Raw genomic sequence first — 40692 nt, 5'->3', positions numbered from 1 at the left:
CCACAGCACTTTAGTAAATTATAACAAATAAATTGATGAAGATTTTTATATCTTCATTATACGAGGTGATTTTATGAAAAAATATTACTCAATCGGTGAAATAAGCAAAATTTATAATATAAGTGTAGATACACTAAGGCATTATGAAAAAATAAAACTATTAGAACCAGCAATGAAAAAAGAGAGTGGATATAGATATTATACAAATGAGCAAATCTGGAAGTTGAACAATATACGTAATTTAAGAGGATTGGGATTGGGACTTGATGATATAAAAGGTTTTTTAGAAACAAGAAGTGTTAGTTCTACTGAAAAAATACTGAATTCTCAATTAGATATTGTAGAGAGAGAATTAGAAAAATTCAATAAATTAAAAGAGGAGCTTCTAATAAAAAAATCAAATTTAGAATATTTTAAGAATGAAGTTATTTTTGAAGTTCCTGAATTAAAAGAGATACCTAAAAGAAGAGTTATAAAATCTAAAGGACAAGTTAAAGAGGATGGAGATATTGACTTTAAAATTAAATTGTTAAGTATAAAAACGCTTTCAGAAAATGATTTTTTATTTATTGATAATGAATATGGTGGAACATTGAGTAAAGAGAATTTTTTTAATGGAAACTATAATGTTTACGAAGAAACATTTGTTATAAATAATGAAGGAACAGAAGATGGAGAAGAGATTGGAAGTGGACTTTATGTTACAGTTTTTTATAAGGGATATTATTCGGAAAGTTATAAGTATTATGAAAAAGTAAAAAAATTTATTGAGAAGAGAAATTTAATTATAAAAGGAGATATATTTGAGATTTTTCATGTTGATATTCATAGCACTGAAAATGTAGAGGAATATATAACTGAAATCCAGGTACCTGTAGAAAATAGAGTTATTAAATAGTTTCGTAAAAATATTATAAATGTTATAATTAAAAAAGGGTGATGATTATATGGGAAAAATGACGAAAGCAATAAGTAAAGATGAAATTGACCTAATTTTAGGCTCGGAAAAAATAAAACAAGATGTAAGAAATGCCCTTTTAGTTGAACTTAATACAGGGCTTAGAATTCAAGATATAGCTAGATTAAAATATAGTGATATACAGTTTGGAAAATTGGAAATAATCGAAAAAAAGACAAAAAAACCACAAATAACAAGGATAAATATGGAGTTAGTAGAATATCTTTTTAAGAATAGAACAAGAGATGATAATTATATATTTGCTTCAGAAGAAAAAGAAGTTAAAGCATTTGTTAGAAAGGTTCAAGATCAGATATTGAAAGCTTGTGATCACGAGAATATAGATAGTACATTTATAAGCACACATAGTTTTAGAAAATCATTTGCAACATTAGCATACAATGAAACAAAGGATATTATGTTTGTTCAACAGTTACTAAATCATTCAAGTGTTTCTGTTACACAAAAATATATAAGAGTCAATAAAGAGAAAGCTGATGACTATAGAGGAAAGCAAAGATTAGGTTTTTAATTTTTCAGAATGTAACCTATGTTACTGATTTTTTTCTGAAATGATTATATTATATATTCAGGATGGTGATTTGAAGATGAGTATTCATGGAGGAAATCTACAAAAGATAAAAGATGGAAAAAGAACTTATGGAATAACTCCTCATATACCTGGAGGATTTATTACGCCAGATAAACTGATAAAAATAGCTGAAGTAGCTAAAAAATATAAAGGTGTTTTAAAAATTACATCGGGTCAAAGAGTTTTAATAACTAATTTAAAAGAGGAAGATTTAGGTGCCATTTGGGATGAATTAGGAATGGAGCCAGCTGTAAGAACTCAAAACTCTGTAAAAAATGTTGAGATATGTCCAGCTAACTATTGCAAAAGATCAAAGTATCCAACGATTGGGATAGGAATGAAAATAAGCAATAATTTCCATGGAATGGAACTTCCGTGTAGAACTAAAATAGCTGTTGTAGGATGTAGAAACGCTTGTACTGGAGCTTATTCAAAAGATATTGGTGTTATTGTGGATACAGATGGAAAATTTTTTATAACAGTTGGAGGAAGCGCAGGATTTAATCCTCGTAGTGCTGATATTCTAATTAGAGATTTATCAGAATCCGAGGCTTATACGGCTGTGGAAATAACTTTGAACTACTACAATGAAAATGCAACTATGGGAGAAAAGTTGGGGCATTTTATAGATAGAATTGGTATTGAACTGTTTAGAACAGATATTATAAAATTATTAGAAATAAAAGGAGAAGATAAAGATGATAACTAAAGATACAATAATAGCAGAGATAATAGAAACTAACCCAAAGGCAGTAGAGATTTTAATGGGATATGGAATGGGATGTATTGGATGTCCCTCAGCTCAAATGGAGAGATTAGAACAAGCTTGTGAGATTCACGGATTAGATTTAAATGAAGTTTTAGAAAGATTAAATGCATAAAAGGAGAGACTGATGAGTTTATATTTAGGAAAAATACATTATTGGCTTTTTAATAAGATATTATGGTTTGAAAATTTAGAGGAAAGTATAGTAAAATTCATAGTGGATAGAGGATTAGATGTTTCAGTTGTAAACGAAGAGATAGAAGAAAAATATGGAAAAAAATTAGAGAATAAAAATTTAGAAGAGATTATAGATATAAACAATATTCATGGATGGTTACAAGGAAGAATTCACTCTTCAGAGGGAAGAATGGCAGCATGGATTAATTTTATATTAAAAAATGATGAGAATGGAATAGAGCATTTAAAGAAAATTTTTGAAGAACAAGCTATTTTAGCAGCTGAAGAGGTAAAAAAAGAGAGAAAGCCTGCTGTAGCTTCTGATATTTATAATTGCATGAATAACTATATTTTAGATGGAATGCCGTGTGATAGAGTAAATGTTATATCTGTTTCTGAAGATAATTTGGTTCAATGGGAAAGAAGAGTTTGTGTTCATAAAGATGTTTGGGCAAAAGAGAATATTGATGTAAAAGTTTTTTATGATTTAAGAGATTTTTGGATAAAAACTTTTGTAGAAACTTTAAATTCAGAATTTGAATACATAAAGGAAACTGATGAGAAATTTAAAATTGTTATAAAATAAGATGTGGCTATCTCAAATCTTTGAGATAGTTTTTTTTTAGACTAACTTGCAATTATAACAAGTGTTATTAAAAGAAATTAAAATTTCATTGGTATATAGGTTTTACATAATTATGAAAGGGGAAATGATTATGAAAAATAAAAAATATTATATAGGAGCAGTTATAGGGATAATAAGTTTATTTTTTTATTTAGTTTTGATGAGATATTCATTTAAAAATAAACTACCTTTAATGGAATATAAAGAAAATAATAACTACTTAGAAACCTTGATTGTAGTTACAGATGTGGATTTTGAACCATATTCGTTTATTGATAATAAAAATAAAATTGTAGGATTTGATGTTGAACTGATATATTCACTAGGAGAGATTTTAAAAAAAAATATAGATTTAAGATTACTTCCTTGGAGTGAGTGTATTAAAGCTATAGAAAAAAATGAAGCAGATTTAATTTTAGGGGTTGTTACAGGCTCAAAGTATACTCAAAATATTTATTCTTCTATTCCTGTAAGTAAAGATTCCTTTGTTTTATTTGGAACGAAAAAGTATTCTAATTTTGATGAACTCTATGATAAAAAGATAGCGTATTTAAAAGGAAGTGATAGCAAAAATCTTTTTTTGAAACCTTATAAATTAGATAAAAAAGCTAAAGGGTATAATAGTTATGGAGAAGCTTTTAAATCTATAAAAAGTGGAGAAAATGATTTTATTTTGGCTACATATTCTGTAGGGCGTCGTTTAGGTAAAAAATATGGAGATATAAATGCAGTTGGTCAGATTTTAGTAAATAAGATGTTTTCAATAGGAGTTTCAGAAAATAATAAATATTTAATAGAGGAGTTGGATAAAGCAATAATCCAAAGACAAAGAGATGGAACAATTGAGAAGCTTACATCTAAATGGTTAAAGCGATATATTGAAGTTATTAGTTTTAAAGATTTTTTACTTCAACACTCGATGGTTTTAGTAATTTTTATTGCTATTATTCTTTTGAGTATAATTTTTGTAGGAATTTATATATATAAAAAAGAAATTTCTCTTTCTCAAGAAAGAGAATATGCTCTCTTAGAGTATGTTGCTCGAGATTCATTGACAAAAGTATATAATAGAAAATCTGGTGAACAGATGATAAAACAGATTATAGATGAAAGTACATTGAGCTCATATCATGCTTTTATTATGATAGATATTGATAATTTTAAAAATATTAATGAAACATTGGGTCATGATGGTGGAGATGAGGTTTTGGTTCAAATAGCAAAAATATTGAAGAAAGCTTTTAATGATTTTGATATAGTTATTAGAATGGGAGGAGATGAATTTAGTATTTTTGCTGTAGATTATAAGGATATCAATTCAATTGAAAAAAAATTGAAGAAATTATTTGAAATATTGAAAGAGGGGATAGTTATAAAAAATAAGGCTGTTACAATAACATTATCTATAGGAGTAGCTTTATATCCTAAAAGTGGAATAGAATTTCAAGAATTATATGAGAATGCAGACAAAATACTTTATGAAGTTAAAAATAGTGGAAAGAATAACTATAAAATTTTATAAAAAAATTGTAGAACCAGGAAATGGTTCTATTTTTTTATTTTTTACAAAATATTAGAGAAAAAAGTGAAAATAGGAACTTATAAAATTCTTACACAACTTTTACATAAAATTTATAAAGGATTAACATGGATAGTATAAAGTAATAGTTGAGGAGGGATTATGAAAAAAGAACAAAAATTAACAGGAGTTTTATTTTCAATGCCATCATTGCTAATATTATTGACATTTTATATCTATCCGCTATTGAAGACGGTTATGTATTCATTGTCTTTCACTGATTCAAAAGGACAGATAGTAGGATTTGCAGGGATTGAAAATTTCTATGAATTATTTACAGATGCTTCGTTTTATGAAAGTATTTTAGCAACATTAAAATTTTCACTAATAACAGTGACTTTTAGTATGATTATATCACTATTTTTAGCGATAATATGTAATGAAAAATTAAAGGGAATAAAACTATTTAGGGTTATTTTCTCATCAAGTATGGGAGTTTCAGTTTCGGCTAGTTCAAGTATAGTTTTATTTTTATTTCATCCGAGTGTAGGATTGATAAATGATATTTTAAAATTCTTTGGAATTTTACCAATAAACTGGTTTACAAGTTCAACATACGCAATTTGGGCAATTTCGTTTGCAACAATCTGGATGAATATAGGTTTCGGATTCTTAGTTTTAACAGCAGGATTACAAAATATAAGTCAAGAGATTGATGAAAGCTGTGAAGTAGATGGGGTTGATTATTTCTCGAAACTATTTAGAGTAACAATACCACTACTGAGTCCAAGTTTATTCTACTTGTTGATTACAACAACTTTAAAATCATTCCAAAGTTTCGGTCAAGTAGATATATTAACAGGTGGAGGACCATCAAACTCAACAAACTTTATAGTATATAGTATTTATAAAACAGCGTTTAGTAACTATAGATTTGATTATGCTAGTGCTCAGGGATTATTCCTACTTCTATTGATTACAATAATAATGATTGTTAAATTTAAACTAGAAAGGAAGGTGCACTATCAGTAAAATGAAAAAGAAAATATTTTATGGATTACTTATTTTGTCTGGAATTTTAGTTTTCTTTCCAATAATATATGCTTTAATCTCTAGTTTTATGTCAACGAAGGATATTATAAGTGGAAAGTTATTACCAAGTGAAGTAAAGCTAACAAACTATAAAGAGTTATTACAGAATGTGCCAATACTTCAGTTTTTCATGAATAGCTTAATAACATCAATAGTTGCCATGATTATTCAAATAATAATTTGTAGTATGACAGCTTATGCTCTTGTATTTGTGGAGTTTAAGGAGAAAAAAATTATATTTTTACTTGTGATGTGTTCAATATTTATTCCTTGGGAATCGATATTTATTCCAAACTACTTTACAATTTTAAAAATGAGATTATTAAATACAAAGTTAGGAATAATATTACCGTTTTTAGCAAATGGACTTGGAATATTTTTAATGGTACAACAATTTAAAACACTTAATAAATCGCTAATTGAGGCAGCCAAAATAGATGGTTGTAGCCATGGATTTATATATTTAAAAATAGTTTTACCACTATCAAAAGGGATATTAAGTACTTGGGGAATCTATTCATTCTTAAACGTTTGGAATATGTATTTATGGCCGTTGATGATTTCAACTAGACCGGAATCTAGAACAATTCAAATTGGTTTAAAGATGATAAAAGCAGAAGAGGGAACAAACTTTGGAATTTTAATGGCTGCAGTAGTTATTGTTATTATTCCCTCATTAATTGTTCTATTTATAGGGCAAAGTCAACTTCAAAAAGGGATGACTTCTGGAGCAGTAAAAGAGTAATTAAGAATTGAAACTTTAAAATAAACGGGAGGAAAAATGAATTTAAAAAAATTGGCACTATTTGGATTGGGATTAACTTTATCAACGACACTTTTAGGAAAAGAAAAAGTAGTATTTTGGCACTCGATGAGTGGAGGGCTTCAGACTAGTTTGAATAAAATCGTTGCAGATTACAATAAATCTCAAGGGGATGTAGAGATTGAAGCAATTTATCAAGGATCTTATGAGGAAACAATTGGAAAATTTAAGGCAATATCAGGAACGAAAGATGCACCTACTCTTATTCAAATGAATGATATTTCAACATCATTCATGTATAATAGTGGAGCTATAACTCCAATGCAAAACTTTATAGAAGCAGATAAGTTTGATGTTAATCAGTTAGAGGATGCACTTTTAAATTATTATAGAATAGATGGAAAGTTATACTCTATGCCATTTAACTCATCAACAGCGATAATGATATATAATAAAGATGCTTTTAGAGAAGCTGGATTAGATCCAAATACTCCTCCAAAAAGTTATGCTGAGTTTGCAGAGTATTCAAAGAAATTAGTTAAAAAGAATAGCAGTGGTTCTATTGATAGATACGGTTCAGCAGTACTTATGTATGGATGGTTTATTGAGCAGTTCTTAGCTAATGATGGAGTGACATATGTAGATAAAAATAATGGTAGAACTGGAGAGACTCCAACATCTGTAACATATAAAAAAGATTTACCAAAAATTTTAGAGTTTTTAAGAGGTATGTATAAAGATGGTTCTGCAACATCATACGGAAGAGATTGGGATTCTATAAGAACAGCTTTCTCATCTGGAAAAGTAGCTATGTATTTTGATTCGTCTGCTGGAATTAAAGGAGTTATAAATAACTCTAACTTTGAAGTTGGTACAGGATTTGTTTTAAACGAAAGCGGAAACTTCAATGGAAGTGTTGTTGGAGGAGCATCTCTTTGGATAACAAACTCATCAGCTGATTCAACTCAAAAAGCAGCTTGGGACTTTATTAAATACGCTACATCAAAAGATGTTCAATCTTACTGGTCAATTAATACAGGTTATTATCCAGTGAACAAAGCTTCTTACGATACAGCAGAGATGAAACAAAATATGGAACAATATCCACAATTTGGAACTGCTGTTGCTGAAATAAAAGAAACTAAGCCATCTTACTCAACTCAAGGAGCTATTATAGGAGTATTCCCAGAGCTTAGAGATAAAATGGTTGAAGCAATGGAAGCAAACTATGAAGGAAAAACTTCTGTAGAGAAAATTGTTGAAAAGCACGTAGCTGATTCAGATAGAATAATTCAAAGATACAATAGAATTAACAAATAACTTTATATTATTAATACCCTTTACTATAAAAAACTCCTCGTTAGGATAGTTAGCTTATCCACGCGAGGAGTTTTTTACAAATCTATTGGAGAGAAAATACTTACGAGTGATCTCTCTTTATTTTTACTATCTAGCTTTGAGACATAGGCTATTTCGAGATATTCACTTCTAGTTTGAAGATTATTTTCGATACTAAAATCTTCAATTTTCTCAAAGAAATCCTTAGTATGGAAAGCTGCACTTTCAGTATAAAATGAGACTCCACGAGCTGAATATTTTATTTCGCTTTTAATAGAATACGAAGCTATTATAAGCTCGGTATAGATTTCAGGAGAGTCTTTATTCGTTTTTAAAACAATAAATGTGTCACTGATGTTATGAGGAGATTTAAAACTTTTCAAAACTTTTCTTATATGAGTTTCAATATCAGCAATATTTTTCATTTCACCTTTAGAGCTACCTAAAATATAAAAGCTTATATCTTCTAAATCAGGAGATTTATCTAACTTAAAAATAGCGTGTTCTAAATTATTTTCTAACTCTTCTAAGTTGTTTTTCAGATTTTGTAACTTTTCAATTTGTAATTGAACCATATATTTTTGAAAAATTATTGATTCTAAAATATTTTCTAAGCTATTCTCTTCATATAAAAGACATTTTATCTTATCTAAAGAGAAGCCAAGGGCCTTACATCTTTTAATGAAATCTATTTGTAAAAATTGATCTATAGAATAGAATCTGTATTTTGTATTTTCATCTATATATGAAGGCTTTAAAAGTCCCTCTTTATCATAATGACGTAATGTTTGAATAGTTACATTATTTAATTTTGCTGTTTCACCAATTGAAAAAATCATTTTTCCTCCAAATATATTTTGACTCTATTGTTACAATAGAGTATACACTAAAGAGTATTAAAGGAGGAAGTAAAATGTTTAAAGAATTTATTAAGTACGCAGTACCTTCGGTATTTGCAATGTTTATTTCATCAATGTATGTAATAGTTGATGGTATTTTTGTTGGGCAAGGAGTTGGTGCTTTAGCATTAGGAGCAGTAAATTTAGTTATGCCAATTTCTATTTTATTTTTTGGGATAGCTTCGATGTTTGCAGTTGGTGGTGGAACTCTTATATCTGAAAGTTTTGGAAATGGTAATATAAAAAAAGGTATCAGTATATTTAGAGAGATACTATTATTTTTATTAATTTTAAGTTTAATTTTAAGTTTTACATTTTTTATTTAAAAAAGGTCATCTTTCTTTTGGTAAAAGCAGAATATATAAAGAGAATATTTTTAGTTTTATAAGAATAGGATTTCCATCATTTTTTATGGAGATTACATTTTCAATTATAATATTTTGTATGAATCTAGCTATTTTAAAAATTGGAAATGAAAATCAAATGGCATCGTTTGGAATTATAAATTATTTAACAACAATAGTTTATATGTTACTATTAGGATTATCGTTTGGAGTTCAACCATTATTTAGTTTTAATCACGGAGCTAAAAATCATGAAAAAGTTTCTAAATTTTACAAATTTACAATGATGGCAGCATTTAGCATAAATTTATTTTATTTTATTATTTTATATGTTTGGGGAAATAAAATTATTGGATTCTTTACAAATGATATATTTATTATAAACGAAACATATATAGGGCTGACTATTTTTAATCTTGCATTTTTTGTTATAGGAGTTAATGTTATTCAATCAGGATACTATCAAGCTATAAATACCCCTGAAAAATCCAATATTATATCTATATTTAGATCAATAGTATTTTTTCCGATAGTGCTATTTATTAGTTCTAAAAGTTTAGGATTAAAAGGTGTTTGGTTGAGCACTTTATTCTCAGAGATTTTATGTCTTGTAGCTTGGAACTTATTATTAAGAAAAGATTTGAAAATTTATCTAAAAAAGGTCTTCCTTTTTTCTACAAATTAGTATAAAATATAGATGTAGAATTTATTTGGGAGGGATATATTTTGAAAATTTTAAACCAAAATACACACTTAAAAGAGCATGAGTTATGTGAAAAAATAGCAAACGAGTTACTACCTAAACTAGCAAAGTTAGATTTTGAATTGAAATCTATAAAGTTCGAGAAATCTAGCGACAACTTATTGAAGTTAAAAATAATAAAGGCTTAATATATGATATATATATTAGTTTTAACTATTGGAATAGTGCTATTTTTTTATATGAAAAGTTCTAAAAAATCTAAATATATCAGTAAAGTAAAAGTTAGGAGTTCTAGTGAGAGAAAGCTACATCAACCTAAGCCTATAGCGAAGAAAACTATTATAACTTCAAAAAAAATTGATTCAGAAATAGAGAAGATATCAAAAGATTATAAAAAAATTATTTTTTATACAATTGATACAACATCTAGTTTTTTAGAAGAATCAAATATTACAGCAATAAAAATGGGATTCAATTTAAAAACAGGTGAATTTATTCGATTAGAGGATTTTCATGATGGTAAAAAAGAGGCTTTTAAAATTTTTTCAAATGATGTAGAGCATTTCGTTTCGCATAATATAAAACTTAGTGAAAATATATTAAATTTGAATCAGAGGATACAATTTTGTACAATGATTACAAATATAAATATTGTTGAGATAAAAAACTCGAATGGAAGAAATCGATGGCCTAAATTACTTGAGATTTCAAAATACTATGGAATAAAATCAAATAATGATTTGGTTTTAAATAATCTTAATATAACAAAATTAACAATCCAAGTTTTTCAAAAAATGTTGAAACACCCAAAGGGTTCGATTTATGTTAGAGATTTTATTTTTAATAACAAGTCTTATAAAACAGAGATATAAAAGAATTTTAAAAACCGTGAATCTCATCACGGTTTTTTTATAGAAAATATTTATTTTAAAATATATTGATTTCTTTCTTTTGCAACATCTTTATTGAAACTAATATGAACTCTATTTTGCTTAGAATAATATATCAATTGATCATAACTTATATTGGCTTTATCTAGTTTAGATTTTATAGTTTTAGCACTGCCATTGATTTTGAAATCAATAGCTAGACCATCTTTGTGTTGAGAATTTTTAACTCCTCTAACTTTTTTATTTAATAAGTCACCTCTATACCAGCTTGTTACATATATATCTTTCTTTAAAATCTCTTTAACTTTATCGAGTCTTTTAGCTGCGTAGATAATATTCGTATTACTTTTGGGTAAATTATTTATTTTATATCTTTTTGCTGTAGCACTTTTAGTTGCATCTTTTAATTTAAAATATTTTGAGATTTGTAGATTCTCTTTTCCGTATAAAGATACAGAAAATAATATGCTTAATAATAAAAATTTCATAAATAATTGCGTTCTCCTATATATAGTTACAGTATAAATATACCCATACACCCTATATTTATACTGTGTTTAAATCAATTTGTCAATTTTTTTATTTAACTTTTGGAAAATAAAAATAAATCGTTAATATTTTCACTGTTAATAAAAGGTAAAGCCTCATTAATTTTAATAATATCCCAATTCCACCATTTTATTTCTAAAAGTTTAGTAATATCATCATCTGAAAATCTTTTCTTTATAATTTTGGCAGGATTTCCACCCACAATTGAATATGGTGGAACATTTTTAGTAACTACAGATTTAGCAGCAATGACAGCACCGTCAGCGATTTGAACTCCGGGCATTATAAGGGCTTCACTTCCAATCCAGACATCATTGCCTATAACGGTATCTCCTTTTTTCTTAAATCCATTTTTAGCATTTGGAAAAATTTTAGGATTGAATGGAAAAGTTGATATCCACGAATAATTATGACCTTGATTTCCAGCTAACATAAAAATAGCTCCTGATCCTATAGAACAAAATTTTCCTATAATTAATTTATCAAATTCAAATTTCTCTCCAAAAATTTCTTTATAATTTTTAGTACTATTATCACCTAATAAGTAACGGACACAAAATTCATCGAAAGGTTTTTCGTGATAGTATCCAGAGTAATAAGAAAAATCGCCAACAGATATATTCGGATTTTTTATATGTGATTTTAGTTCAACTCCCTCTAACCAACTTTCAAAAATTTGTTTTTTCAATTTAATAGCTCCTTTAAAAATTCGTTTCAAATTATTATACAATTTTTGACACAATTTAGAAACATAAAGTTGTTAATATGTTTGAGAGAGAAAAATGGAAAAATTATTATTGGAGGATTAAAAATATGAAAAAAATAGTTTTATTAGGAATGATTATTTTAAATATAACATCTATTTTAGCTTCAGTAGAGATTAGTTTAAATGAGTTTGATTTATATTTAAAACCCGAGCAAAAGATAGCTTATGAATATATATTTGATACAAATGAAAAATTATTAGATAGTTATAAAATAGAACTGAGAAATCTAAAAAGTTCAACTAGAGATTATAATAAAAAATTGAAATTTTTAAATTCTAAAATTCAAGAGTTAGAAAAAAATAGAGATTCAGAGATTCAAAAGTTAAAATTAGATATAAAAAATAATCCACAGAGATATCAAAAAATTTAAAAAATAAAAATGCAATTGAAACAATTCTGTAACAAACTTTTGTTAATATAGATGTATAAAGAACAGAGAAAAAATAAAAAATAGATAAGGGAGTGATTTTAATGAAAAAATTATTATTTGTAGGAATGTTAGCTTTATCAGCGGTATCTTTTGCTAAAGGACATGGAAATATGGGTGGAATGAATCATGGAAATGGTGGAATGATGAATGAATCAATGAGCTGTGGAATGATGAGTGGTGGACACAATGGAAACCATATGGGAATGAATATGTCTCCTGAGTTAAGAAAAGAGATGCAAGGTGATATGATAAAAATTCAAGAGAAAAGATTAGAAATAAGCAAAATTATGAATACATCGAATCCAGATATGAAAAAAGTTGAAGTTTTAAATGGAGAGATAGCAAATATCAGAGCTGCTCATATGACTAAAATGCAACAAAATATGATGAAAACAAATTAGTCTAATAGTTGAGATAAATAATATAGAAGCAATAAAAAGGCGGGGCGAACTCGTCTTTTTGTTGTATAATATATTGACGAAAAGTGATAGCAAATAGGGAGTGAAATTGATGAAAAGAAAGATACTTATTATAGAGGATGAAGAGAGTTTAGCAAATATAATTGGAAAAACTTTAATTAAAGAGAGATTTGAGATAAAGATAGTAACTAGAGGAGATGAGGCTTTAGAGGAGTTTTACTCTTTTTCACCATCACTAGTTCTTTTAGATATAAATTTACCTAAAAAAAATGGTTGGGAGATATGCAAAGAGATAAGACAGTTTTCAAAGATTCCAATAATTATAATGACAGCTCGTGATACAGAGTTAGATGAGATACATGGCTTAGAACTTGGAGCAGATGACTATATTACGAAACCCATAAGTACAAAGATAATTTTATTAAAAATAAAGAAACTTTTAAAAATGGAAAGTGATGAATTTTTCTATTTAGATGGATTAACTTTTGATTACAATAGATTTAAAGTTATTATAGATGAAGAAACGGAGATAATTTTAAGTAAAAGAGAAGCCTTACTTTTAGAATATTTTTTTAGAAATGAAAATATAATTTTAGGAAGAGAGACTTTATTAAACGAAGTTTGGGGATTTGAATTTAGTGGAGAGGAAAGAGCTGTTGATACTCTTGTGACTCGTCTTCGAAAAAAACTTGGAATCTATGGTGATTACATAAAATCAATAAGAGGAGTTGGATATGTTTTCAATCAAAATTAAAATGAATCTATTTCGAAAGATATTTGGATTTTCAATTTTTATAATACTTACAACTCTTTTGACAAATTATTTTTTTAATGCTATTTTCTTAGAAAAATTTTATACATATAGAAAAAAAGAGATGATGATGAGAGTTATAGAAACAGGTAAATATATATATGAAACTCAATCAGAGGATAACTATGAAAATTATGTTTATGATGTAAAAGAAGCGATGGGAATAGATATAGAGATTAAATCTCTGAAAAAAACTCACATGATGGGAAGCCATATGATGAGGCGAACTACAACTATTAATGAAGCAGTTTACAATAAATTTCAAATCCAAGAGTTTTTAGGAAATGATGCCAAAGTTTTGTATTATGCTGAGAAAATATCAGAAGAAAAACAGATGATTGTAAGAACATCTCTTTCGGTAATTCAATCTCACAGTCATGAGAGTAATATATTTAATATAGTTACAGCTTTAATAGCATCGTTGATCTCTTTGATTGCAGGAGTTATTTTTTCAAAGAGAATAACAAAAGATATAAGTTATTTAAAGGAGAAAGCTGATAAGATTTCAAAATTAGAATTCCCAGAAAATATAAGTATACCTAGAGAGGATGAAATTGGAGACTTAAGTAGAAATTTAGAGAAGATGTCAAATGAACTTTCAACTTCTATAAATAATTTGAAATCTTTTGTATCGAATGCTTCTCATGAATTAAGAACTCCAATATCAGTTATTTGTGCTCATGCCACAGCTCTTTTAGAAGAGGAGAATTTAGATATAAAAGAGAAAAGACGATACCACGAAATTATTTTAAAGGTTGGAAATGAGATGAAGGATTTGACAGAGAACCTGTTAACTCTTTCGAAGCTAGATAGCAGTGTTTTCAAAGTAAAAAAAGAAAAATTGGATTTAAATGAAATTTTAAATGACGCTTTAGAAAAATATGACATAATAGAACTTGAAAAAGATATAGAGATAAATGTTTCTGTTAAAACAAGCAATATCTTAGGTGATTCAAGACTATTAAAATTGATTTTTAACAACTTAATTCAGAATGCTTTAAAATATAGTAAAGTTGGAGGAAAGATAGAAATTTTTGAAAAAGATGAATTTTTATTTATTGAAAATAGCTTTGATGGAACAATTGAGATTGATAAAAAAAATTTATTTCAACCTTTTGCAAGAGGTAAAAATGCAGAGGAGTTCAAGTTTGATGGTATGGGATTGGGATTATCGATCGTTCAAAAGGCTTCTGATTTAGGAGATATTGAATATGATATAGTTATTGATAGGGAGATGTTTATAGTAAAACTGAAGATATTTAATGAAAAAAATTAATATAACTATTGGGAGAATGGTATATAATATAGTGAGTAAATAAATTTTTATTTGGAGGATGATTTTATGTTTAAGGTTAATACTGAAAAATGTATCGGATGTGAGCTGTGTACTAAGGATTGTTTTGTAAAAGATATTGAGATGGTGGAGGGAAAAGCTGAAATAAAAAATGTAAGATGTTTTAAATGTGGTCACTGCATAGCTGTTTGCCCTGTGGCAGCAATTTCTACAGATGAGTATGATATGAATGATGTAGTTGAGTATGATAAAGATAGTTTTACAATAGACCCAGATAATCTTTTAAACTTTATAAGATTTGAAAGAACAATTAGACATTTTAAAAATCAGGATGTAGAAAATGAAAAGATATTAAAAATAATAGAAGCTGGAAGATTTACTCAAACAGCAAGTAATGCACAAAATGTAAACTATGTTGTGGTGAAAGATAGTATTCAAGATGTTAGAAGAATTACTTTAGAAACTCTTAAAGCTATGGGGCATTATATTTTAGAAAATTCAACAAATCCTTTATATAAAAGATATGCGGCTATGTGGATAAAGATGCATGATGATTTTATTACAAATCCTGATGGAGAGGACAATTTATTCTTTAAAGCACCAGTGCTTATTATGGTTACATCAGAACATGCTCTTAATGCAGGATTGGCTTCTGCAAATATGAAACTTATGATAGATGCGTTGGGTCTAGGAACTGTATTTAGTGGTTTCTTAGTGAGAGCAGCAGAGGAAAATCCAGCAATAAAAGAGTTTTTAGGGATAGAAAAATCTCAGAACCTTGTGGCGTGCATGGTAGTGGGTTATCCAAATGTAAAGTATAGAAGAACTACTCCAAGAAAAAAACCAAATATAATTTGGAAATAGAGAGATTTAAAAAGGTTAAAAAAAGATCTTCAAATACAAGTATATTAATATACTTGTATTTTTTTATTCCCGATTAGAGAGTGGTTTTAAAAAATTACTCAAAAAATGAATATAATTTGTTCTACAAAAAATTTATTTTTAACCTTAAAATACTTTTGACAAATTATCGATTACTAACTAAACTAAAGCATATAATTGCAATCAATAAGAATTAAAATAGAACATAGTTGAATGAGTATTTAACTAGAAGATATTATGAATTAAATTTTAACGAACAAGTTAAAAATAAAATATATGTGGAGGTTTTAGAATGGGTCATCCTACAGTTTATCCTACAGGAGCTACAATTTATAATCCAGAGAAAGCGTGGAGCGGTTACACAGTATTTAATTTAATTGGTTTAGGAGCAATGTTGATTGATATGAATGGACGAGAGATTCGTCTATGGGAAGGATTACAAGGATTCCCAAATAAGATGTTTCCAAATGGACATATTTTAGGGAGTAGAGGAGAAAGAAGTCCAAAATTTGGAATGCAAGATCAAGTTGACTTAGTTGAGTTGGATTGGGATGGGAATATTGTTTGGAAGTTTGATGAGTATGAACATATAGAGGATGAGGGAGAGGCTCCAAGATGGATGGCTAGACAACATCATGACTATCAAAGAGAGGGAAATCCTGTTGGATACTATGTTCCAGGTATGGAACCAAAGATAGGTGGAGGAAAAACTTTAATTTTAGGTCATAAAAATATTAGAAATCCTAAGATATCTGATAAACTTTTACATGATGATGTTATTTATGAAGTTGATGAAAATAATAAAATTATTTGGGAGTGGGCATGCAACGAACACTTCGATGAATATGGATTCTCAGAAGAAGCAAAAAATGTTTTATTCAGAGATCCAAATTTAAGAGCAACATCTCCTGAAAAAGTTGGAGACTGGATGCATATTAACTCGATGTCTGTTTTAGGACCAAATAGATGGTATGATGAAGGAGATGAAAGATTCCATCCAGATAATATTATTTGGGATGCAAGAGAAACAAATATAATTGCAATAATAAGTAAAAAAACAGGAGAGCTAACTTGGAAAATAGGACCAGATTATAAAACAGAGGAGTTACAACACTTAGGGTGCATTATAGGGCAACACCATGCTCATATGATTCCAAGAGGTCTTCCTGGAGAAGGAAATATTTTAGTATTTGACAATGGAGGATGGGCTGGATATGGAGCACCAAACCCTGTTTCAAAGTTTGGAGAAAAAAATGCTAGAAGAGATTTCTCTAGAGTTCTAGAAATAGATCCAATAACATTGGAAATAGTTTGGCAGTATACACCGTTAGAAGCTGGATTTGTTGTACCATTAGATGCCTCAAGATTCTATAGTCCATTTATAAGTGGAGCTCAAAGATTAGAAAATGGAAATACTTTAATAACAGAGGGATCGAATGGTAGATTGATAGAGGTTACAGCAGACCACGAGATAGTTTGGGAGTATATAAATCCTAGATGGGATAAAGAGATTATGAATATGAATATGATTTATAGATCATATAGAGTTCCGTATGAGTGGGTTCCACAAGTTGAAAAGCCTGTAGAAACACCAATTGAAAGAATAGATGTTGCGAACTTTAGAGTCCCTGGAGCGGCTCCAAGTGGAACAGCAGTTAAAATAAAAGTTGAAGGTGTAATGCCTTATGTAAAAGCAGATGCACTTAGTACATGTGTTGCTGCTGGTGATGAAGTGAAACAAAAAATTAAACTGTTTGATATAAATGAAGATTTATTCCCTGGAATATCATCAGTAAAATTGAAAGAGGTTGTAGCTGAAGGAAAATCTGTTCTGGTGTTTGTAGGAGCGGAGAGATGTAGAAACTGTAGAGATTTACAGCCAATTTTGGAAGAGTTATTACCAGACTTTGAAGGACAATTTGAAAAGTACCACTTAGATGCTGATAAAGAGAAACCATACTTAGATGAGAATAAGATAAAATCAATTCCAACTTTAATGCTATATGAAAATGGAGAGTTAAAAGGAAGATTAATAGGTTCACATTCAATTGATGAGGTAGAGGAGTTCTTAGAGCAGTAATTTTTAATTTTAAGAAGGTTACCTTTAAACGGGTAACCTTTTTTATTAAGAGATAGGAGGCTTTTATGGAAAATGTTGCAAAGTTAGATGAGGTATTAGAGGAAAAAGGTTACGACAAAACGAAGGTGATAAAGTGGATTATTTCAATACTGATGATGTTTACTCCTATGTTGATACAGCTTAATGAAAACTATACTGGAAATATACGAACATTTTTTATGATTACAATTTTAGTTATTATGATTTGGGCTTTTGAGTTGATGCCATTAGCTGCACCAGCTTTGGTATTACCTATAGTTTATGTGAGTTTTGGATTGGCAACTCCAGCTCAAGCTTTTTCGCCTTGGACTACAGAGATGCCGTGGTTATTTATAGGTGGAATGATAATTTCAAATGTTTTTGATAGAACTGGATTGATGAAAAGGATGGCGATAACTGCTATAAAAATTGCTGGTGGAACATATCGTGGAATTTTATTAGGATTTCTAATTGTTGGATTAATATTATGTATAATTATACCAAGCACCGCGGCAAGAACGACATTATTTTTACCAATAGCTTATGGAATTATTACTGCTTTGGGATTGAAGAAGAATACTAAAGAGGCAATTGCAATAATGGCTACTAGCTCGTTTATGGCACTAACACCTTGGACAATAGTTGATGGAATAAATTTGATTGCATATTCAATTGCTAAAAATTTTGGTGTAAATTTAAGTTGGGTTGCTTATATGAAAGAAATGGGATTAATGACATTTATTTTATCTTGTGTATATATAGGTGCAGTTTTATTTTTCTATAGAGGAAATGCAGAGATTTTCAGAAAAGAAAATAACTTTAAAACAAAAGATTATTTTGAAAAAGAGTATTCAAAATTAGGAAAAATAACTACAAGTGAGAAAAAAGTTATGTTGGTTTTAGGAGTTATGGTAACTATACTTTGTACAAGCAGTATTCATAATGTATCTGCAGGTTGGGTATTTGCAATTGGAGCATTTTGCTTCTATCTTCCTGGAATCAATGTTGCAGATGAAAAAGATATAAAAAGTGTTAATATGGCAATGATAATATTAATGACAGGAGCTATGACAATTGGAGCTGTATCTATGGCAACAGGAACAGGAGCTTTTATTGGTAGAATATTGACTCCGTTTTTAAAAGGAAGCAGCTTTGAGATAGTTTCTGTAAGTTGGTTAATAGGTGTAATTGTTAACTTCTTACTAACTCCTTTAGCTGCAGCGAGTGCTCTAACTCAACCTCTTGTGGAAGCAGCTATCGAGAATGGGATATCTCCAACAGTTATACTGAATTCATATGCAGTAGGATTAGAGCAAATAATATTCCCGTATGAATATGTCTTACCATTGATGATGTTTAGTTATGGAATAATGACTCTAAAAGAGTTTGTAAAAATTTATTTATTGAAAATGATACTAAGTTTACTATTTTTACTAGTTGTATGTGTTCCTTACTGGGGAATACTAGGATTACTTTAAATACTGGAGGATATTATGGAAAAAATTTATGATTTAGTGATAGTTGGGGCTGGACCAGCAGGATTAGCAGCAGGAGTTTATGGAGCTAGAGCCAAAATGAAAACTTTGATATTGGAAAAAGGAACTATAGGAGGGATGGCAGCAAAAACAACCGAGATTGTAAATTATCCAGGAATACCTAAAACTTCGGGAGAAAATTTAGGGGAGGTAATGTCCAAGCATGCAGAAGGACTAGGAGCGACAATTATAAGGGATAGTATAAGAAGTGTCGAACTTGATGGAGAGATAAAAATTCTTAAGAGTAGAAGAAAAGAGTATCGAGCTAAAAGTGTGATTTTTGCTACAGGAACAAAGCCAAGAGTTTTAGGGATTCCTGGTGAAGTAGATTTCAAAGGAAGAGGAGTGGCATACTGTGCAACTTGTGATGCGGAATTTTTCTCTAATCAAGAGGTTGTAGTTGTAGGAAGTGGAGATCAGGCTATCGAAGAAGGGATGTTTATATCTAAGTATGCCTCTAAGGTAAAAGTTATAGTTTTACATGATGAGGGAGTTTTAGATTGTAATAGACTCAGTGCAGAGGAGGCTTTGAAAAATCCTAAGATGGAGTTTATTTGGAATTCAACTTTAGATGAGATTGATGGAGATGAATCGGTAGATAGTGTGACTGTAAAAAATTTAAAGAGTGGAGAGCTTACTAAAATATTTTGCAAAGGGGTATTCTTCTTTGTTGGGATGATACCTAATACAGAGTTTTTAGAAGAGAGTGAAATTGAATTAGATAAAAGAGGACATATAGAGTGTGATAAACTTTTAAACTCATCAGTTTCAGGGGTTTTTGTTGCTGGTGATGTGAGAGATAAATATTTGAAACAAGTTATAACAGCCGCGGCAGATGGTGCAGTAGCAGCAGTGGCAGCAGAAAAATATTTAGAAGAGATGGAGATATATTTTAATAGAATAAAGGATAAAGAGGTTGCTATAGGATTTTGGAACTCTTTAGACAGCGAAGGCCTAAAATATCTATCTGAACAAGAGAAAATTGTAAAAGAGTCTGGAGTGCGAGATTTTATATATGTTGATGTTAGAAAAAATCGATATCTAGCTAAATTTTTCAATAAAGAAAATATAGATAAAGCAGAAATCTTTGTAAATAAATTAAATTGATTAAGAATAAAAAGAGACTCAATTCTAAAAAATTGAGTCTTTTTTATTATATGAAAGATTTATTTAAATCAATTTTCAGTTTATTTTTAATCTCTGAAGTTGTAAAAGCAGCTTCAACAGAAGTTAGATATATATTTTTATAAATTTCAAAATCCATATTGAAGTTATCTTTAGAAACAAGAATCTCATTAGTTAAAGTAGTATTAGAAACAGTTCTATTATCAGTATTTATTGTTACATTTATTCCATCTTTATAGAAATCTAAAAGAGGATGATTTTCAAAATTCTCAACAGCTTTAGTTTGAACATTGCTCGTAGGACACATCTCTAATGTAATTCCATTTTCTTTTACGATATCATAAGCAGCTTTACAATTTTTTATGTGGATTCCATGACCAATTCTCTCAGCATGTAGCATTTGAACAGCATCTAAAACATTCTCTCCAATTCCAGTTTCACCAGCATGTATAGTAACTTTATAACCATACTCTCTTCCAAGTTCGAATGGCTTTATAAATCTTTCACAAAAACCTTTTTCTTCACTTGCACAAAGATCTATAGCCACAACACCATTGCCTAAAAATCTTCTTCCAGCTTCAATAACATCGTAGATAGTTTCAGCAGACATATGTCTTAGGAATGATAAGATAAGATTTCCTTTTATATCGTATATCTCTTCAGCTTTTTTAATTCCTTTAACAACACTCTCTAAAATCTCTTCAACAGAAAGCCCCTTATTTATATGAAGTAATGGAGCAAATCTAATCTCAATATATTTTATATTTTCTTTAGCAGAATCTTCCATAAGTTCAAAAGTGACTCTTTCTAAGCTCTCCTTAGATTGCATAATAGCAACAGGAATTTGGAACTTTTCTAAATACTCATCAAGAGATGTACATTCCATAGGAGCAACCATAATATTTCTAATAGTTTCTATATCATAACTTGGCAGTTTAACATTTTCAATTTTTGATAACTCAATAATAGTTTCAGGTCTTACACTTCCATCAAGATGACAGTGTAACTCGATTTTTGGTAATTTGCTTAAATTCATATTTTTTCTCCTTCTAAATAAAAAATTATAAAAAAAATCCTGCACACGAAGAAAATATGACAATGATAGACATATCTTCTTCGTAAGCAGGAATTATGGTTCCGTGGTAGAGACCCCTATACCAGATTAATAGGGTTATACGAAGTTGTTTATTTAATTTTTATATATTTAAAAAATATATTTCAATTATTATATATTAAATAATAATGTCTGTCAATAAAAAATATTTAACTAAAAAAGTTAAGTATAAAAAATAGAAGTTTTTTTACTAAAGTAAAAAAAGAAAAATACTTTTTTAATAAAAAATGTTTATTTTTCTATTTTTTATTTTATAATACGTACATAAATATTTTTTTAAAAAACTTTTGGACAGCTGTCCAAAAAGAAAGGCGCAATATGAAAAAAGAAAATTTGAAAATAGATAGTACAGAGATAGCTAAATTAGCAGGAGTTTCAAGAAGTACAGTTTCGAGAGTTTTAAATAATCATCCAAATGTGAGTGTTAAGAATCGACAAAAAATCTTAAAAATAATCGATGAATACAATTATATTCCAAATTTAAATGCTCAGACATTGGCAGGGAAAAAAAATAGTGTAATTGGAGTTTTTATATATGAACCTAATATGAATTCTGAAACTACAAGCATGGATACAGCATACTTTATGGATTTTACAGATACGGTTGTAAAAGAAGCTTTTTTAGAAAATCATCAAATTTTAGTAGACTATGTAAAAGATTTTAATGATGAAAAGAGAATAGAAGCTTTTTTTAAGAATGGAAATGTCTCAAGTGGAATATTCATTGGTTTTTTAAGAGATAATATGTTTTTAGAAAAAATGATAAAAAGTGAATACAAAGTTGTGGTAGTAGACTACGCCAAAGAAATTAACAATATGGCTCAGAAAACTTTATATATAAATACAGATGATTATGGTGGAGCCTCTTCTATTATGGAGAAGATTTTAGAAAAAAATTTAAAACGACCACTTATATTTCTAGGAGATTTAAATAAACTTTCTGGATTTGAAAGAAAAAGAGCGTATGAAGATAGTTTAAAAAAGAAAAAAATAGATATCGATAAAAATCTAATTTTAAAATCAGATTATTGTAGAGGAAATGCTTATAGCGATATGGTTCAAATATTAAAAAATAATATAGAATTTGATGCTATTTTTTCATCAAGTGATAATATGCTATTTGGAATCGTGAAAGCTTTGAAAGAGTTTGAAGTGGATTATAAAAAATTAGAGATTTGGGGATTCGATAATTTGAAATATACAGTTCCAATGGGATTTAAAACGGTGTCACCAATGTTAAAAGAAACAGCTAAGAAAAGTATCGAATTCTTAGTTTCTGAGTTTGTAGAAACAAGAGTTGAATATACAAAGACAAAATTAATAGAAAGTATGATGGATTATTTTGAAGATTAAATTTTTTTAAAATTTTAAAATAAATATACGGGGAGTGTGACTTTATGTTAATGTTTTTATCTTTTATTTTCTTTACAGCTTTAGTTGCTATATTAACTTATTATAAAACTAAAGGAGATACATTAGACACAAATGACGGTTATTTTTTAGGTGGAAGAAGTTTAACAGCTGGATTTATAGCGGGGTCTCTAATGCTAACAAATCTTAGTCCAGCAAATTTTGCGGGAATGAGTGCACAATCTTATACTCATAACATGTCTGTTATGGGATGGGAAGTTTGTTCAGGAATAACTTTGGTACTTGTTGCAATGTTTTTAGTTCCTAGATACTTAAAAGGTGGTCTTACAACAATTCCAGAATTTTTAGAAGATCGTTTTGATCCAGGAGTTAGAAAATTTGTAACATATCTATTTTTAATCAGTTATGTTTTAAACGGATTACCACCTACACTTTATGCAGGAGCATTAGTTATGAGTCAACTGTTTGATATATCTGGAGTTTTAGGTGTTTCTTATACAGCTGGAATCTGGATAACAGTTTGGGCTATTGGAATTATAGGTGCAATCTATGCGATTTTTGGAGGGTTAAAAGCAGTAGCATTTTCAGATACTTTAAATGGAATAGGACTTGTAATTGGGGGATTATCAGTACCTTATTTCGGTTTTAAATTTATAGGAGATGGTTCATTTACTAGAGGAATTGGAGAATTAGTTTTAGCACATCCAGAAAAATTTGATGCTATCGGTTCAAATTCAGATCCAATTCCATTTACAACCCTTTTCACAGGAATGCTTTTAGTTAATCTATATTATTGGGGAACAGATCAAGGAATTATGCAAAGAGCTTTGGCTGCTAAAAATTTAAAAGAAGGTCAAAAAGGAGTTATGTTAGCAGGGCTACTAAAAATATTTACTCCTATAATTGTAATAATTCCAGGAATTATAGCCTATCATATTTATGGTGCAAATTTTGCTGAACCTGATTTAATGTACTCTCATCTGATTAAAGGTTTAATGCCAAAATATTTTGTAGGATTCTTTGCAGCGGTAATGTTTGGAGCTGTTCTAAGTAGTTATAACAGTACTTTAAACAGTGCTTCTACACTATTCTGTATAAATGTTTATAAACCAATTTTTGGAAAAAATAAAACAGATGCTCAAATAGTAAATAAAGGAAAAATATTTGGATTTGTTATAGCATTGACATCTTTATTTACAGCACCTCTAATAATGAAGGCACCACAAGGATTATTTCAGTATCTACAAATTGTAAATGGATTTTTCAATGTACCAATATTTACAATAATTTTTATTGGATATACAACAAAATATGTACCAGCAATAGCTGCAAAAATTTCACTGGCATTTTTCGTTTCATCATATGCATTCCTTCAACTAGTAGTTAAGCCAGATTTACATTTTTTACATCAGTCGGCAATACTGTTTGTTATAAGTTGTGGAATTATGTTAATTATAGGAAAGTTGAAGCCTAGAAAAACTCCATACGTTTTAGTAAATAAAAATATTGTTGAAGTAACTCCGTGGGAGTATCAATACGAAGCTGGAACTATAATTGTATCTGTTATGTTATCGTTCTATGTTATTTTCTCAAAATATGGATTGGTTACACTGAACTTTATGGGATTACAAAAAAATCTAGGTATATTGTGGACAGTTACAGCCTTAGTAGTTATAACAATTAGAAAATATAGACAAAAATTAAAAGTAGAAAAAGCAGTAGAAGCTTAGGGAGGAAAAATGCATATACTTATAAATGAAAAAAAATTAGAGTTTCACCTTTGTAATGAGAATATCAGTTATATTTTAAAAGTTTTAGATGATGGAACTTTAGGACATCTTTATTTTGGAAAAAAAATAAAACATAGAGACTCATATGAACACTTAGTTCAAATAACTTCGGCGGAGGTTCCGGTTACTCCAAACGCTTTAGATGAGAAAAGAGGGTTTTGTAAAGATATCTTGCTACAAGAGTATCCGAGTTATGGAAATGGGGACTATAGAGAACCTGCAATTGTAGTTTTACAAGAAAATGGAAGTAGAGTTACAGATTTTACTTATCATTCATATGAAATAGTTGAAGGAAAAGAAAATCTAAAAAATCTTCCAAATACATATATTGAAAATTCAAATGAAGCTAAAACTTTAAAAATATATTTAAAAGATGAACTTATAGGAGCAACTCTAACTTTAAGTTATACTATATTTAGAGATTATGATGTTATTACAAGAAATGCTCACATAAAAAATGAATCGGATGAAAAGTTGGTTTTAGAAAGATTTTTAAGTGCATCTTTAGATTTTAAAGAACCTGATTTTCAAATTGTACATCTTTCGGGAGCTTGGTCAAGAGAGAGACACGTTGAGATAAGTGAAATAAACCAAAACAAATTTGTAATAGATAGTAAAAGAGGAACAAGTAGTGTAAATAGCAATCCATTTATAGCTTTAAAAAGAAAAGAAACTACAGAGTTTTCAGGAGAAGTTTATGGTTTCAACTTAGTTTATAGTGGAAATCATATTGAGATGGTTGAAAAAAATCAGTACGACAAACTTAGAGTTTCAATTGGTATGAATCCATTTAATTTTAATTGGACATTATTAAAAAATGATGAATTCCAATCTCCAGAAGTTGTAATGAGTTACTCAAATACTGGTATGAACGGACTTAGCTTAAACTATCATAGACTTTATAGAGAAAGATTAGCTAGAGGAGTTTGGAGAGATAAGGTTAGACCAGTGTTACTTAATAACTGGGAGGCTACATATTTTGATTTCAATGAGGAGAAAATTTTAGATATAGCTAAAAAAGCAAAAGAGTTAGGTGTTGAACTGTTTGTTTTAGATGATGGATGGTTTGGAGCTAGAAATCATGACAAAGCTGGGTTGGGAGATTGGTGGAGTAATCTAGAAAAAATTCCTAGTGGTGTTGAGGGATTATCGAAAAAAGTTGAAGAGATGGGGATTAAATTTGGTCTTTGGTTTGAGCCTGAAATGGTAAATAAAGATAGTGAACTTTATAGAAATCATCCAAATTGGATTTTAAGAGCTCCAAATAGAAAAAATACTCCAAGTAGAAATCAGCATACTTTGGATTTAGGAAGAGAGGATGTTCGTGAATATCTTTATGAAAAAATATCTAAAATATTGAGAGAATCAAAAATATCATATGTGAAATGGGATATGAATAGACCGATGACTGAAGTTTGGTCAGAAGTTATAGATTCTACAAAACAAGGAGAGGTTTTCCATAGATATATTTTAGGTCTTTACGAGCTTTTAGAAAAGTTAACAACAGAGTTTCCAGAAGTTTTATTTGAATCTTGTGCAAGTGGCGGAAATAGATTTGATCCAGGGATGTTATATTATATGCCACAAACTTGGACGAGTGATGATACAGATGCAGTTGAAAGAATTAAGATTCAATACGGAACATCACTTTGTTATCCAGTAGTTTCTATGGGAGCTCATGTGTCGGCAGTTCCAAATCATCAAACAAATAGAGTAACACCTATAAAAACACGTGGGAATGTCGCTATTTTTGGAGCTTTTGGATATGAGCTAGATTTGAATAAGATAACTGATGAAGAGAAAGAGATTGTTAAAAAACAGATAGAATTTTTCAAAGAAAATAGAGAATTAATTCAATTTGGAGATTTTTATAGATTGGTTTCTCCATTTGAGAAAAAATTAAATGATGCAGCATGGATGGTTGTTAGCAAGGATAAAAAAGAAGCGCTAGTAGCAAAATATAAAATCTTATCAGTTCCTAATGCCGGGTATGAATCACTGATATTGAGTGGATTAAATGAAGATTATCTATATTCAGTGGAAAGTTTGCAAGTTCAAGGAAAGTCATACTATGGTGATGAGCTTCAAAATAGTGGAGTTATATTTAAAGAGCCTTCATTCTCTGATTTAGGGAATTTACAAGTTGAAGGAGAGTTAGATAGCTTAATTGGAGATTTTAAAAGTTGCTTAATTAAATTAAAAGCTATTTAAGGAGAAAAAAATGATAGATATATTAGGATATTGTGCAGCTTTTTTAACAACAGTTTCATTTTTACCTCAAGCTATAAAAACTATAAAGACAAAAGATACAAGTGGAATCTCACTTTTGATGTATATAATGTTTACAGTAGGAGTTTTTGCTTGGTTAATCTATGGAACTTTTAGAAAAGATATCCCAGTTATTATAGGAAATGCTGTGACATTGTCATTTGCAATAACTATTTTAAAAATGAAAATTAAATATAAATAGGAGATAAAAAACCCACTAGCGAATTAAAAATCTACTAGTGGGATTTTTTATTTATCTAAAATCTTCTTGGCTTCAACAAATCTTTGGAAAGCAGTGAATAAAACGATTCCAGTGAATAGATTTATTATAAGTCCACTTTTTTCTCTTAATAAAATCATAGCGGATAGCATAATAAAGCCTTCAGTTCTTTCAGCCAATCCAGCTTGATAATAAAATGTTTTTTCACCTTTGTTTTGAGCTAAAGGTCCTGTTGTTAAAAAGATTGTCATAGAAATAATTATACTGATTGCCAGTAAAAGGGAGATAAAGCTAAATTGAGGATATTTATATGCTACCCCAATTATAACAGACCCTTCAACAACTCTATCAAAAGTTATATCCATAACAGTACCAAAAGCTGTAGATGACTTTGTTTTACGAGCTATTGTTCCGTCAACAGCATCAAGATAGCCTGATAACCATAACATGATAATAGCTAAGATATTCTTATCTATCAGGGTAAAAATTCCACTTGAAATTCCAATGATAGCAGCTAAAATTGTTACAAAGTTCGCACTTAACTTCAATTTTATAGCTAAATTTGCGGCTACTTCAATAAGTGGTTGAATATATTTTCTACAGTGTGTATCTAACATTAGTTTATTCTCCTTTGATTAAGATTTCATTATTTTTATTATATAAAAAACAGATGAAATCTCCAATTTTTTCCTTTGGTTCCTTTTCTTGTATGAAATAGAGCCTTATATCTCTAATTAAAATAATGAGACAATATTTTCCTAATCCAAACTGGATATCTTCAATGATTCCAGTAAAATTAGAGTTTTGAACAATACATAGATCGTTTCCTCTAAAAGCGATAAAATCAAAATTTTCATCTCTCGGTCCAAAAATTACTTCAAAATCTTTTTTAGAAAGTATATTTTCTATTCCAAGAAGTTTAGCGGTATATAGTGTTTTAGGGGTGTAATATAAAGCTTGAGGAGTATCAAACTCTAAAAGTTCTCCATCAGACATTATAGCAATTCTATCCGCTAAAAAGAAAGCTTCATCTCTATCATGAGTTACAAAAATAGTACTAATTTTATATTTTTTATGAAGAGATTTAACTAATTTTTGCATTCGTTCTCTTAAATTAAAATCTAATGCAGAGAATGGCTCATCCATTAAAAGAAGTTTTGGTTTTGTCACGAGAGCTCTAGCTATAGAAACTCTTTGCTTTTCTCCTCCACTTAACTCATTTGGAAATCTTTTCTCTTTTCCCGTTAGCTCCATTTCAGAAATTGCTTCGAAAACTCTTTTTTCTATTTCAGATTTATTTATTTTTTTTATTTTCAAGCCAAACGCAATGTTATCAAATACATTTAAGTGTGGAAGAAGCAATGAATCTTGAAAAACCATACTAATCTCTCCATTTTTTATGGTATGAGATGGGTTCTTACCCTCTATTTTAATCTCTCCAGTAAAATCTTCATCTAAACCAGCTATTAAATTTAAAAGAGTTGATTTTCCCGAACCCGATTGTCCCAATATACCAATAAACTCGCCTGAGGTTATTGATAAATTTATATTTTTTAAAAGAAATCCTGAAAATGTTTTAGATACATTGTTTATTTGAATCATGTAAATCTCTCTTTCTGTATATATTTTTGGTAAAACTATTTAGTAAAAATAGTAAGAGGTATGTAAAAATAATATAAATAACACTGTAAACGGTTCCGTTGGTTATTCCACCATCTACTAGATATGGCATCATTAAAATCGGAAGAGTGATAACTCTTCCACCTCCTATTATAAATGTGATAAGATACTGTGCTAAAGAAACAACTATAGTTAGCGAAACTCCAACTAAAAACGAGGGATATATTAAAGGCAACGTAATCTTAAAAAAGATTTGTATAGGATTAGCTCCTAAAATTTTTCCGAGATTTAAATAATCTTTATTTATTGTAAGATATCCCGATTTCATACTTAGAATATAGTAGGGAATAGTTGCAACACTGTGTACAATAGAAACTCCAAGAACACTATCAATCAAATTTAATTTTATAAAAGAAAATTGTAGTCCCATCGTACTTACCATAACAGGAATTATAAGAGGAAGAGCTATCAGAATCATCAGTAAAAAATTTAGTTTAGATTTTTCTCTTACTAAAAAAGCTGCAACGGGAGTTCCTATTATAAAATTAATGAGTACAGTTATAAAAAGAATCGTTGTGGTAGTGATTAAACTTTCATAAGTACTCCATGAATTTAAAACGTATATCCACATTTTAAAATTCAGACTTTTAAAAAATATGCCCATAAATGGCAATAGAAAAAATAAGCAGATTATAAAATATGTTAAATTCAAAATATATTTTTTCATGATTACCACTCTCTATCTTCAAATTTTGTAAAATATTTAAAAATGAAATATATAGCTCCAGCAAAAATTAAACTTATACAAGAGATTAATATATTTAAAACCATTATTTTACCTCTCAAATCCAAACTTCCTTTTGCATACATATCGAAGACCAATACTGATAAAACTCTTGGATGAGTTACTCCTAAAATATAGGGAGTTTCAAATGATGCAAAGAGATAGCTTAAAACTATAAAGAAACTAACTCCTAAGTTTGGTAAAATTAAAGGTAATATTATTTTTTTAAAAAACTTTAAGTTACTTAAGTTATAGATTTTACCTAAAGAATCCCATTTCTTTTCAACTCTAAACATTATTGGAAGAGCCATCATGGTCATAAAAGGTAAGGTTTTCCAGATATATGTAAGAATTATACTAATACCATATTTCTCATTTGTTAGAATTGGAAATTGGTTACTCGATAAGATTCCAAATTTAAGAAAAAGATTATGAAGAATCCCGTTTTTCATAAATACGAGTAAAATACCATAGGCACTTACAAGATAAGGAATAAAAGTTGGAGATTCAACAATCTTTTGAAATAGTTTTATATGAGAATAATTCTTTCTTTTTCCTAAAAATATTAGAAACAACAAAACTACTGTTAAAGTAATTGAAATAAAAGCAGATATTGTATTTATTTTTATTGTGTAAATAAAACTCTCATAAACTTCTTTTGAGCTTAAAATTTCACGATAAAAATCTAAAGTAAAGTAGGAAGGACTTAGAATTCTGTTAAATCCAATAGAGGTCATAAAAACGTAGTATAAGCCATATAAAAAAAATACTGAAATATATATTAAAAAAGGAGTTATAAATATATACTTTTTAATTTTTACCAACGTATTCTAACCAACCTTTGTCTATAATCTCTAACTTTTCAGGAGTTAACTCCATCACTCTTTTCTCTGCAAGCTCCTCTGATGATGGGATTTTATCACTTTTATTTAATAAAATAAACTTTTGAACAGCTTCAGTCGGTAGTTTTTTCATATCTAAAATTGTAAAGTCACCCCAATTTTTAGGATCTTGTTTAAGCAGTTGTATCTCTGGTGAAACCAGTTCATTTATAACTTTTAAGGCAGCATTTTTATTAGCAGAGTTTTCTGGAATCGCTAAGTAGTGATTATTAAAAAGAGTTCCTTTATCTAGTAGGAAACTTTTTGACGTTACGGGGTAATCCCCAGATTCAATTTTTGAATTAACCTTATTAATTGTATATCCCATCGTGATATCAACTTCACCAGCTGAATATAATAAATCTAATTTTCCTTCTGACTCTGGATATGTTTCACCTTTTCTCCAAAGATATGGTTCTATCTCATTTAAAAAATTCCAAACAATATTTAAGTTAGCTTTAAGTTCATCAGTAGTCATTTTTGAAATCTCATCATATCCAAGAATATCGATAGCGATATTTCTTACAAAAGCACTACCAGTAAAATTAGAGGTATTTGGATATGTAAATTTTTCAGGATTATTTTTTACATACTGAGATAAAGTCATCCAATTACTGAAAGGAATCTCTCCTTTGGCTGTATTATAGATAAAGTTGAACTGAGCTTCTCCAAAAGGAACCTCTAATCCATCAATAGTTTCACCAAAATCTTTAACTGTTGTGCTTTCTTTTATTATGTTTTTATTATCAATTTTAGCTAAAATATTTTTTTCAAGAACCTCAGCATCTTTTAAGGCTTTAAAGTTTTCACCATTAACCCATAAAACATCGATAGTTCCATTTTTTTTACCAGCTTGTTTTTCTATTATAAGTTTATTTACAACATCTTTAATATCAACAATTGGAACTCTTTTTAAAGTAATATTTTCTTTTTTTGAAATTGCTGGAATAACAATGTCATCCATAAAGGTGTTAATCTCTTTTGAGCCACCCCACATATATATGTTAACTTCATTGTTTTCTTTTTTTCCACATCCTATAACAATCCCAATCAAGAGAATAGGAAGTAGTGGTTTAATAATTTTCTTTAACATAGAATCTCCTATCTGTTTTTTATTTTATTTTGAATAATTTTAGTAATAATAGTCAGAGCTAAAAATATTAGCGATGCGATTAAAGATATTTTAGCTGCATCTTTTGTATTTCCAGCAGATATAGCTCCAGCAAGTAAGACGAAAACTGAAGTTCCGGGTAAAATAAATATTATAGAAAAGATAGTATATTTAAAAAAACTGATAGAGGTTAATCCGTAAAGATAGTTTTGAATTCCAAAAGGAAATATAGGCAATAATCTCGTTACTGCAAGAATAAATGGACCATCTTTTTTAACTCCTTCATTTATTTTTTTAAAAATCTGTAGATTTGAAAACTTTCGTTCAATGAAATCTTTAGCAATATATCTAGCTATTAAAAATGAAGACATCATTCCAAAACTAGCTCCAATCATAGTATAAATAATTCCATAAACTGGTCCAAATAGTACTCCACCTGCCAAACTAAGAGGAAGAGTTGATATTGTTGTAACAGTTACAATACAGTAAAGTAATATGTAACTTAAAGGAGCTAAGATTCCAAAACTTTCTATTAATGTTTTTAATTGCTCTTTATCTTTTATATATTTCACTCCATCATATTTAAAGAATAGAAAGAAGAGAAAAGCTATAAAGATTAGAATGAACAATTTTACTATTCTTTTTTTGTTATTTTTCAAGATTCACCTCCAAGTAGATTATGGTAAATAGCTTTTTAAATGATCTATATAAGCTTTTTTAGACAGGTTTCTTATATAGTAAGTATATGTAGGGTAAGCTTGAATAGATTTCATAGCTTTATAAAACTTAATTTTATTTCCAATCATGAGTTGTAAAAAGCCAATAAGTTCTCCAGCTCTTTCACCTATGCATGTAGCTCCTACAATATTAAATTTATTGTCACAAATAACCTTTAAATAGAAATTTTTTTCAAACGTGATTAAACTTCTATCATTATTTTCATCCAAATTGTATGTATATATTTTTTTATATTTAGTTTTAGCTTCATCTTCACTCAGTCCAACTTTAGAAACCTCAGTTTCACCAAATATTGTCCAAGGAATATTAGAATAATTTATCGATTTCATAATATAAGGGAACAGAAGATTTCTGACAACTGTTTCACCGTGATATCCAGCTACGTGTGAAAATTTAAGAGGTGATGCTACATCTCCAATAGAGAATATATTTTTAGATGATGTTCTCATATATTTGTCAACAACAATGCCTTTATTGTTGAACTCAATACCAGCTTTTTCTAAATTTAAATCTTTTAAATTAGGAACTCTTCCAGTAGATATAAAAACTTTTTCAGTTTCAAAATTTTTGTGATTTGTTTTTATTAAAACTTTTTTATTGGATTCATCAAAAGATAAAATCTCTATCTCTTCACAGTTTAAGAATAAATCAATACCCTCTTCTTTTAATCGTTTAGAATAGAACTCTCTAATTTCGTCTTCCATATTAGGAAGAAAAAGGTTAGATTTTTCTAAAATTGTGACATCTATTCCAAGTTTTTTAAGAGGAAAAGCTAGTTCTAAAGAGATTATCCCAGCTCCAATCATAATCATACTACTGTAATCATCTTTTATATAGAAAAAATTTTGGTTTGTTAAGTAATCAATTTTTTCTAATCCTTTTATATTTGGAATAAAAGGAGAACTTCCAGTAGAGATTACAATATTTTTTCCTTTGTATATAGTGTCGTTTACAATAATACTATTTTTATCTACAAAACTTCCTTTACCAATAACTAAGTCTATATTTTTGAAGTTAGAGATATGTGGTAATTCACTGTCACCAACTTTATGTATATTTTTAAGAGTTTTCTCTAAAACCTCTTTTAGATTTTTAGAAGTTTTAGTCGCAGAGATAAAGCTTTTAGAAGCGATACAGCCACTCCAAGTACACTCTCCACCAAGATTTTCTTTTTCAATAAGAAGAACTTTTTTTCCAGCAGATGCAAGTCCAATAGAAGTTGTAAGTCCACCTGCTCCACCGCCTAAAACAATTGTATGGTACATAAAAAAACCTCCTTAAAATATGATGACAATTATAGTATAATATATAATGTAACATATTAATTACACTATATCAATCAGTTACAAAAAAGTTACTAGTTATTTTGATGAAAATAAAGATATAGATAGAGGAGAATTCATGTCAAATAAAATTATGGAATCAAAAATGAAATATATAGCTGATAACTGTTTAGCAACTTCTGGAAAAAAATCTAGTTGTAAACTTTGTATGAAAGAGTGTCCGATGATGTATAGGTATACTGAAAGCCCGAAAGAGTTATTCAGTGAATATCTAGAAAAAGGATATAAAAATATGGATTCAAAGATAGCTTTTTCTTGTAATCTTTGTGATCAATGTAAATTAGTTTGTCCGAAAAAATTAGATTTAAAATCTAGTTTTCAAGATTTAAGAGATGAGTATACTAAAGATAATAGTGGAAAATCGCCTTTAAAAGGTCATAAAGGTGTACAAGTTCATCAATATTTAGGAGAGACTAAATTTTTTAGTAAAGATATTGATCCACAGAAAGAAAATGTAAAATATCTATTTTTTCCAGGGTGTTCTTTATCATCTTACACTCCTTCAGGGGTTAAAAGCATATTAAATCATCTGAATGATAGATTAGATAACAGTGTTCAATCGATGTTAGCATGTTGTGGTAAACCAACTAGAGATATTGGAGAGGCAGAGTTATTTTCTAAAAAATTTGAAAAATTAGAAAAACAATTTAAAGAAAAAAATGTAGAAAAAATAGTTGTTGCATGTCAATCATGTTATAAGATGTTTAAGAAAGATTTAGATATAGAAATAATATCTTTGTGGGAGCTACTACCAGAAATAGGATTGCCTGAAGAAAAAATCAATATAGGAATCGGATCTGATCTTAAATTTAATATTCATGATTCATGTCCAACTAGATTTGAGAAGTCCATTCAAGATGGAGTTAGGTGGATTGTGAATGAGTTGGGATATGAATATGAGGAGTTTGAATACTCGAAGGAGAAAACAAGATGCTGTGGACTCGGAGGAATGGTAGCTACGGTTGCTTCAGAGATAAGTGAAGAGGTTAGGAAAAAAAGAGCAGAAAGCAGTAGCACAGGAAATATTTTGACATATTGTGCTGGATGTAGAGAGGCTTTAGAAGTTGGAGAAACAAAAACGCTTCATATAGTTGATTTAATATTTGGAGAGCAGCACAATAAGAGAGATTTGAAAAAGAAAAATTCTAATTCTTTAAATGCATGGCTAAATAGATATAAAACTAAAATAAAATTAAAAAAATAATAAAAAAATCCACTGATTTATCATAAAATTAGTGGATTTTTTATTAATTAATTATTGTTATAAAAAGCTAACGAACCTGTTGCAGAAAAATATTTTGTATCTAAGTTCTTGTTGTTATTATCTTGAGTTGTATATTTCATTAAAGTACCAGTAGCTGGAACTGAATATGTTTTTTCTGTGCTGTATGCCATTAAAGATAAAGTAAGAATAGAAGTTGCTAGTAATATTTTCATTATATGCCTCCTTTTTATTACTTTTTTAAATTTGTAATGATTTCATTTATGGATAAATTATAAACTGTTAAATGAAAAAAAGCAAGTTTTTTTTGAAAAGTTTAAAAATTTTTTAATAAAAAAATCTGCTGATAAATTATCAACAGATTTTATATAAATTTATATAATTTTAGTCGTCCAATCTTCAACGTTCCAAATTTCAGTAGCAACGTCCATATAGAATTCTGGTTCGTGACTTACCATTAAAACAGTTCCATTAAACTCTTTTATTGCTCTTTTAAGTTCCTCTTTAGCATCAATATCTAAGTGATTTGTAGGCTCATCTAGAACTAAGAAGTTTATTTCACGGTTCATGATTTTAGCAAGTCTAACTTTTGCATTTTCTCCTCCAGAAAGAACACGCATTTGACTTGTGATATGGTCGGTAGTTAATCCACATCTAGCAAGAGCAGCTCTAACTTCTGCATTTGTAAGTCCAGGGAACTCATTCCAGAACTCATCTAGAGCAGTTGTTGTTGAACTTTCCTCTTCTTGTTTGAAGTATCCAACTTCTAAGAATTGTCCATGCTCAATCTCCCCAGATAAAGCTTTTATATTTTTTAAAATTGTATTTAAAAGAGTTGATTTTCCTAAACCGTTAACTCCTTTGATGGCAATTTTTTGATTACGTTCAATTGTGAAGTTAAGTGGTTTTGTTAATGGCTCATCATATCCGATAACAAGATCTTTAACTGTTATAATCTCTCTAGATGGAGTACGAGCAGTTTTAAATCCGAATATTGGTTTTGGTTTCTCTCTAGCAATCTCAATTATATCCATACGATCAAGTTTCTTTTGTCTATCTTTTGCTAAGTTTGTCGTAGCAACTCTAGCTTTGTTACGAGCTATGAAATCTTGAAGATGAGCAATCTCTTTTTGTTGCTTTTTATAAGCTGATTCGATTTGTCTCTTTTTCAGTTCATACATCTCTCTAAATTGGTAGTAGTCTCCAGTATATCTAGTTAACTCAGCAGCTTCTATATGATAAATTACGTTTGTAACATCATTTAAGAATGGAATATCGTGTGAAACTAGAATAAAAGCATTCTCATAGTTTTGTAAGAAGTTCTTTAACCAGATTATATGATCTTCATCTAGGAAGTTTGTAGGCTCATCTAGTATAAGAATCATTGGATTTTCTAGAAGTACTTTAGCTAGAAGAATCTTTGCTCTTTGTCCTCCAGAAAGCTCTGATACATCTTTTTCAAGTCCGATATCTAATAGACCTAATCCAGCTGCATATTCCTCTATTTTAGAGTCAAGATTATAGAAATCTCCTCCTTCAAGGATACTTTGAATCTCTCCAATCTCCTCTAAGATTTCGTCCATCTCTTCAGGAGTACAATCTCCCATTTTTGTATAAAGATCCATGATGTCTTGTTCAAGTTGGAACATTCCAGCAAAAGCTGATTTTAAGATATCTCTGATTGTTTTTCCTTTTTCTAAAGTACTATATTGGTCAAGGTAACCAGTAGTTATGTGATTACACCATGAAACTTTACCTTCATCAGGCATAAGTTTACCAGTTATAATGTTAAGGAAAGTAGATTTTCCTTCTCCGTTGGCTCCAACAAGACCAACATGCTCACCTTTTAAAAGTCTGAATGAGGCGTTTTCAAGAATAACTCTAGAACCAAATCCATGACTTACGTCTTTTACATCTAAAATACTCATAAATTTTTACTCCTAATCTATTTATTAAATTTATTTTTTACAAACAATATTTAAATTTTATCATAAATTTTGAATAAATGATATAGGGTTTATTTAAAATATCTTTATTTCAAATTTTCAATCTCTTCAATAGTTAATCCAGTTATTTGAGTTATAATGTCAGGACTTAATCCATTTTGTAATGAAGTCTTAGCAATTTCTAATTTAGCTAATTTTTCTCCTTCTGCGATACCTCGAGCTATACCTTGAGCCATACCCTGAGCTATGCCTTTAGCAATTCCTTTATCTTCAGCTTCTAAAAGTGCATTCATTCTTTCGTTCATCGCATTTTGACGAAGTCTATAATTTTCAGCTTCTTTTGGGTCTCTACTTATTCTTGCTAATTCAATTCGAGCTTCATGAAGTTCTTCAAGCATGCTTTCTAGTTCGATAACTTTATCATCATTTGGATCATTTATAAATGCTGTCCACATACTAAGAGCGTCTTTGGTATCAATCTCTTTCATTTTTGGCAGTTCAATAAAATGTATTTCCATAGTATCAGTTAAAATATTACTAGTTTTAGCATTTTTTAAAATATATTTATTATGATAATTTTCTTCTAACAAAAGATTAAAATCTATAACATTTATACAGATAGTTCTAGGAAGTTCCCTATATCTACTTTTTCCTCCATATTCTCCAGAAAAAGCTTTTGACCAATAGTAAAGACTACGCTTTATCATATTTTTTTCATCAGCTCTTTGCATTTCAATATTTATTATCTCTCCTTTATCTGTTTTAGCTAAAACATCTAATCTAGAGAAACTATCTTCAATATATTCTTTTGATAATTCTGTATTTTTTAGTTGAACACTAACTATTGGACTTTCTGGTTTTATACATGCATTTAAAAAGGATATCAATATTCTTGGATGTTTTTCTGATCCAAATAGATTTTTAAATACATAATCAACTTTTGGTTCAAATAATTTCGTACACATTTCAATCACTTCCTTTTAGTTTTATTTAGATTATACCATAGTATATGAATCAGTTCAAAAAATAAAAAAATGATATTTTTATTTAAAAAATATACAAAATATGATTTTATTCATAATATTAGAAAATAATAATATTCTTATTTACAAAAGAAAAGCTTTGTGATAAATTATAATTGATTATTCATGTGAAAAAATTAATATTTAGGAGGAAAAATGGGATTTTTTGAGAAATACCTATCAATTTGGGTAGGAATTTGTATAGTTTTAGGGGTTTCAATTGGAATATTTGCACCAGTAGTACCAGAGACTTTAGCTCTTTTTGAATATTCAAATGTATCAATACCAGTAGCTATTTTAATCTGGCTTATGATTTATCCAATGATGTTGAAAATCGATTTTACATCTATAATGAATGCAACAAAAAATACAAAAGGATTAACAGTTACTTGTGTAACTAACTGGTTAATTAAACCATTTACAATGTATGCTATATCAGTGTTATTCTTTAAAGTTATTTTTAAAAATTTAATACCTTTAAATTTAGCAGATGAATATATTGCTGGAGCCGTACTTTTAGGTGCAGCACCTTGTACAGCTATGGTTTTTGTTTGGAGTCAACTTACAAAAGGAAATCCAGCTTATACTTTGGTTCAAGTTGCTGTGAATGATTTAATATTATTAATAGGTTTTGTACCGATTGTAGCACTATTATTAGGAATAAGTAATGTTGTTGTTCCATATGATACACTGATTCTTTCAGTTGTTTTATTTGTAGTTATTCCACTAATTTTAGGTGTAACTTCAAGACATTATATTATAAAATCAAAAGGACTAGATTATTTTAAAAATATATTTATAAAAAAGTTTGATAAAATAACGATAACAGGATTACTATTGACATTAACAATAATTTTCTCTTTCCAAGGAAGAAAAATAATAGACAATCCTTTGGATATTTTATTAATATCTATACCATTAACAATTCAAACGTTCTTTATTTTCTTCTTAGCATATGGATGGGCTAAAGTTTGGAAACTTCCTCATGAGATAGCTTCACCAGCAGGAATGATTGGGGCCAGTAACTTCTTTGAGTTAGCAGTGGCAGTGTCAATATCTTTATTTGGCTTGAATTCAGGTGCTACATTAGCAACTGTAGTTGGTGTTTTAGTAGAGGTTCCTGTGATGTTAATACTAGTCGGAATATCTAATAAAACAAGAGAATATTTTGTAAAAGCGTAATTAAAATTAAGTAAATTTGGGAGGAAAAATGAAGATAGTTGTAGTTGGAGCAGTAGCAGCGGGGACATCTGTTATAGCAAAAGCTCGTAGAAATAGCGAAGAGGTAGAGATTGTGGCTTATACTTCAGGATCAGATATAAGTTACTCTGGATGTGGAGTTCCATATTACATTGGAGAGGATTATATAAAAAGAGGAAATCTAACTCCAAGAGATGCTAAATGGTTCGAATCTCGTTTTAATATGAAGCTTAATATAAACCATAAAGTTTTATCTGTAAATCCAGATTTAAAAAAGATAGAGGTTTTAAATGAAATAACCAAAGAGGTTTTTGAAGATTCATATGATAAGCTAGTAATTACAACAGGAGCGAGACCTAGGAAAATCGATTTTGATAATGAAAATATATTCTATATAAGAGATGTTGAAACAGGAGATAAATTAAAAAAGTTTATTCATGAAACGTCTCCTAAAAAAGCTTTGATAGTTGGTTCTGGATATATTGGACTTGAGATGGTAGAAAACTTAGCTCAAAGAGGAATAGAGGTAACTGTTCTTGAGATGAATTCTAGTATAGGAAGAGTGGATTCAGAAATAAGTATCTATCTAGAGAAATATCTAGCTAAAAAAGGTGTTAAACTAATTTTAAACGATAAGATAAAAAATATTTCTGAGGATGGAAAAATAGTTAGTACTGAAAATGGAGAAACTTTAGAAGTTGATTTTATAGTAGCAGCGGTTGGAGTACTTCCAAATGTAGAGTTTTTAAAATCATCAGGAATACAGTTAGGAAAAAGCGAAGCGATAAGAGTAAATAGTCATTTAGAAACTAATTTGAAAGATATTTACGCAGCTGGAGATTGTGCTACAACATATTCACTTTTAACTGGAGAGGAAACATATGTTCCACTTGGGTCAACAGCAAATAAGATGGGACGTATTTTAGGAGATAGACTTACTGGTGGAAATTTAGAGTTTAAAGGCATTTTAGGAACGTCAATTTTCAAAATATTTGATATGGCCTTTGCTAGCACTGGATTAGATGAGAAAGAAGCTTTAGAAAAAGGATATTCAATCGAGATAATTCACAATATAAAACCAAATCAAACAGAGTATTTAGAAGCATCTAGAGAGATGGTAATAAAAGCGATTGCCGATAGAAAGACTGGGAAGCTTTTAGGTGTTCAGATGTTAGGGGAAAATGGTGTTGATAAGAGAATAGATGTTTTTGCAACACTTTTAACATTCGGAGCGACAGTAGACCAACTATTCCATCTAGATTTAGCTTATGCACCACCTTTCTCAACAACAAAAGATCCTGTAAATTATACAGGTATGATTTTAGATAATGCTATAAATGGAAAAAATAAAATTGTAACTCCAAAAGAGTTGAAAGAGAAAAGAGATGAATTCTTGGTTATAGATGTTAGAAGTAAATCTCAATACGAAGCGGCACATATAGAGGACGCTATAAATATACCTCTAGAAACTTTAAGAGAAAAAGTA

At 28.9% G+C, this 40692-nt stretch carries 42 protein-coding genes and 1 riboswitch (1 of these 43 cut by a window edge); of the genes, 28 read left to right on the top strand and 14 right to left on the bottom strand.

Annotated elements, in window-relative coordinates:
- Positions 1 to 73 precede the first annotated feature (73 nt).
- The 9 genes from L992_RS07145 (at position 74) to L992_RS07105 (ending at position 7812) form a co-directional block, all read left to right on the top strand.
- Complete coding sequence (locus tag L992_RS07145; RefSeq protein ID WP_047382585.1) at positions 74 to 898, top strand: MerR family transcriptional regulator; 825 nt, start codon at positions 74 to 76, stop codon at positions 896 to 898.
- A gap of 49 nt (positions 899 to 947) precedes the next feature.
- Complete coding sequence (locus L992_RS07140; RefSeq protein WP_052191721.1) at positions 948 to 1490, top strand: tyrosine-type recombinase/integrase; 543 nt, start codon at positions 948 to 950, stop codon at positions 1488 to 1490.
- Between the two features lie 40 nt (positions 1491 to 1530).
- Entirely contained in the window at positions 1531 to 2259 is a 729-nt protein-coding gene (locus tag L992_RS07135; RefSeq protein WP_197053396.1) for a hypothetical protein, read from the top strand.
- Complete coding sequence (locus L992_RS07130) at positions 2249 to 2431, top strand: DUF1858 domain-containing protein (protein ID WP_197053395.1); 183 nt, start codon at positions 2249 to 2251, stop codon at positions 2429 to 2431. Before L992_RS07135 ends, L992_RS07130 begins: the two co-directional genes overlap by 11 nt.
- Before the next feature lie 12 nt (positions 2432 to 2443).
- Complete coding sequence (locus L992_RS07125) at positions 2444 to 3079, top strand: hypothetical protein (RefSeq protein WP_047395312.1); 636 nt, start codon at positions 2444 to 2446, stop codon at positions 3077 to 3079.
- A gap of 130 nt (positions 3080 to 3209) precedes the next feature.
- The gene (locus tag L992_RS13130) at positions 3210 to 4640 is read left to right on the top strand and encodes a GGDEF domain-containing protein (protein ID WP_052193935.1); all 1431 of its coding nucleotides are present in this window, start codon (positions 3210 to 3212) and stop codon (positions 4638 to 4640) included.
- 159 nt (positions 4641 to 4799) lie between these two features.
- Positions 4800 to 5669, top strand: a complete 870-nt coding sequence (locus tag L992_RS07115; RefSeq protein WP_047382579.1) for a carbohydrate ABC transporter permease — start codon at positions 4800 to 4802, stop codon at positions 5667 to 5669.
- Position 5670: 1 nt separating this feature from the next.
- A complete protein-coding gene (locus tag L992_RS07110) occupies positions 5671 to 6474 on the top strand; it encodes a carbohydrate ABC transporter permease (protein ID WP_047382577.1) in 804 nt (267 codons plus the stop codon).
- A 36-nt stretch (positions 6475 to 6510) separates the two neighbouring features.
- A complete protein-coding gene (locus L992_RS07105; RefSeq protein WP_047382576.1) occupies positions 6511 to 7812 on the top strand; it encodes an ABC transporter substrate-binding protein in 1302 nt (433 codons plus the stop codon).
- A 74-nt stretch (positions 7813 to 7886) separates the two neighbouring features.
- Here L992_RS07105 and L992_RS13125 read toward each other — a convergent pair whose 3' ends face one another.
- Positions 7887 to 8669: a MerR family transcriptional regulator gene (locus L992_RS13125; protein WP_052191719.1), complete on the bottom strand. Its 783-nt coding sequence runs from the start codon at positions 8667 to 8669 to the stop codon at positions 7887 to 7889.
- A gap of 74 nt (positions 8670 to 8743) precedes the next feature.
- Here L992_RS13125 and L992_RS07095 point away from each other — a divergent pair, with 74 nt between their 5' ends.
- From L992_RS07095 to L992_RS07085, 4 genes are all read left to right on the top strand, one after another.
- Complete coding sequence (locus L992_RS07095; protein ID WP_047395309.1) at positions 8744 to 9055, top strand: MATE family efflux transporter; 312 nt, start codon at positions 8744 to 8746, stop codon at positions 9053 to 9055.
- 118 nt (positions 9056 to 9173) lie between these two features.
- Positions 9174 to 9758, top strand: coding sequence for an MATE family efflux transporter (locus tag L992_RS07090; protein WP_047395305.1), 585 nt, complete (start codon positions 9174 to 9176; stop codon positions 9756 to 9758).
- 41 nt (positions 9759 to 9799) lie between these two features.
- Positions 9800 to 9964: a hypothetical protein gene (locus L992_RS13485; RefSeq protein WP_156110658.1), complete on the top strand. Its 165-nt coding sequence runs from the start codon at positions 9800 to 9802 to the stop codon at positions 9962 to 9964.
- Positions 9965 to 10015: 51 nt separating this feature from the next.
- Entirely contained in the window at positions 10016 to 10648 is a 633-nt protein-coding gene (locus tag L992_RS07085; protein WP_197053394.1) for a hypothetical protein, read from the top strand.
- A 50-nt stretch (positions 10649 to 10698) separates the two neighbouring features.
- Here L992_RS07085 and L992_RS07080 read toward each other — a convergent pair whose 3' ends face one another.
- Together L992_RS07080 and L992_RS07075 are read right to left on the bottom strand one after the other, a co-directional pair.
- Entirely contained in the window at positions 10699 to 11154 is a 456-nt protein-coding gene (locus L992_RS07080) for a D-Ala-D-Ala carboxypeptidase family metallohydrolase (protein ID WP_047382570.1), read from the bottom strand.
- A gap of 95 nt (positions 11155 to 11249) precedes the next feature.
- Positions 11250 to 11903 carry a CatB-related O-acetyltransferase gene (locus L992_RS07075; RefSeq protein ID WP_047382568.1) on the bottom strand — a complete coding sequence of 218 codons (654 nt, stop codon included), beginning with the start codon at positions 11901 to 11903 and terminating at the stop codon, positions 11250 to 11252.
- A gap of 125 nt (positions 11904 to 12028) precedes the next feature.
- Here L992_RS07075 and L992_RS07070 point away from each other — a divergent pair, with 125 nt between their 5' ends.
- The 8 genes from L992_RS07070 (at position 12029) to L992_RS07035 (ending at position 20558) form a co-directional block, all read left to right on the top strand.
- Entirely contained in the window at positions 12029 to 12352 is a 324-nt protein-coding gene (locus tag L992_RS07070; protein WP_047395299.1) for a hypothetical protein, read from the top strand.
- Positions 12353 to 12453: 101 nt separating this feature from the next.
- Positions 12454 to 12813: a hypothetical protein gene (locus tag L992_RS07065; RefSeq protein ID WP_047395296.1), complete on the top strand. Its 360-nt coding sequence runs from the start codon at positions 12454 to 12456 to the stop codon at positions 12811 to 12813.
- Between the two features lie 109 nt (positions 12814 to 12922).
- Complete coding sequence (locus tag L992_RS07060) at positions 12923 to 13585, top strand: response regulator transcription factor (RefSeq protein WP_047395293.1); 663 nt, start codon at positions 12923 to 12925, stop codon at positions 13583 to 13585.
- Positions 13566 to 14918 carry a cell wall metabolism sensor histidine kinase WalK gene (locus L992_RS07055; RefSeq protein WP_052193934.1) on the top strand — a complete coding sequence of 451 codons (1353 nt, stop codon included), beginning with the start codon at positions 13566 to 13568 and terminating at the stop codon, positions 14916 to 14918. The genes L992_RS07060 and L992_RS07055 overlap by 20 nt, the downstream gene beginning before the upstream one ends.
- A gap of 66 nt (positions 14919 to 14984) precedes the next feature.
- Positions 14985 to 15800 carry a nitroreductase family protein gene (locus L992_RS07050; RefSeq protein WP_047395290.1) on the top strand — a complete coding sequence of 272 codons (816 nt, stop codon included), beginning with the start codon at positions 14985 to 14987 and terminating at the stop codon, positions 15798 to 15800.
- 310 nt (positions 15801 to 16110) lie between these two features.
- On the top strand, positions 16111 to 17898 hold the full coding sequence (locus tag L992_RS07045) for an aryl-sulfate sulfotransferase (protein WP_047395288.1): 1788 nt from the start codon (positions 16111 to 16113) through the stop codon (positions 17896 to 17898).
- A gap of 65 nt (positions 17899 to 17963) precedes the next feature.
- Positions 17964 to 19394 carry an SLC13 family permease gene (locus tag L992_RS07040; protein WP_047395285.1) on the top strand — a complete coding sequence of 477 codons (1431 nt, stop codon included), beginning with the start codon at positions 17964 to 17966 and terminating at the stop codon, positions 19392 to 19394.
- Between the two features lie 15 nt (positions 19395 to 19409).
- Positions 19410 to 20558, top strand: coding sequence for an NAD(P)/FAD-dependent oxidoreductase (locus tag L992_RS07035; RefSeq protein ID WP_047395326.1), 1149 nt, complete (start codon positions 19410 to 19412; stop codon positions 20556 to 20558).
- Positions 20559 to 20604: 46 nt separating this feature from the next.
- Here the strand turns inward: L992_RS07035 and add are convergent, their stop codons facing one another.
- On the bottom strand, positions 20605 to 21612 hold the full coding sequence (add, locus tag L992_RS07030) for an adenosine deaminase (protein WP_047395281.1): 1008 nt from the start codon (positions 21610 to 21612) through the stop codon (positions 20605 to 20607).
- A 63-nt stretch (positions 21613 to 21675) separates the two neighbouring features.
- Positions 21676 to 21775, bottom strand: a riboswitch (purine riboswitch).
- A gap of 233 nt (positions 21776 to 22008) precedes the next feature.
- Here add and L992_RS07025 point away from each other — a divergent pair.
- Genes L992_RS07025 through L992_RS07010 form a run of 4 tightly spaced genes read left to right on the top strand, consistent with a single transcriptional unit; the run spans position 22009 to position 27321 of the window.
- Positions 22009 to 23043: a LacI family DNA-binding transcriptional regulator gene (locus L992_RS07025; protein WP_047384767.1), complete on the top strand. Its 1035-nt coding sequence runs from the start codon at positions 22009 to 22011 to the stop codon at positions 23041 to 23043.
- 44 nt (positions 23044 to 23087) lie between these two features.
- Positions 23088 to 24791 (top strand): solute:sodium symporter family transporter, encoded by a 1704-nt coding sequence (locus L992_RS07020; protein ID WP_047384768.1) that lies wholly within the window; start codon positions 23088 to 23090, stop codon positions 24789 to 24791.
- A 9-nt stretch (positions 24792 to 24800) separates the two neighbouring features.
- Positions 24801 to 27062: an alpha-galactosidase gene (locus L992_RS07015; protein ID WP_047395278.1), complete on the top strand. Its 2262-nt coding sequence runs from the start codon at positions 24801 to 24803 to the stop codon at positions 27060 to 27062.
- A 10-nt stretch (positions 27063 to 27072) separates the two neighbouring features.
- Complete coding sequence (locus L992_RS07010; protein ID WP_197053393.1) at positions 27073 to 27321, top strand: SemiSWEET transporter; 249 nt, start codon at positions 27073 to 27075, stop codon at positions 27319 to 27321.
- A 47-nt stretch (positions 27322 to 27368) separates the two neighbouring features.
- Here the strand turns inward: L992_RS07010 and L992_RS07005 are convergent, their stop codons facing one another.
- From L992_RS07005 to L992_RS06975, 7 genes are all read right to left on the bottom strand, one after another.
- Positions 27369 to 27956, bottom strand: a complete 588-nt coding sequence (locus L992_RS07005) for a CDP-alcohol phosphatidyltransferase family protein (protein ID WP_047384771.1) — start codon at positions 27954 to 27956, stop codon at positions 27369 to 27371.
- A gap of 4 nt (positions 27957 to 27960) precedes the next feature.
- A complete protein-coding gene (locus tag L992_RS07000) occupies positions 27961 to 28941 on the bottom strand; it encodes an ABC transporter ATP-binding protein (protein WP_052191854.1) in 981 nt (326 codons plus the stop codon).
- Complete coding sequence (locus L992_RS06995) at positions 28916 to 29590, bottom strand: ABC transporter permease (RefSeq protein ID WP_197053392.1); 675 nt, start codon at positions 29588 to 29590, stop codon at positions 28916 to 28918. Before L992_RS06995 ends, L992_RS07000 begins: the two co-directional genes overlap by 26 nt.
- Before the next feature lie 98 nt (positions 29591 to 29688).
- Positions 29689 to 30195, bottom strand: a complete 507-nt coding sequence (locus L992_RS13745; protein WP_231549765.1) for an ABC transporter permease subunit — start codon at positions 30193 to 30195, stop codon at positions 29689 to 29691.
- 358 nt (positions 30196 to 30553) lie between these two features.
- Positions 30554 to 31717: an ABC transporter substrate-binding protein gene (locus L992_RS06985; RefSeq protein ID WP_047384774.1), complete on the bottom strand. Its 1164-nt coding sequence runs from the start codon at positions 31715 to 31717 to the stop codon at positions 30554 to 30556.
- Positions 31718 to 31725: 8 nt separating this feature from the next.
- Positions 31726 to 32394, bottom strand: coding sequence for a TVP38/TMEM64 family protein (locus L992_RS06980; RefSeq protein ID WP_047384776.1), 669 nt, complete (start codon positions 32392 to 32394; stop codon positions 31726 to 31728).
- 18 nt (positions 32395 to 32412) lie between these two features.
- Positions 32413 to 33738: an NAD(P)/FAD-dependent oxidoreductase gene (locus L992_RS06975; RefSeq protein ID WP_047395274.1), complete on the bottom strand. Its 1326-nt coding sequence runs from the start codon at positions 33736 to 33738 to the stop codon at positions 32413 to 32415.
- Positions 33739 to 33874: 136 nt separating this feature from the next.
- On the opposite strand from L992_RS06975, the gene L992_RS06970 reads away from it, so the two are divergent.
- Entirely contained in the window at positions 33875 to 35020 is a 1146-nt protein-coding gene (locus tag L992_RS06970) for a (Fe-S)-binding protein (protein WP_047384780.1), read from the top strand.
- Positions 35021 to 35067: 47 nt separating this feature from the next.
- Here the strand turns inward: L992_RS06970 and L992_RS06965 are convergent, their stop codons facing one another.
- From L992_RS06965 to L992_RS06955, 3 genes are all read right to left on the bottom strand, one after another.
- A complete protein-coding gene (locus L992_RS06965) occupies positions 35068 to 35253 on the bottom strand; it encodes a hypothetical protein (protein ID WP_047384781.1) in 186 nt (61 codons plus the stop codon).
- A 159-nt stretch (positions 35254 to 35412) separates the two neighbouring features.
- Positions 35413 to 36966: an ABC-F family ATP-binding cassette domain-containing protein gene (locus L992_RS06960; RefSeq protein ID WP_047384782.1), complete on the bottom strand. Its 1554-nt coding sequence runs from the start codon at positions 36964 to 36966 to the stop codon at positions 35413 to 35415.
- Between the two features lie 104 nt (positions 36967 to 37070).
- Positions 37071 to 37949: an Rpn family recombination-promoting nuclease/putative transposase gene (locus tag L992_RS06955; RefSeq protein ID WP_047395271.1), complete on the bottom strand. Its 879-nt coding sequence runs from the start codon at positions 37947 to 37949 to the stop codon at positions 37071 to 37073.
- A gap of 213 nt (positions 37950 to 38162) precedes the next feature.
- On the opposite strand from L992_RS06955, the gene arsB reads away from it, so the two are divergent.
- The gene (arsB, locus tag L992_RS06950; protein ID WP_047395268.1) at positions 38163 to 39188 is read left to right on the top strand and encodes an ACR3 family arsenite efflux transporter; all 1026 of its coding nucleotides are present in this window, start codon (positions 38163 to 38165) and stop codon (positions 39186 to 39188) included.
- A 28-nt stretch (positions 39189 to 39216) separates the two neighbouring features.
- A protein-coding gene (locus L992_RS06945; protein WP_047395265.1) for an FAD-dependent oxidoreductase crosses the window boundary here: on the top strand, positions 39217 to 40692 show its 5' portion. The gene runs 150 nt beyond the window's last position; only the first 1476 of its 1626 coding nucleotides appear in the window; its start codon is at positions 39217 to 39219; its stop codon lies off the right edge, out of view.

It is taken from the genome of Cetobacterium sp. ZOR0034, from assembly GCF_000799075.1.
In the GTDB taxonomy this organism is placed as follows: Bacteria; Fusobacteriota; Fusobacteriia; order Fusobacteriales; family Fusobacteriaceae; genus Cetobacterium_A.
Note: the sequence above shows the minus strand (reverse complement) of the source record. Positions and strands in the feature narration are given on the sequence as shown.

Excerpts from the sequence above, each read along its gene's own strand:
- L992_RS07145 (WP_047382585.1), top strand. The coding sequence starts at position 74 with ATGAAAAAATATTACTCAATCGGTGAAATAAGCAAAATTTATAATATA.
- L992_RS07140 (WP_052191721.1), top strand. The coding sequence starts at position 948 with ATGGGAAAAATGACGAAAGCAATAAGTAAAGATGAAATTGACCTAATT.
- L992_RS07135 (WP_197053396.1), top strand. The coding sequence starts at position 1,531 with ATGATTATATTATATATTCAGGATGGTGATTTGAAGATGAGTATTCAT.
- L992_RS07130 (WP_197053395.1), top strand. The coding sequence starts at position 2,249 with ATGATAACTAAAGATACAATAATAGCAGAGATAATAGAAACTAACCCA.
- L992_RS07125 (WP_047395312.1), top strand. The coding sequence starts at position 2,444 with ATGAGTTTATATTTAGGAAAAATACATTATTGGCTTTTTAATAAGATA.
- L992_RS13130 (WP_052193935.1), top strand. The coding sequence starts at position 3,210 with ATGAAAAATAAAAAATATTATATAGGAGCAGTTATAGGGATAATAAGT.
- L992_RS07115 (WP_047382579.1), top strand. The coding sequence starts at position 4,800 with ATGAAAAAAGAACAAAAATTAACAGGAGTTTTATTTTCAATGCCATCA.
- L992_RS07110 (WP_047382577.1), top strand. The coding sequence starts at position 5,671 with ATGAAAAAGAAAATATTTTATGGATTACTTATTTTGTCTGGAATTTTA.
- L992_RS07105 (WP_047382576.1), top strand. The coding sequence starts at position 6,511 with ATGAATTTAAAAAAATTGGCACTATTTGGATTGGGATTAACTTTATCA.
- L992_RS13125 (WP_052191719.1), bottom strand. The coding sequence starts at position 8,669 with ATGATTTTTTCAATTGGTGAAACAGCAAAATTAAATAATGTAACTATT.
- L992_RS07095 (WP_047395309.1), top strand. The coding sequence starts at position 8,744 with ATGTTTAAAGAATTTATTAAGTACGCAGTACCTTCGGTATTTGCAATG.
- L992_RS07090 (WP_047395305.1), top strand. The coding sequence starts at position 9,174 with ATGAATCTAGCTATTTTAAAAATTGGAAATGAAAATCAAATGGCATCG.
- L992_RS07085 (WP_197053394.1), top strand. The coding sequence starts at position 10,016 with ATGAAAAGTTCTAAAAAATCTAAATATATCAGTAAAGTAAAAGTTAGG.
- L992_RS07080 (WP_047382570.1), bottom strand. The coding sequence starts at position 11,154 with ATGAAATTTTTATTATTAAGCATATTATTTTCTGTATCTTTATACGGA.
- L992_RS07070 (WP_047395299.1), top strand. The coding sequence starts at position 12,029 with ATGAAAAAAATAGTTTTATTAGGAATGATTATTTTAAATATAACATCT.
- L992_RS07065 (WP_047395296.1), top strand. The coding sequence starts at position 12,454 with ATGAAAAAATTATTATTTGTAGGAATGTTAGCTTTATCAGCGGTATCT.
- L992_RS07060 (WP_047395293.1), top strand. The coding sequence starts at position 12,923 with ATGAAAAGAAAGATACTTATTATAGAGGATGAAGAGAGTTTAGCAAAT.
- L992_RS07055 (WP_052193934.1), top strand. The coding sequence starts at position 13,566 with ATGTTTTCAATCAAAATTAAAATGAATCTATTTCGAAAGATATTTGGA.
- L992_RS07050 (WP_047395290.1), top strand. The coding sequence starts at position 14,985 with ATGTTTAAGGTTAATACTGAAAAATGTATCGGATGTGAGCTGTGTACT.
- L992_RS07045 (WP_047395288.1), top strand. The coding sequence starts at position 16,111 with ATGGGTCATCCTACAGTTTATCCTACAGGAGCTACAATTTATAATCCA.
- L992_RS07040 (WP_047395285.1), top strand. The coding sequence starts at position 17,964 with ATGGAAAATGTTGCAAAGTTAGATGAGGTATTAGAGGAAAAAGGTTAC.
- L992_RS07035 (WP_047395326.1), top strand. The coding sequence starts at position 19,410 with ATGGAAAAAATTTATGATTTAGTGATAGTTGGGGCTGGACCAGCAGGA.
- add (WP_047395281.1), bottom strand. The coding sequence starts at position 21,612 with ATGAATTTAAGCAAATTACCAAAAATCGAGTTACACTGTCATCTTGAT.
- L992_RS07025 (WP_047384767.1), top strand. The coding sequence starts at position 22,009 with ATGAAAAAAGAAAATTTGAAAATAGATAGTACAGAGATAGCTAAATTA.
- L992_RS07020 (WP_047384768.1), top strand. The coding sequence starts at position 23,088 with ATGTTAATGTTTTTATCTTTTATTTTCTTTACAGCTTTAGTTGCTATA.
- L992_RS07015 (WP_047395278.1), top strand. The coding sequence starts at position 24,801 with ATGCATATACTTATAAATGAAAAAAAATTAGAGTTTCACCTTTGTAAT.
- L992_RS07010 (WP_197053393.1), top strand. The coding sequence starts at position 27,073 with ATGATAGATATATTAGGATATTGTGCAGCTTTTTTAACAACAGTTTCA.
- L992_RS07005 (WP_047384771.1), bottom strand. The coding sequence starts at position 27,956 with ATGTTAGATACACACTGTAGAAAATATATTCAACCACTTATTGAAGTA.
- L992_RS07000 (WP_052191854.1), bottom strand. The coding sequence starts at position 28,941 with ATGATTCAAATAAACAATGTATCTAAAACATTTTCAGGATTTCTTTTA.
- L992_RS06995 (WP_197053392.1), bottom strand. The coding sequence starts at position 29,590 with ATGTGGATATACGTTTTAAATTCATGGAGTACTTATGAAAGTTTAATC.
- L992_RS13745 (WP_231549765.1), bottom strand. The coding sequence starts at position 30,195 with ATGAAAAACGGGATTCTTCATAATCTTTTTCTTAAATTTGGAATCTTA.
- L992_RS06985 (WP_047384774.1), bottom strand. The coding sequence starts at position 31,717 with ATGTTAAAGAAAATTATTAAACCACTACTTCCTATTCTCTTGATTGGG.
- L992_RS06975 (WP_047395274.1), bottom strand. The coding sequence starts at position 33,738 with ATGTACCATACAATTGTTTTAGGCGGTGGAGCAGGTGGACTTACAACT.
- L992_RS06970 (WP_047384780.1), top strand. The coding sequence starts at position 33,875 with ATGTCAAATAAAATTATGGAATCAAAAATGAAATATATAGCTGATAAC.
- L992_RS06965 (WP_047384781.1), bottom strand. The coding sequence starts at position 35,253 with ATGAAAATATTACTAGCAACTTCTATTCTTACTTTATCTTTAATGGCA.
- L992_RS06960 (WP_047384782.1), bottom strand. The coding sequence starts at position 36,966 with ATGAGTATTTTAGATGTAAAAGACGTAAGTCATGGATTTGGTTCTAGA.
- L992_RS06955 (WP_047395271.1), bottom strand. The coding sequence starts at position 37,949 with ATGTGTACGAAATTATTTGAACCAAAAGTTGATTATGTATTTAAAAAT.
- arsB (WP_047395268.1), top strand. The coding sequence starts at position 38,163 with ATGGGATTTTTTGAGAAATACCTATCAATTTGGGTAGGAATTTGTATA.